Annotated in this window: 53 protein-coding genes (2 of these 53 cut by a window edge); 31 read left to right on the top strand and 22 right to left on the bottom strand. The window is 72.7% G+C overall.

From position 1 onward, the window contains the following. From ACFYZY_RS01160 to ACFYZY_RS01150, 3 genes are all read right to left on the bottom strand, one after another. Nucleotides 1-985, bottom strand: partial view of a flavin-containing monooxygenase gene (locus ACFYZY_RS01160; RefSeq protein WP_388688313.1) — the 5' portion only. The gene continues 191 nt to the left of window position 1, outside the view; the window shows 985 of its 1,176 coding nt (coding positions 1-985); the start codon lies at nt 983-985; its stop codon lies beyond the left edge, outside the window. A 94-nt stretch (nt 986-1,079) separates the two neighbouring features. Then, nucleotides 1,080-3,116: a protein kinase gene (locus ACFYZY_RS01155; RefSeq protein ID WP_388688311.1), complete on the bottom strand. Its 2,037-nt coding sequence runs from the start codon at nt 3,114-3,116 to the stop codon at nt 1,080-1,082. A 140-nt stretch (nt 3,117-3,256) separates the two neighbouring features. Further along, nucleotides 3,257-3,814 carry a TetR/AcrR family transcriptional regulator gene (locus ACFYZY_RS01150; protein WP_388688308.1) on the bottom strand — a complete coding sequence of 186 codons (558 nt, stop codon included), beginning with the start codon at nt 3,812-3,814 and terminating at the stop codon, nt 3,257-3,259. Nucleotides 3,815-3,878: 64 nt separating this feature from the next. On the opposite strand from ACFYZY_RS01150, the gene ACFYZY_RS01145 reads away from it, so the two are divergent. Next, on the top strand, nt 3,879-4,253 hold the full coding sequence (locus ACFYZY_RS01145) for a hypothetical protein (RefSeq protein ID WP_388688305.1): 375 nt from the start codon (nt 3,879-3,881) through the stop codon (nt 4,251-4,253). A gap of 41 nt (nt 4,254-4,294) precedes the next feature. Here the strand turns inward: ACFYZY_RS01145 and ACFYZY_RS01140 are convergent, their stop codons facing one another. From ACFYZY_RS01140 to ACFYZY_RS01130, 3 genes are read right to left on the bottom strand one after another with little or no spacing between them, the layout of a single operon-like run. Continuing rightward, the gene (locus ACFYZY_RS01140) at nt 4,295-4,921 is read right to left on the bottom strand and encodes an HAD family hydrolase (RefSeq protein WP_388688303.1); all 627 of its coding nucleotides are present in this window, start codon (nt 4,919-4,921) and stop codon (nt 4,295-4,297) included. After that, nucleotides 4,918-5,163 (bottom strand): DUF397 domain-containing protein, encoded by a 246-nt coding sequence (locus ACFYZY_RS01135; RefSeq protein ID WP_388688301.1) that lies wholly within the window; start codon nt 5,161-5,163, stop codon nt 4,918-4,920. The genes ACFYZY_RS01140 and ACFYZY_RS01135 overlap by 4 nt, the downstream gene beginning before the upstream one ends. Continuing rightward, nucleotides 5,160-6,023 (bottom strand): helix-turn-helix domain-containing protein, encoded by an 864-nt coding sequence (locus ACFYZY_RS01130; RefSeq protein WP_388688299.1) that lies wholly within the window; start codon nt 6,021-6,023, stop codon nt 5,160-5,162. Before ACFYZY_RS01130 ends, ACFYZY_RS01135 begins: the two co-directional genes overlap by 4 nt. Nucleotides 6,024-6,114: 91 nt before the next feature. Here ACFYZY_RS01130 and ACFYZY_RS01125 point away from each other — a divergent pair, with 91 nt between their 5' ends. Continuing rightward, the gene (locus tag ACFYZY_RS01125; RefSeq protein ID WP_388688297.1) at nt 6,115-6,525 is read left to right on the top strand and encodes an ATP-binding protein; all 411 of its coding nucleotides are present in this window, start codon (nt 6,115-6,117) and stop codon (nt 6,523-6,525) included. Here the strand turns inward: ACFYZY_RS01125 and ACFYZY_RS01120 are convergent, their stop codons facing one another. From ACFYZY_RS01120 to ACFYZY_RS01105, 4 genes are all read right to left on the bottom strand, one after another. Further along, the gene (locus tag ACFYZY_RS01120; RefSeq protein ID WP_388688295.1) at nt 6,526-8,748 is read right to left on the bottom strand and encodes an FG-GAP-like repeat-containing protein; all 2,223 of its coding nucleotides are present in this window, start codon (nt 8,746-8,748) and stop codon (nt 6,526-6,528) included. Between the two features lie 89 nt (nt 8,749-8,837). Further along, a complete protein-coding gene (locus ACFYZY_RS01115; RefSeq protein ID WP_388688292.1) occupies nt 8,838-11,105 on the bottom strand; it encodes a VCBS repeat-containing protein in 2,268 nt (755 codons plus the stop codon). A gap of 106 nt (nt 11,106-11,211) precedes the next feature. Beyond that, a complete protein-coding gene (locus tag ACFYZY_RS01110) occupies nt 11,212-11,727 on the bottom strand; it encodes a DUF664 domain-containing protein (protein WP_388688290.1) in 516 nt (171 codons plus the stop codon). Between the two features lie 40 nt (nt 11,728-11,767). Beyond that, nucleotides 11,768-12,166 (bottom strand): DUF1992 domain-containing protein, encoded by a 399-nt coding sequence (locus ACFYZY_RS01105; RefSeq protein ID WP_388688287.1) that lies wholly within the window; start codon nt 12,164-12,166, stop codon nt 11,768-11,770. 136 nt (nt 12,167-12,302) lie between these two features. Here ACFYZY_RS01105 and ACFYZY_RS01100 point away from each other — a divergent pair, with 136 nt between their 5' ends. After that, complete coding sequence (locus ACFYZY_RS01100) at nt 12,303-13,136, top strand: M23 family metallopeptidase (RefSeq protein WP_388688284.1); 834 nt, start codon at nt 12,303-12,305, stop codon at nt 13,134-13,136. Nucleotides 13,137-13,259: 123 nt separating this feature from the next. Here the strand turns inward: ACFYZY_RS01100 and ACFYZY_RS01095 are convergent, their stop codons facing one another. Further along, nucleotides 13,260-13,463, bottom strand: coding sequence for a cold-shock protein (locus ACFYZY_RS01095; protein WP_388688281.1), 204 nt, complete (start codon nt 13,461-13,463; stop codon nt 13,260-13,262). 260 nt (nt 13,464-13,723) lie between these two features. On the opposite strand from ACFYZY_RS01095, the gene ACFYZY_RS01090 reads away from it, so the two are divergent. Continuing rightward, the gene (locus tag ACFYZY_RS01090; RefSeq protein WP_388688279.1) at nt 13,724-14,605 is read left to right on the top strand and encodes a menaquinone biosynthetic enzyme MqnA/MqnD family protein; all 882 of its coding nucleotides are present in this window, start codon (nt 13,724-13,726) and stop codon (nt 14,603-14,605) included. Here the strand turns inward: ACFYZY_RS01090 and ACFYZY_RS01085 are convergent. Then, nucleotides 14,562-15,638: an alpha/beta hydrolase gene (locus tag ACFYZY_RS01085; RefSeq protein ID WP_388688276.1), complete on the bottom strand. Its 1,077-nt coding sequence runs from the start codon at nt 15,636-15,638 to the stop codon at nt 14,562-14,564. The genes ACFYZY_RS01090 and ACFYZY_RS01085 overlap by 44 nt on opposite strands. A gap of 295 nt (nt 15,639-15,933) precedes the next feature. Here ACFYZY_RS01085 and mqnC point away from each other — a divergent pair, with 295 nt between their 5' ends. The 5 genes from mqnC to ACFYZY_RS01060 all read left to right on the top strand — a co-directional run bounded on the left by mqnC (nt 15,934) and on the right by ACFYZY_RS01060 (nt 21,590). Beyond that, nucleotides 15,934-17,133 carry a cyclic dehypoxanthinyl futalosine synthase gene (gene mqnC, locus ACFYZY_RS01080; protein ID WP_388688274.1) on the top strand — a complete coding sequence of 400 codons (1,200 nt, stop codon included), beginning with the start codon at nt 15,934-15,936 and terminating at the stop codon, nt 17,131-17,133. Nucleotides 17,134-17,138: 5 nt separating this feature from the next. Beyond that, a complete protein-coding gene (locus ACFYZY_RS01075; protein ID WP_388688272.1) occupies nt 17,139-17,738 on the top strand; it encodes a hypothetical protein in 600 nt (199 codons plus the stop codon). 130 nt (nt 17,739-17,868) lie between these two features. Beyond that, nucleotides 17,869-18,561: a demethylmenaquinone methyltransferase gene (locus ACFYZY_RS01070; protein WP_388688270.1), complete on the top strand. Its 693-nt coding sequence runs from the start codon at nt 17,869-17,871 to the stop codon at nt 18,559-18,561. 166 nt (nt 18,562-18,727) lie between these two features. Next, nucleotides 18,728-20,014 (top strand): geranylgeranyl reductase family protein, encoded by a 1,287-nt coding sequence (locus ACFYZY_RS01065; RefSeq protein ID WP_388688267.1) that lies wholly within the window; start codon nt 18,728-18,730, stop codon nt 20,012-20,014. A gap of 226 nt (nt 20,015-20,240) precedes the next feature. Next, the gene (locus ACFYZY_RS01060) at nt 20,241-21,590 is read left to right on the top strand and encodes a benzoate/H(+) symporter BenE family transporter (RefSeq protein WP_388688265.1); all 1,350 of its coding nucleotides are present in this window, start codon (nt 20,241-20,243) and stop codon (nt 21,588-21,590) included. Here ACFYZY_RS01060 and ACFYZY_RS01055 read toward each other — a convergent pair. Further along, complete coding sequence (locus ACFYZY_RS01055) at nt 21,485-22,393, bottom strand: C40 family peptidase (protein WP_388688262.1); 909 nt, start codon at nt 22,391-22,393, stop codon at nt 21,485-21,487. The two genes, ACFYZY_RS01060 and ACFYZY_RS01055, sit on opposite strands and share 106 nt — an antisense overlap. A 660-nt stretch (nt 22,394-23,053) precedes the next feature. Here ACFYZY_RS01055 and ACFYZY_RS01050 point away from each other — a divergent pair. From ACFYZY_RS01050 to ACFYZY_RS00975, 16 genes are all read left to right on the top strand, one after another. Further along, nucleotides 23,054-23,413, top strand: coding sequence for an NADH-quinone oxidoreductase subunit A (locus ACFYZY_RS01050; RefSeq protein ID WP_019888619.1), 360 nt, complete (start codon nt 23,054-23,056; stop codon nt 23,411-23,413). A 17-nt stretch (nt 23,414-23,430) separates the two neighbouring features. After that, nucleotides 23,431-23,985, top strand: coding sequence for a NuoB/complex I 20 kDa subunit family protein (locus ACFYZY_RS01045; protein WP_388688260.1), 555 nt, complete (start codon nt 23,431-23,433; stop codon nt 23,983-23,985). Nucleotides 23,986-24,073: 88 nt separating this feature from the next. Beyond that, nucleotides 24,074-24,805: an NADH-quinone oxidoreductase subunit C gene (locus tag ACFYZY_RS01040; RefSeq protein ID WP_388688257.1), complete on the top strand. Its 732-nt coding sequence runs from the start codon at nt 24,074-24,076 to the stop codon at nt 24,803-24,805. After that, complete coding sequence (locus ACFYZY_RS01035) at nt 24,802-26,124, top strand: NADH-quinone oxidoreductase subunit D (protein WP_388688255.1); 1,323 nt, start codon at nt 24,802-24,804, stop codon at nt 26,122-26,124. The genes ACFYZY_RS01040 and ACFYZY_RS01035 overlap by 4 nt, the downstream gene beginning before the upstream one ends. Next, on the top strand, nt 26,121-26,897 hold the full coding sequence (gene nuoE / locus ACFYZY_RS01030) for an NADH-quinone oxidoreductase subunit NuoE (protein ID WP_388688253.1): 777 nt from the start codon (nt 26,121-26,123) through the stop codon (nt 26,895-26,897). Before ACFYZY_RS01035 ends, nuoE begins: the two co-directional genes overlap by 4 nt. Next, complete coding sequence (gene nuoF / locus ACFYZY_RS01025; RefSeq protein WP_388688251.1) at nt 26,897-28,246, top strand: NADH-quinone oxidoreductase subunit NuoF; 1,350 nt, start codon at nt 26,897-26,899, stop codon at nt 28,244-28,246. The genes nuoE and nuoF overlap by 1 nt, the downstream gene beginning before the upstream one ends. Then, the gene (locus ACFYZY_RS01020) at nt 28,243-30,741 is read left to right on the top strand and encodes an NADH-quinone oxidoreductase subunit G (RefSeq protein ID WP_388688249.1); all 2,499 of its coding nucleotides are present in this window, start codon (nt 28,243-28,245) and stop codon (nt 30,739-30,741) included. Before nuoF ends, ACFYZY_RS01020 begins: the two co-directional genes overlap by 4 nt. Continuing rightward, a complete protein-coding gene (nuoH, locus tag ACFYZY_RS01015) occupies nt 30,738-32,099 on the top strand; it encodes an NADH-quinone oxidoreductase subunit NuoH (protein WP_388688246.1) in 1,362 nt (453 codons plus the stop codon). Before ACFYZY_RS01020 ends, nuoH begins: the two co-directional genes overlap by 4 nt. Continuing rightward, entirely contained in the window at nt 32,092-32,670 is a 579-nt protein-coding gene (nuoI, locus tag ACFYZY_RS01010; RefSeq protein ID WP_388688244.1) for an NADH-quinone oxidoreductase subunit NuoI, read from the top strand. Before nuoH ends, nuoI begins: the two co-directional genes overlap by 8 nt. Next, entirely contained in the window at nt 32,667-33,494 is an 828-nt protein-coding gene (locus tag ACFYZY_RS01005) for an NADH-quinone oxidoreductase subunit J (RefSeq protein ID WP_388688242.1), read from the top strand. The genes nuoI and ACFYZY_RS01005 overlap by 4 nt, the downstream gene beginning before the upstream one ends. Next, the gene (gene nuoK, locus ACFYZY_RS01000) at nt 33,491-33,790 is read left to right on the top strand and encodes an NADH-quinone oxidoreductase subunit NuoK (protein ID WP_017239464.1); all 300 of its coding nucleotides are present in this window, start codon (nt 33,491-33,493) and stop codon (nt 33,788-33,790) included. Before ACFYZY_RS01005 ends, nuoK begins: the two co-directional genes overlap by 4 nt. A 10-nt stretch (nt 33,791-33,800) precedes the next feature. Continuing rightward, nucleotides 33,801-35,738 carry an NADH-quinone oxidoreductase subunit L gene (nuoL, locus tag ACFYZY_RS00995; protein WP_388688239.1) on the top strand — a complete coding sequence of 646 codons (1,938 nt, stop codon included), beginning with the start codon at nt 33,801-33,803 and terminating at the stop codon, nt 35,736-35,738. 5 nt (nt 35,739-35,743) lie between these two features. Further along, nucleotides 35,744-37,315: an NADH-quinone oxidoreductase subunit M gene (locus ACFYZY_RS00990; protein ID WP_388688238.1), complete on the top strand. Its 1,572-nt coding sequence runs from the start codon at nt 35,744-35,746 to the stop codon at nt 37,313-37,315. Further along, nucleotides 37,312-38,973 carry an NADH-quinone oxidoreductase subunit NuoN gene (nuoN, locus tag ACFYZY_RS00985; protein WP_388688235.1) on the top strand — a complete coding sequence of 554 codons (1,662 nt, stop codon included), beginning with the start codon at nt 37,312-37,314 and terminating at the stop codon, nt 38,971-38,973. Before ACFYZY_RS00990 ends, nuoN begins: the two co-directional genes overlap by 4 nt. 133 nt (nt 38,974-39,106) lie before the next feature. Then, nucleotides 39,107-40,024, top strand: a complete 918-nt coding sequence (locus ACFYZY_RS00980) for an AraC family transcriptional regulator (RefSeq protein WP_388688233.1) — start codon at nt 39,107-39,109, stop codon at nt 40,022-40,024. Nucleotides 40,025-40,065: 41 nt separating this feature from the next. Then, on the top strand, nt 40,066-40,902 hold the full coding sequence (locus ACFYZY_RS00975; RefSeq protein ID WP_388688230.1) for a carbohydrate-binding protein: 837 nt from the start codon (nt 40,066-40,068) through the stop codon (nt 40,900-40,902). A gap of 3 nt (nt 40,903-40,905) precedes the next feature. Here ACFYZY_RS00975 and fahA read toward each other — a convergent pair whose 3' ends face one another. Beyond that, on the bottom strand, nt 40,906-42,138 hold the full coding sequence (gene fahA, locus ACFYZY_RS00970; RefSeq protein ID WP_388688228.1) for a fumarylacetoacetase: 1,233 nt from the start codon (nt 42,136-42,138) through the stop codon (nt 40,906-40,908). A 390-nt stretch (nt 42,139-42,528) separates the two neighbouring features. Here fahA and ACFYZY_RS00965 point away from each other — a divergent pair, with 390 nt between their 5' ends. Next, a complete protein-coding gene (locus ACFYZY_RS00965) occupies nt 42,529-43,539 on the top strand; it encodes a polyprenyl synthetase family protein (RefSeq protein WP_388688225.1) in 1,011 nt (336 codons plus the stop codon). A gap of 450 nt (nt 43,540-43,989) precedes the next feature. Beyond that, on the top strand, nt 43,990-45,216 hold the full coding sequence (locus ACFYZY_RS00960) for an outer membrane lipoprotein carrier protein LolA (protein ID WP_388688223.1): 1,227 nt from the start codon (nt 43,990-43,992) through the stop codon (nt 45,214-45,216). A gap of 79 nt (nt 45,217-45,295) precedes the next feature. Here ACFYZY_RS00960 and ACFYZY_RS00955 read toward each other — a convergent pair whose 3' ends face one another. The 3 genes from ACFYZY_RS00955 to ACFYZY_RS00945 form a co-directional block, all read right to left on the bottom strand. Next, entirely contained in the window at nt 45,296-46,615 is a 1,320-nt protein-coding gene (locus ACFYZY_RS00955; protein ID WP_388688219.1) for a M28 family peptidase, read from the bottom strand. Nucleotides 46,616-46,950: 335 nt separating this feature from the next. After that, the gene (locus tag ACFYZY_RS00950; RefSeq protein WP_388688216.1) at nt 46,951-48,462 is read right to left on the bottom strand and encodes a UbiD family decarboxylase; all 1,512 of its coding nucleotides are present in this window, start codon (nt 48,460-48,462) and stop codon (nt 46,951-46,953) included. Further along, complete coding sequence (locus ACFYZY_RS00945) at nt 48,459-49,073, bottom strand: UbiX family flavin prenyltransferase (RefSeq protein WP_388688214.1); 615 nt, start codon at nt 49,071-49,073, stop codon at nt 48,459-48,461. Before ACFYZY_RS00945 ends, ACFYZY_RS00950 begins: the two co-directional genes overlap by 4 nt. A gap of 101 nt (nt 49,074-49,174) precedes the next feature. On the opposite strand from ACFYZY_RS00945, the gene ACFYZY_RS00940 reads away from it, so the two are divergent. Then, a complete protein-coding gene (locus tag ACFYZY_RS00940) occupies nt 49,175-49,630 on the top strand; it encodes a MarR family winged helix-turn-helix transcriptional regulator (protein ID WP_388688211.1) in 456 nt (151 codons plus the stop codon). Nucleotides 49,631-49,736: 106 nt separating this feature from the next. Then, on the top strand, nt 49,737-50,234 hold the full coding sequence (locus tag ACFYZY_RS00935) for a DUF1203 domain-containing protein (RefSeq protein ID WP_388688209.1): 498 nt from the start codon (nt 49,737-49,739) through the stop codon (nt 50,232-50,234). Nucleotides 50,235-50,306: 72 nt separating this feature from the next. On the opposite strand, the gene ACFYZY_RS00930 is transcribed toward ACFYZY_RS00935, so the two are convergent. The 3 genes from ACFYZY_RS00930 to ACFYZY_RS00920 form a co-directional block, all read right to left on the bottom strand. Then, a complete protein-coding gene (locus tag ACFYZY_RS00930; protein WP_388688207.1) occupies nt 50,307-50,516 on the bottom strand; it encodes a DUF397 domain-containing protein in 210 nt (69 codons plus the stop codon). Then, complete coding sequence (locus ACFYZY_RS00925; RefSeq protein ID WP_388688204.1) at nt 50,513-51,352, bottom strand: Scr1 family TA system antitoxin-like transcriptional regulator; 840 nt, start codon at nt 51,350-51,352, stop codon at nt 50,513-50,515. The genes ACFYZY_RS00930 and ACFYZY_RS00925 overlap by 4 nt, the downstream gene beginning before the upstream one ends. Nucleotides 51,353-51,523: 171 nt before the next feature. Continuing rightward, nucleotides 51,524-52,432, bottom strand: coding sequence for a LysR family transcriptional regulator (locus tag ACFYZY_RS00920; protein WP_388688201.1), 909 nt, complete (start codon nt 52,430-52,432; stop codon nt 51,524-51,526). A 225-nt stretch (nt 52,433-52,657) separates the two neighbouring features. Between ACFYZY_RS00920 and ACFYZY_RS00915 the strand changes: the two genes are divergently transcribed. After that, complete coding sequence (locus ACFYZY_RS00915) at nt 52,658-53,548, top strand: 3-hydroxyacyl-CoA dehydrogenase NAD-binding domain-containing protein (RefSeq protein ID WP_388688198.1); 891 nt, start codon at nt 52,658-52,660, stop codon at nt 53,546-53,548. Between the two features lie 218 nt (nt 53,549-53,766). Further along, nucleotides 53,767-54,705 (top strand): hypothetical protein, encoded by a 939-nt coding sequence (locus ACFYZY_RS00910; protein ID WP_388688195.1) that lies wholly within the window; start codon nt 53,767-53,769, stop codon nt 54,703-54,705. Nucleotides 54,706-55,121: 416 nt separating this feature from the next. On the opposite strand, the gene ACFYZY_RS00905 is transcribed toward ACFYZY_RS00910, so the two are convergent. Both ACFYZY_RS00905 and ACFYZY_RS00900 read right to left on the bottom strand, forming a co-directional pair. Next, the gene (locus ACFYZY_RS00905; RefSeq protein ID WP_388688193.1) at nt 55,122-55,853 is read right to left on the bottom strand and encodes a hypothetical protein; all 732 of its coding nucleotides are present in this window, start codon (nt 55,851-55,853) and stop codon (nt 55,122-55,124) included. Nucleotides 55,854-55,962: 109 nt separating this feature from the next. Further along, nucleotides 55,963-56,579 carry the 3' portion of a helix-turn-helix transcriptional regulator gene (locus tag ACFYZY_RS00900; protein ID WP_388688191.1) on the bottom strand. Its footprint extends 373 nt past the window's final position, so the window shows 617 of its 990 coding nt (coding positions 374-990); its start codon lies off the right edge, out of view — the gene reads right to left on this strand; the stop codon is at nt 55,963-55,965.

Here is a 56,579-nt window from a genome sequence, read left to right as displayed (position 1 = left end):
CGACGAGCGGTTCCAGGGCGCGGCGGTAGCCGGTCGCCGCGATCACCGCGTCCGGGGTGATCCGGGTGCCGTCCGCGAGGAGGACGTCGTCGCCCGCGAAGCCCTCGACGGCCGCGACGATCTCGACCTTCCCGGCCCGCACGGCGTCGACCAGGCCCACGTCCTGCACCGGTATCGCCCCCTGCCGCTGGCGGGTGGCGAGACCGCTGTCCGGCCGGGGCAGCCCGTACGCCGTGAGGTCGGGCGCGGCGGCGCGGGCCATCAGCGCCCCCAACCGGTCCACCACGGCCACCGGCAGCCGCCGCACCAGGATGCCGGTGCGCTGGGCGGGCCAGCCGAGCGTCGTGCGGCGCACGATGTGCGGGACCGTCCGCACCGCGAGCCGCACCCGCGCCGCGCCGCCCCCGGCGAGGTCGGCGGCGATCTCGGCGCCGGTGTTCCCGGCGCCCACGACCAGGACGTCCTTCCCCTCGTACGGCCCCGGGTTCCGGTACGCGCGCGCGTGGCCCAGCTCGCCCCCGTACGTCTCGCGTCCGGGCCACTCCGGGAGGTACGGGGTGTGGTTGTACCCGGTGGCCACCACGACCGCGCTCCCGGTGAGCCGGCGCCCGCCGGTCGCGTGCAGGACCCAGTCCCCGCCGGACCGCTCGACGCCGAAGACCTCGACGCCCGTCACGACCTCCAGCTCGTGCTTCTCGGCGTACGCCTCCAGGTAGCGGACGACGTCGGCGCGGGCGACCCAGCGGCCGAACGAGCGGGGCACCTTCAGGCCCGGGAGCCCGGAGAGCCGCCGGGTGGTGTGCAGGCGCAGCCGGTCGTAGTGGGTGCGCCAGGAGGCGCCGACGGCGTCGGACTTCTCCAGGACGACGGCCCGCACGCCCCGTCCGCGCAGGGCGGCGGCGACCGCGAGGCCGCCGGGCCCGCCGCCGACGACGTACACCGGAGGGGCGGGCGGGACGGGGGGTTCGTGCGGGGTGGTGACCATGTACGCCGAGCGTAATGACGTGTACACGCGATGGGTCTCGGCCGGGAGGGGGTTCGGTTGCGAATCGGTCACGCGCCCGCCCCCTCCCGGGGGTTCAGAGCGCCCCGATGTTGCGCCACACCTGGTTGGCCTGGGCCCCGCCGCAGGTGTAGGTCATGGCCATCGACCCGGCCGTCAGGCACTTCCCGTCGCTCGTGTTCCGGAAGCTCCGGCCGGAGGACGACGACGAGAAGACCTTCCAGGACTGGAGGGAGGAACCGTTGCACGCGGCGGTGGTGAGGCTGGTGTTGCCCGCGGGCTGGAGGCAGCGACCGGTGTACTTGTTGACCAGCCGGAACGTGTCGCTCGACAGGGGCGAGTACGTCCAGGCGTAGTGGTACTTGTAGGTGCCGTTGCCGGCGGAGCCGCATTCGGCGGACGTGACGAGGTTGCCGAAGCCCGGGTTGTACTCCGCCAGGCAGTTGCCGCTCGTCCCGTTCTCCAGGGAGTACGTCCCCGAGGGCGCCGAACCGCCGCCGCCGGTCGCCGGGGGCGGCGCGGGCTTCTGGGTCGTCGGCTGCGGGGCGGGGCGGGTCGTCGTCCCGCCGCCGGAGGGCACGGTCGCGTTCGAGCCCCCGCCGCCTCCGCCTCCCGCGCCGGAACCGGAGCCGGACCCGGAGCCCGATCCGCCGGGCAGGGAGCCGGTGCCGGTGTCGGTGCCGCCGCCTCCCCCCGCGCCTCCGCCGCCCCCGCCCCCGGCGGGCGGGGGTACGGGCGGGAGCGGGGCGCCGGGGGAGGCGCCCGGCGGAGCCGAGGACGCTCCCGCGGACGGCGGCTGCGAGGCCGGGGGCGTCCCCGTGGAGGGCGTGACCGTCCCCGGCGAGGCCGTCCCGGGCACGGCGGCCGGCTGCGAGGCGACGACGGACGGGGACGCGGAGGTCCCCGGGGCCGCGCCGAGCCGGCCGATCTCGTACGGGCCGAGGGCCACGGTCAGGGTGGTGCCGGTCGCCACGACGACGGGCACGGCGAACATGGCGATCCGGTTGCGCCGCTTCCGCCGCTCACCGGGCACGGTCCCGGTGGCGCCCGCCGCGCCGGGAGAGAGGGTCACGGGCGCGTGCGGGCCCTGCGGGGTGAGCGAGGCCGTCGGCACGTCGGGGACGCCCGTGACGGCCGGATCGGTCCGCTCCAGCTCCGCGAGCTGTTCGGCCGTGGGCGCCCCGGAGGCGAACTCCGCGCGCTCGCCGATGCGTTCGGTGACGGTGGCGGGCCACGTGGCCCCCTCCGCCCCCTTCGCGGCGAGACCGGCCAGCTCCTCGGCGGTCGGCCGGTCCGCCGGGTTCTTCGCGAGACACTTCCGTACGAGCTCCGCGAGCGCGGGGTCGTCCTGCGCGAGGCGCCCGACGTCGGGTTCGGAGTGCACGACCCGGTACAGCAGGCCGGGACCGGAGCCGTCACCGAACGGCGGCCGGCCGTTCGCCGCGTACAGCAGGAGGCTGCCGAGCCCGAACACGTCCGCCGCCCCCGTCAGCTCCCGGTCCGCGACGGCCTGCTCGGGGGCCATGTAGGCGGGCGTGCCGATGACCATGCCGGTCCTGGTCAGCCGGCTCTGGTCGGCGGCGCGGGCCACGCCGAAGTCGATGAGGGACAGGCCGTCCCCGGTCAGCATCACGTTGGACGGCTTGAGGTCCCGGTGCACCATGTCGGCGCCGTGCACCACCCGCAGCCCGGCCGCCGCGTCCCGCAGGAGCCGCCACAGGGTCGCGCCGGTCAGCGGGCCGCCGTTGAGCCGGATCGCCTCGTTGAGGGTGATCCCCGGGATGAACTCGGTGGCGAACCACGGCGGCTTCGACGTGCGGTCGCTCGCCAGGAGCTTGGTGTTGGCCCCGGCGGGCAGCCGGGCCAGGTTGTCCAGCTCGTGCCCGAAGTGGCTCAGGAAGTCCGCGTCCTCCGCGAGGATCGGCAGCACCCGCTTCACGGCGGCGAACTTCCCCGGCACGGCGCCGAGGTAGACCCGCCCCATGCCGCCGGACCCGAGCACCCCGAGCAGCCGGAACGCGCCGATCCGTCGCGGGTCCTCCGGCTCCAGCGGCGTCGCCCCGCTGCCGCTCAGACCGTCCGGACTGGAATTGTTGTTCGACTCCCCCTGCATGGGCGTCAGCCTAACCGAGCGGTCGGCCACCAGGGGGTCGCCAACCGCGTTTCACTGCAACGCAGTTGAAGGAACGATGAAAGAACGATGAAGTCCCTGGTGGGGGCCGACGGGGCGGGATCCGGCCCACCGGACGGGCCCTAACCGGACCGGACCGGAAGCCCGCGCAACAAGGTTTTGAGGAACACCTCGAACGGCGGCTCTCCGGGCGCGTTCCCGGCCGCGCCCAGCCACCGCACCACCCCGAATCCGAACACCTGCCAGCTCAGCTCGGCGTCCCCCTCCTCCGCACCGGCCGCCCGGAACGCCGCGACGACCCGCTCCCGCAGTCGCGCGAACGACTCCGGGTGGTGACGGTGGGGGCGGGCGACGTGAGCGGCGTACCCGGGCACGGCCAGGAACTCGTCCCGCATCGCACGCGCGAGCCGCGCGAGCCACTCCCGCCAGTCGCCGGCCCCCGGCTCGTCCCCGGGCAGCAACCGCTCGACCATGACCTCGCTGACCAGGTCCAGCACGCCGTCCCGGTCGGGCACCCACCGGTACAGCGACGAGTGCGACACCCCGAGGCGGGACGCCAGCTCCCGCATGGTGAGCGTTTCCACGTCCCCGCGCAGCGCGGCCTCGACGATCAGCTCGCGACTGAGACGCGCAGGCCGTCCGGGCCGGTTTCCGGTCGTGTTCCTCGGCTTCGTGGTCATCGTGGCAAGGCTATGCCGGTCTTATTAGTGACCAGTGGTCTCCAATGTCTCTACACTCGCGCCCATGGACACACGAGAGACGCGCGGAACCGGGGTTCACGAGATCGACGCGACCGGTCTGCCCACGCCCGAAGCCCAGGAGCTGATCCTGCGCGAACTGCGCGCCCTCACCGAACGGGCCGCCCCCTTCGCCGCCGTCCTCCTGATGCCCGCGCCGGAAGGACGCCCCGCCGGCGGCCCCGCCACCGACCGCATCCGCGCCCTCAGGGAACTCCGCCCCGGCCTGACGGCCCACTGCCGGGGCCTCGCCTTCGTGGCACCGGCCGGCATTCCGGAGGAACGGGCCAGGGCCGTCCACAGCGGCGAAGGACTCTGGGGCTGTCCGACAACGGCCACCCAGGACGCGGAGGCGGCGCGCGCCTGGGCACGGAGCCGTTGACCCGGGCCCCGGGGCCTCCGGGCGCGTGAATCGCGGCCGGGTCAGGCGCCCAGTGCCGCCACGACGTGCGGGGCCGCCTCCGCCAGGGTCGGGAAGTGGCGGTGGGCGTCCGGGTGCGGCGCCGGGACGTTGACCGTCCAGACCGTCATCCCCGCGTCGAGCCCCGCCCGTACGCCCGAGGGCGCGTCCTCGATCACCAGGCAGTCCGCCGGGTCCGCGCCCAGCTTCGCGGCGGCGGTGAGGTACGGGACGGGCGACGGCTTCCCCTCCGCCACCGAGGCCGCGTCCACGATCAGTCCGGGCAGCGGGAGCCCGGTCCGCCCGAACCGCCCCCGCACCCGGTGCTCGTAGTTCGACGTCACCAGGGCCCACCGGTCCGCCGGGAGCGCGGTCAGCAGCCCGGCGGCCCCGTCGAAGGCCGTGTACGTCCCCGTCCGCACGTCCTCGTCCTCCAGGGCGTGCAGGAGCGCGAGGCACGCGGCCGGGTCCTCGGCCGGTACGACCGCCGCGAACGTCTCCACGGGGCGCGTGCGCAGCGCCACGGCGTACACCGCGTCCCCGTCGAGCCCGTACCGCGCGGCCCACGCGTGCCAGACGCGGCGCTGGTTGGCGACGGCGTCCATGAGGGTGCCGTCGACGTCGAAGAGGACGAACTTCTTCCTGGTCACACGGTGGAGGCCACGTCCACGAACGTCGCCCAGGCGGCGGGGGCCACGGCGAGCTGGGGCCCGTGGGGGACCTTGGAGTCACGGACGTGGACGGTGGTGGGGTGGGCGGCGACCTCGACACACTCGCCGCCTTCGCCGCTGCTGTAGCTGGACTTGCGCCAGTTGTAGGCGACCTCGATGCAGTTCCCGCCCTCGCCGGTGCTGTAGCTGCTCTTGAACCAGACCAGATGTGCGGTGCTCATAGCTCTCCCAGCAATTTTTCAGTGAACTCCAGGGACTCCCGGGGGGTGAGCGCCTGTGCGCGCATAATCCCATACCGTTCGGTGTACATCCGGACCTCTTCGGGGTCGGTGATGAGGCGGGCCCGCTGGTAGTTCTCGACGTACGCCACCTCCCGCCGCCCCTTCAGCGTCAGCAGGGTGAATTCACCATCCAGAGCGGGGTGTTCTTCGCGTTCGGTCGGCATGACCTGGAGGTGTACGTTCCGGAGCTTGGCAACCTCGATGAGGCGCTTGAGTTGTTCACGGAAGGCGTTTCGACCCCCCAAGGGGCGGCGTAGCACCTCTTCCTCGATGACGAAGCTCATCGTCGGAGCGGGCTGCTTCTCGAAGATGACCTGACGGGCGAGCCGGTCGGTCAGTAGCTTCTCGATGGTCGCCTCGTCGTAGAGCGGGCGGCGGTGCCGGAAGACGGCGTCTGCGTATCCGGGCACCTGGAGGATGCCCGGCACGACCTGAGGTGCGTAGTAGTGCAGCGTCACCGCTTCGGCTTCCGACCTGGCATAGCTGCGGAACCAATCCGGGTGCCGCACCCTGACCCTTGCCAGGGCTTCCCGCACGTCGTCCGCCGCCGCCTTGAGGACCCCGCCCGCCTTCACCACCGGGTCCACCCGTACCAGGAAGTCCGGCTGCGGAGTCCGTACGCCCCGCTCGACCGACGAGACCAGGTCCTCGCTGCAGTGCACGAGCTCCGCCAGCTCCGCCTGGCTCAGGCCCGCGTTGCGCCGCAGCACCTTCAGAATTTTCCCCAGCGCCCGGAAGAGGTGCGCCGTACCGTCCACTTCGGAGGGCCGTTCCGGCCTCTCCTCCTCGTTCCCCGACATCCGTACCGCCTTCTTGGCGTGCCCGTACCGTTACTCAGCGTCGTCGCGTCGCTGCTGGTCAGCGTAGGGCCGGGAGGCCACGCTCGGGGGCATGAAGTCAGAAACCACCACCCCGACCGGTGAGTTCGTCCTCCGTCTGTCGGCCACGCGCCGGGGCGCGCGCCTGGCGCGTCTGCTGGGGGTGAACCAGCTCCACGACTGGGGCGTGACCGGCTCAGGGGCCGAGGCCGCCGAGCTGGTCCTCGCCGAACTCGCGAGCAACGCCGTCCGCCACGGCCGGGTGGCGGGACGGGACTTCGAGGTGCGGATGGAGCGGGGCGACGACCACGTGCGGATCGAACTGTCCGACGCGCGCGGCGAGCGGCGGCCGTCACCGTCCGCGACGCCCGGCGAGGGCGGCTACGGACTGCTGCTCGTCGCCGCCCTCGCGAGCACATGGGGCGTGAAGGACCGGGAGGTCGGCAAGACGGTCTGGGCGACCGTCCCGCTGGCGCCCCGCTGATCAGAAGAGGGTCACGTCGCCCGTACCGAGCTCCTCCGGGTTGTAGACCTCCTGCCGGGAGCCGAAGGGCCGCCGGTAGTCGCCCGTCCCGAGGTAGAAGGACAGGGTCTCGTAGGTGCCGCCCATGACGCCCTGCGTCACCAGGTCGGGACGGCCGTCCCGGTTGACGTCGCCGACGCCGACGATGTCGCTGTACCGGTTCCAGCCGGTGCCGACCCGGATGCGGGGCGCGTAGGTGCCGTCGCCCTTGCCGAGGTACAGCCAGAGGACGCCGTCCCTGTCGCGGGCGACGAGGTCGCCGGCGGCGGCCCCGGCGATGTTGCCGGTGGCGGTGATCCGGTCGTAGATCCCCCAGCCGACGCCGATCCCCTGCCGGGCCCCGAAGGGCGCGGACGCGTTCCCCGTGCCCTTGTAGAGGTACAGGTCGCCCGCCTTGTCGGTGGCGACGAGGTCGGCGCGGCCGTCCCCGGTGAGGTCGCTGCCGCCGGCGAGCCGGTTGTAGGTCTGCCAGCCGCCGCCGATCCTCGTGCGCGGCGCGAACCCCTTGCCGGTGCCCTGGTGGAGCCAGAGCACGCCGGCCCTGTCGCGGCCGAGGACGTCGGCGTGGACGGGACCGCCGACGTTCCCGGGGACCGTGACCAGGTCGTACTGGTTCCATCCCGTGCCGTGGTCGGTCCGCTCCCGCTGCGAGGGCCTGCCCCAGTGGCCCGTCTCGTACAGGGTCTGGCGGGCGTCGTAACCGATCAGACGGCCCGTGCTGTCGCGGACGAGCAGGTCCGGGGCGCCGCTGTCGGAGAAGTCGTGCGGGGCGGGCGCGGAGACGGCTCGGAACGTGCCGGTCCTCACCAGCGCCGGGCCGATGCCGTCGGTGGGGCGCACCGTCATCTGCCACGTGTAGTCGCCGTTGTGGGCGGAGGTGCGGTTGTCGAACATGCCGGTCCACGTCCTCCCGACGGCGGACGGGAGCCCCAGGTACTCGGGTTCGGTGTTCCAGCTCTTCCCGGACGCGACGTGGGTCACCCGGAACCGGACCTCCGCGTTGCCCCGGTTGGTGACCCACCGCCATGTGGCGTCGTTCCTGCCGATGTCGACGACGCCGGGGACGGCGCGGGTCTCCACCCCGATCGCGGTGGGGTTCCCGTCGGACGCCACGAAGGTGGCGACCGGGGTGCCGTCCGGGCCCGGGGCGATCCGGTAGAGGCCCTCGCCCCGCTCGGCCGTGCCGCCCTGCGCCAGTACCCGGTCCGCGCCTTCGACGCGGAAGCGCCGCATGTTGTCCAGGAGCCGGACGGTCTTCCCGGTGCTCAGCGAGCGGGCCGTCAGGCCGTGGAGCGGATTGGCGTCGAACTGCTCGCCCGGGGCGACCCCGTACAGCACCCAGTCGCCCAGCGGCGCGAGCTGGACGGCTCCGGTGCCCAGGGCGACGCGCTCGGGCTCGGCCGCGGTGTCGCCGCGCCGGACCGCCGCCAGGGTCACCCGGCCGTCGCCGGACCGCTCGGTCCAGACCGCGTGCGTGGCGGACGCGGCGGTGCCGCCCGTGGTGTCGCCCCCGGTCGCGCGGTCCTCGACGACCGCGGCGGAGGCGACGTCCACGAGGGCGAGGCGCTGTCCGGGCGTGCCCGCGACCGCGTACGTGAGGATCAGGGTGCCGGGCGAGGAGGGGCCGAACCAGGAGACCCGGGCGTTCTCCGGCAGGCCGGTGACCCGCCGGTCCCCGGCCGTGCCGCCGGACGTGGCGGCGAGGTGGACCTCGGTGCCGCCGGCGGGGGTGGGCCTGCTCAGGACGAGGGTGGAACCGGTCAGCCGGTGGAGGACGGCGTCCGGGCCGAGAGCGGTGGTGTCGACCACCACGGGCGCGGCGCCCGTGGCCGGGTCGTGCAGGGTGTGGACGCCTCCCGCCGACGTCACGACGAGGTCCGTCCCGTCGCCGCCCAGGTACGTGCCCGGGGGCAGCGCGGTGGTCGTGCCGTCCGCGTACCGGGTCCAGGAGTACGTGCTCCCCGAAGCGGTGGACAGCTTGGCCAGGAAGCCCTGCGGTCCGCTGCCGACGAGCACCGTGCCGGACGGTATCCGGGCGACGTCGGTCCGCTCTTCCGGGGTGGTGGCGGCCGCTCCGGTACCGGCCGCCGGGACCGCCGCGGCCGGAGCCGCGAGGCCGGTGACGGCGGCGACGGCGACGACGGCCGCCGCGAGCCGGCGGTGGTGCGTACGTACTCGGGACAAGGTGCTGGTCCTCCCCTGGAGCTGCGGGCACGGTGCGACACGCCGTGCCCGCAGGACTCGCGGGAGGACCGGATGGTTGTACGGCCGTCTCAGAAGACCCGGTCGACCGGGCCCGCGCCGGAGAGCGGGTCCGTGGCCACGCCCGCCCCGAAGGGGACCGTCGCGCTTCCGGTGCCCGCGTAGAAGCGGGAGCCGGAGGGACCGTGGACGTAGAGGTCCGTCCGGCCGTCGCGGTCGGCGTCGCCGATGCCGACGAGGTCGGTGAAGGACCCCCAGCCGCCGCCGACCCTGACGCGGGGCGCGTAGGTGCCGTCGCCCCTGCCGAGGTAGAGCCAGAGGACGCCGGCGCCGTCGCGGGCGAGGAAGTCCCCGGCGGCGCCGCCGGCGAGGTTCCCGACGGCGGTGAGGTCGTTGTAGATCCCCCAGCCCGTGCCGATCCGGACGCGGCCCGCGAAGGGGGCGGCCGCGCTGCCGGTGCCCTTGTAGAACCAGAGCCCGCCGGCCGTGTCGGAGGCGAGGAGGTCCGAGCGGCCGTCGCCGTCGAGGTCGGAGCCGCCGGTGATCCGGGCGTACGTGTTCCAGCCGCCGCCGACCTTGACGCGGGCGGCGAACTTCCCGTACCCGTCGCCCTGGTAGAGCCACAGGGTGCCCGAGGTGTCGCGGGCCACGAGGTCGGGGGCCCTGCCGCCGGCCACGTCGCCCACGGCCTCCAGCCGGTCGTAGATCTGCCAGCCGACGCCGACCGCGTGCCGCCCGGACGAGACGAAGCCCGTCCCCTCCGCGCGGAGGTCGTCCCGCCACACCCTGCCCGCGGTGTCCCGGCTGATGAGGTCCGGGACGGTGTTGGACGTGTGGTCGTGCAGGCCGGTCCTGCGGACGACCTCGAAGGCGCCGGTCTCTCTGAGCGCCGGGCCGATGCCGTTGGCCGGGAAGGCGTTCAGCTCCCACGTGTACGGGCCGGCCGGAACGGGGTCACCGGGGTACATGCCCCCGGGGGGTTCGGTGTTGCCGTCCCAGGCGAGGGTGAGCCTGCCGTCGACCGGTGCGTTCTTCCACCTGCTGAACGGGAACGCGGTCGTCGTGCCCGTCACCCCGTGGCGGAGCGTCACGTGCCCCGAGAAGTCGTTGCCGGACAGGGTCCAGCTCAGCTTCGCCGGACCGGTGGGGGCGTCGATGTCGACGACGGCCGGGACCTCCGCCTTGAGGAGGGTGAGCGCGGTGGGCTCCCCGGTGCTCGCGACGAGCGTGACGGCCGGCCGTCCGGTGACCGGGTCCGGCGCGATCCGGTAGACGCCCTCGCCCCGCTCGACCGTACCGCCCCGGACGAGCAGGGTGCCGTCGGGCGCGGGGACCACGGAGGTGGCGTGGTCGAGCAGCTTGACCGTGCTGTGCGGCGCGCGGGTGTCGACGGCGGCCAGCGGGTCGTACGGGGAGGGGTAGGCGGTGCCGCGGCCGATGGGGAACCCGTACGTCACCCAGGAGCCGACGATCCCGACGTGCAGGGAGACGAAGGGCCTGCTCGGGTCGGTGAGATCGGCTATCGGGGTGGACGTCCCGGCGGCCCCGTCGCCGCGCGGGCCGAAGCGGAGCAGGGCGCCGGTGCCGTCGGGCTTGCCCTCGGCCCAGGCGAACGAGGTGGCGTCGGCGGCGACGTCGAAGGTGAAGGAGTTCAGCCGGCGCTGCTCGACCACCCGGGCGGTGGGAACGTCCACGACGGCCCCGAAGGAGGCGGTGGAGCCGTTCTCCGCGACGTGGTACCGGACGAGGGCGGTCGTGGACGAGAGCGGTTCGGCCTCCCGGACGACGGCCTCGGCGGGAAGGCCCGTCACCGCACGGCCGGGACCCTCGCCGGTGCCCTCGTCCCGGAGCCGGAGCTCGCCCTTCCGGGCGGTGGTCTCGTACGAGGAGAAGAGCAGCGTCCGGTCGACGACGGCCCGCAGGCGCAGCCCGGTGTCGGGCTCCGTGACCACGGTGGCGGGGCGGCCCGGCGCCGCCATGTCCCGGAGCACGTAGGCGCCGCGCGCCGGGCCCGGGGTGACGACCGTGTCGGAGTACCCCCCGTAGTACAGGGCCTGCTTGTCGAGGTCCGTGGTGGTGCCGTCGAGGGTGCTCGTCCAGCGGTGGACGGGCGAGCCGCCCCCGGACGTGGTCAGGAAACCGGAGGGACCGGCTCCGAGGATCATGTGCGCGGGGGGCAGGGAGATCACCCCGGCCGGTGCGGCCGGGGTCGTCTCCCCGGCCGGTGCGGGGGCCGGGGCGGCCGTCGCGGGGGCGACGGTCAGGGCCGTACCGGCGGTGACGGCCAGGACGGCGGAGACGGCGACGGCGAGACGGCGGACGGAGAGGCGGTGCGGCACAGCGGATTCCCCCGGGGAAGGGCCGGACGTGGCGGCTGCCACGCCCGGTTGGACGCGCGAGCGGCACCGATGGTTGTAGGGGCACGGGAGGAAGGGGGCCCGTGCGTCAGCGGGCCGCCGCCCGCTCCACCACGCCCCGCACGTACGCCGCCTGCCCCGCGTGCTGGAGGCCGTCCGCGATCACCGAGACCAGCCGGACGCCGAGGGTGACCGGCGGGTCCCAGGCCGTGTCCACCACCCGGTCCAGGTCCGCGTCCCCCACCGTGCCGACCAGCCCGGCGGTCCGGTCGCGCACGGCGTCGTGGTAGCCGAGCAGCAGCTCCGCCGGGGCACGGACCCGCCCCACCTGGGCGCTCGTCTGGCCGTACCCGGTCTCCCCGTCGGGGAACGGAAGGCCGAAGCGGTCCGCCCAGCCGCCGGCGGTCCACACCTGCTCCGTACCGAAGGCGTCCGCGAGGTGGTCGTCCTGGACGCGGGTGAGGTGCCAGACGAGCCAGGCGATCGAATTGGCGTCCGGATCGATCCGGACGGCCAGCCGGTCCTCCGGGAGGCCGTCCACGGCCCCGTGGACGGCCTCGCTCACCCGGCCGAACGCGTCGGCCAGCAGATCGGCGGTGTTCATGGGTCTCCTTCCGGTGCCGCTTCCGCGACGGGGTCGGTGATCAGGAACGCCCCTCCCGCCAGCGTTCCACCTCCGCCTCCACGTCGAACGGCCTGAGGTGTAGCGGGGGGCCGGCCGGCGGGCGGAGCAGGGCCTCGGCGATCTTCGTGTTGATCTCGCCGAGGAGACGGCGGACCTGGCTCTCCGAGACGGCGGCGGCCACCGCCGCCTCCGCGTCCTCGGCCTCCTTGCGCAGGGCGAGGGAGGGCGGCAGCACGGACGCGCCCTCGCGGTGCATCTTGCCCTTGATCCACCACAGCTCGTCGTACGGGGCCGAGTCGTCCGGAAGGGGCTTCCCGAAGCCGGGCAGGCTCCGGAACTCACCCCGTTCCGCGGCCTCGCGGATCTGCTTGTCCACGAACGACTCGAAGCTCACTCCGGGCGGCTTGCGTTCGGTCATGTGTCCAGACTACGTATCCGGCCCGTCCGGGGTGTGGCCGTCGCGGTCTACTGCGCGGCGCGGTCTTCCGGCACCCTGGGGTCCGCCCGACGCGCGCCACCCCCCGCCCTCGTCACCGCCTCGTACCGGAGGACGCATGCGTGCACGGATCACCCCCCTCGGCACCCTCCTCGCGCTCGTCGCGGGCCTGCTCACCGCGCTCGTGACCACGACCCCCGCCCAGGCCGCGCCGCTCTTCAAGGCGCCCTTCCCCTGCGGCCAGAAATGGACCTACAGCCACCACTCGGCCGAGGTCCGCCAGGCGCTCGACTTCGTCCGTTCGGACGGCGGCGCCACCGCCGGGGCCCCGGTCCTCGCCTCGGCGTCCGGCACGGCCTACCGCTACGCGCAGCCGTCCGGCGCCGGGAACTACATCGTGATCGACCACGGCGGCGGCTGGAAGACGTACTACTTCCACCTCAACGCCTACTCGGTCGCCCACGGCGCCGCCGTCTCCCAGGGCCAGCAGATCGGCACCACCGGCTCCACCGGCAACAGCTCCGGCGCCCACATCCACTACGAGCAGCTCTACAACGGCGTCGGCCAGAACATCGTGATCAACGGCGTCTCCCTCGCGCCCTACCCCGGCTCCTACGGCTCCAAGCACCTGACCAGCGACAACGGCTGCTCGGGCGGGAGCGGGAAGTACTGGGTCGACACCTTCGCCCAGGCCACCGGCTACGCCCAGGCCAACACGAACGACGCCCAGGGCGTGCTGAACGCCGGCACGAACTACGTCTACTGCAAGGTCTGGGGCCAGGAGATCCGCGACGCCTCCGGCAACTACAACCACTGGTGGCTGCGGACCGACCTCGACACCGTGTACGCCGGGAAGAACGGCCGGGGCGCGTACGTCTCCGCGTACTACCTGTCCCGCTGGGGCAACGACGAGGCCCGCGACAACAACGGAACCGTCATCCCCACCTGCTGACCGCCCTGCCCGGGGGCCGGCCGGCGGCCCCCGGAAAGGGCAGGAGCCCCGCTCGTGCCGCGAGGCACGGAGCGGGGCTCCTTGGGTACTGCTCTAGTCGTTGGTGATCGACCACCCGGGCACTTAGGCCGGGGTGACGTTCTCCGCCTGCGGGCCCTTCGGGCCCTGCGTGACGTCGAAGGTCACGGTCTGGTTCTCCTCGAGCGAACGGAAGCCGTTCGCGTTGATCGCGGAGTAGTGAACGAAGACATCCGGGCCGCCGCCGTCCTGGGCGATGAAGCCGAAGCCCTTTTCAGCGTTGAACCACTTGACGGTTCCGGTAGCCATAAGCCCTCCTTGGGCCAAAGGGTTGCCCTGCTCCAGAACCTGCAAAGAAGTCTGAAAACTACAAAAGCCTGCGGGTCACATGCTCCGCAGGCTCTGTACTGCAAGGGAAACCAAACTGCAACTTGCGACGAGCCTAGCACGCGGACCACACGAGAGGGTAGAGGTGAAGATCACTTCACCCACGTGTTTGAACCCCCTCCGGCCGCTCACGCGCGTGCCCCGGCGGCGCCCGCCGCGCGGTGCGGGTCTAGCCTCGCGATGTGGACAAAACAACCGGAGACCACCAGCGCAGCAGGCCCCGCGTGGGGCACATCCAGTTCCTGAACTGCCTCCCCCTCTACTGGGGCCTGGCCAGGACGGGGACGCTTTTGGACCTGGAGCTCACCAAGGACACCCCCGAGAAGCTCAGCGAACAGCTCGTCCGGGGCGATCTCGACATCGGCCCCATCACCCTCGTCGAGTACCTCCGCAACGCGGACGGCCTGGTCGCCCTCCCGGACATCGCCGTCGGCTGCGACGGCCCGGTCATGTCCTGCGTGATCGTGTCGCAGCGGCCCCTCGAACAGCTCGGCGGAGCGCGCGTGGCCCTCGGCTCCACCTCCCGCACCTCCGTGCGCCTCGCCCAGCTCCTCCTCGCGGAGCGGTACGGGGTGGAGCCCGACTACTACACCTGCCCGCCGGACCTCGGCCTGATGATGCGGGAGGCCGAGGCCGCCGTCCTCATCGGCGACGCGGCCCTGCGGGCCTCGCTGCACGACGCGCCCCGGCTCGGCCTCCAGGTCCACGACCTGGGCCTCCTGTGGAAGGAGTGGACGGGTCTCCCGTTCGTCTTCGCCGTATGGGCGGCGCGCAAGGACTACCTGGCGCGCGAACCGGAGACCGTCCACGAGGTCCACCAGGCGTTCCTGGCCTCGCGCGACCTCTCCCTCGAAGAGGTCACCAAGGTCGCCGAGCAGGCGGCCCGCTGGGAGGACTTCGACGCGGCGCTCCTGGAGAAGTACTTCCGCACCCTCGACTTCCGCTTCGGCCCCGACCAGCTCGCGGGCGTCCGCGAGTTCGCCCGCCGGACCGGCCCCACGACCGGCTTCCCGGCGGACGTCACCGTCGAACTGCTGCCGCCCGCCGCACGCCCGGCTCCCTGACCGGGTCGGCCACGGGCCCCTGGAGCCGCCGGCTGACCCACTCCAGGGTCCCGGCGCCCAGGCCCGCCAGGTAGCTCCGGGCGTTGTGCCCGCCGCCCGGGATGACCTGGAGGCGGCTCTTCACCGGCCCCCCGGTGTGCGCCCGGACGAACCGGCGCACCGACGGGCCGATCCCGGACTCCCGCGAACCGAGCTGGAACGCCAGGTACACGTCGTTCCCCGGCGTGTCCGGACGGCGCACCAGGGCCGCGGCGAGCCGCCCGGGGTCGTTCGCCCGCCGCTCGGCCTCGTGCCCCCGCCACAGCGGCGAGTCCGGTACGACGTCGGGCCCGGAGGCGATGGCGGCCTTGAACCGGTCCGGGTGCTGGAGGACGGACTTCAGCCCGACGAAGCCCCCGGACGAGGACCCCATGAACGCCCAGCCGTCCCGCGAGGCGAACGTCCGGAAGTTCGCGCGGACGAAATCCGGTATGTCCTCGGCGATCCAGGTGCCCATCCTCGGGCGGCCCGGAATGTCGCTGCCGTCGTAGTAGTGGCGGGCGTCCGGGTTGAGGACGGGCATCGCCACGATGAACGGCAGGCTCTTCCCCTCGCGGGACCACCGGGAGATGGCCGAATGGAGTCCGATGGCCGGGGAGCGCCAGTAGTTCACCGGATATCCGTGCCCGCCCGGCAGGGCCACGAGGACCGGGAAGCCGCTGTGGGCGTACCTCGGTTCGAAGTACTGCGGCGGTGCCCACACCCACACCTTGCCCGTGAACCCCGACTTCCGGCCGATGAGCGTGGTGACGCCGATCCTGGTCCCGTCGTCCACCGTCCCCGCGACCGCGAACAGCGCCCTCGGCCCGGTCGGATAGACCGTCACGGGCCGTCCGGGCACCCTCGCGGCGGTCGCCGGGCCGGACGCGGGCCCGCCGAAGAAGAGGGGCGCCTCCCCGTCGGTCTCGCGGCCGCCGGCGAGGGCGAGCACCACGGCGAGCAGGGGGACGAGCACGGCGGCGACGGGGCGGGACCTCCGGGGCGGACGTGTCACGGCGCGACTCCGGTTCCTTCGGGACGGCGGGGGAGACGGGGAGGCGGGGGCGGTGCGGAGGACGGGAACGGTGAGGGCGATAGGGACGGTAGGTGCAGGAAGGCCCCGACGGGGGCGAATCGGCCCGTTCCGAGCCGAAAGAGGAGGTCGTGTCCGGCGCGACCACCCGTCCGCCGCACCGCGGCCCGTCCGCCGTACGGGCGCCGGTACCTCCCCGCCCCACCCTGCGGAAGCCGCCGGAACCCCTGGCGTACGCTGGTTCGGTCCGTCAAATCCTCCGAAAGGGACGCGTCCGGTGACCGAGAAGGCCGAACTCCAGTCCGTTCTCGACCGCGCAGCCGAAGGCGGCCGGATCACCCCCGAGGAGGCGCTCGACCTCTACCGCTCGGCGCCCCTGCACGCCCTCGGCGCCGCCGCCGACGCCGTGCGCCGCCGCCGGTACGCGGGGACCGAGCACATCGCGACGTACATCATCGAGCGGAACATCAACTACACGAACGTCTGCGTGACGGCGTGCCGGTTCTGCGCCTTCTACGCCGCGCCGAAGGACACGAAGAAGGGCTGGACCCGGGACCTCGACGACATCCTGCGCCGCTGCGCGGAGACCGTGGAGCTGGGCGGCACCCAGATCATGTTCCAGGGCGGCCACCACCCGGACTACGGCGTCGAGTACTACGAGGAGCACTTCGCCGCCATCAAGGCCGCGTTCCCGCAGCTCGTCATCCACTCCCTCGGCGCCTCCGAGATCGAGCACATGGCCCGGATCTCCGGCGTCCCCGTGGAGGAGGCGATCAGCCGCATCCACGCCGCCGGCCTCGACTCCTTCGCCGGCGCCGGCGCCGAACTGCTGCCCGAGCGCCCCCGCAAGGCCATCGCCCCGCTCAAGGAGTCCGGCGAGCGCTGGCTGGAGATCATGGAGATCGCCCACGGCCTCGGCGTGGAGTCCACCTCCACCATGCTCATGGGCACCGGCGAGACCAACGCCGAGCGGATCGAGCACCTGCGGATGATCCGCGACACGCAGGACCGGACGGGCGGCTTCCGGGCCTTCATCCCGTACACGTACCAGCCCGAGAACAACCACCTCAAGGGCCGTACGCAGGCCACGCTCTTCGAGTACCTGCGGATGATCGCGATCGCCCGGATCTTCCTCGACAACGTCGCCCACATCCAGGGCTCCTGGCTGACCACCGGCAAGGAGGTCGGCCAGCTCTCCCTGCACTACGGCGCCGACGACCTCGGCTCGATCATGCTGGAGGAGAACGTCGTCTCCTCCGCCGGGGCGAAGCACCGTTCCAACCGCCTGGAGATCATCGACCTGATCCGCAAGGCGGGCCGCGTCCCGGCGCAGCGCTCCACCACGTACGAGCACCTCGTCGTCCACGACGACCCGGCGAACGACCCGGTCGACGAGCGCGTCGCCTCCCACATCTCGTCCGTCGCGATCGAGGGCGGCACGGCCCACCCGGAGCTGAAGCTCCTCGACGCCCGCTGACGCGCGTGCGGACGATCCACGTCGCCGAGGCGTCGCCCGAGACCGCCGTGCTGGTCGACGGCGGTCTGATCGCCGCCGTCGGCCCGTACGAGGACCTGGTCGCCGTACGCCCCGACGCACGGGTGCGGGAGTGGCCCGGCATCCTCACCCCCGGGCTCCTCAACCCGTTCGCGCCCGAACTCCTGGAGGGCATGTACCACCCGGACCCCCGGGAGGCCGAGGGGTTCGGCACCGAACCGATCCCGGGGGAGCGGGCGCGGCGGATCTTCCGGGCCGACCCCTCCCGGCGCGGTGCCTCCGCCCGCCGGGGCGTGCAGCGGCTCCTCGCCCACGGGACGGTCGCCGTCGCGGGCGAACTGCGGAGCCGGGCCGCCGCGGACGCCGTGCGCCGGGCCGGTCTCGCCGTCGGCCGCCGCCCGGAGCGGCTTCCCGGCCCCCCGTCCTTCTCCCCGCAGCCGCTGGTGCTCCTGCCCGCCCCGGTGCCGGGCGGTCCCGCCCGCTTCGCCGTCTTCGACGTCCCCGACCGGGCGGCCCTGGTCCGCCTCGGCGCCTCGACCTGCGTCGCCACCGTCCTCGGCGGCCGCCTGGTCCACCGGTCCCGCTGAACGCGCCCCGGCGGACCGTCCGGGCGCGTCCCGCCGGGCGGTCCCGAGCGTGCCCTGCCGGTCGGGGCGGGAGGCGCCCTGAGACAATGGGGCCGCCCGCCCGTCTCCGATTCTGCGAGGCCGAACACCCGTGACCCGCGCCACCCTGGACAAGCAGCCGCACGAAGTCGCCACCATGTTCGACGGCGTGGCGGCCAACTACGACCTCACCAACGACGTGCTCTCCCTCGGCCAGGACCGGCGCTGGCGCAAGGAGGTCGCCAAGGCGGTCGACGCCCGCCCGGCGCAGAAGGTCCTCGACCTCGCCGCGGGCACGGCCACCTCCTCGCAGCCCTTCGCCCGCGCGGGGGCGTACGTCGTGCCCTGCGACTTCTCGCTCGGGATGCTGCGGGTCGGCAAGCAGCGCCACCCGTGGATGCCGTTCACGGCGGGCGACGGCACGCGACTGCCCTTCCGCGACGACGTGTTCGACGCCGTCACCATCTCCTTCGGGCTGCGCAACATCCAGGACACCGAGCAGGCGCTCCGCGAGCTGTACCGGGTGACGAAGCCGGGCGGCCGGGTCGTCATCTGCGAGTTCTCGCACCCCACCTGGGCGCCGTTCCGCACGGTGTACGAGGAGTACCTGATGCGCGCGCTGCCGCCGGTGGCCCGCGCCGTCTCCTCCAACCCCGACGCGTACGTGTACCTCGCCGAGTCCATCCAGTCCTGGCCGGACCAGCCCACCCTGGCGGGCCTGCTCCGGAAGGCCGGCTGGTCGAGGACGGCCTGGCGGAACCTGTCGGGCGGCATCGTCGCCCTGCACCGGGGCTTCAAGGAGTAACAACCTCCGCCGGGGCTCCGAGGCGTCACACCCCCGCCGGGGCTCCGAGGCACGACCCCGGCACCGGTGCGCCCCCCCGCACCGCGGCTCCAAGGCGCGGCCCTCCCCGTGGCCCCCGCCCCTAGACTTCCCCCATCCTTCCCTCGACCCCTTAGGGAGACCCGCCGTGACCGAGCAGCCCCTCTCCGAGCACAGCGCGGACGTGATCGTCGTCGGGGCGGGCCCGGCCGGCTCGACCACCGCCTACTACCTGGCGAAGGCGGGCCTGGACGTCCTCCTCCTGGAGAAGACCGCCTTCCCGCGCGAGAAGGTCTGCGGCGACGGCCTCACCCCCCGCGCCACCAAGCAGCTCGTCGCCATGGGCATCGACATCTCCGAAGAGGCCGGCTGGCTGCGGAACCGGGGCCTGCGGATCATCGGCGGCGGCGTCCGCCTGGAGCTGGACTGGCCGGACCTCGCCTCGTACCCGGACTACGGACTGGTCCGCAAGCGCGACGACTTCGACGAGCAGCTCGCCCGCCAGGCGCAGAAGGCCGGCGCCCGGCTGTACGAGCGCTGCAACGTCGGCGCCCCGATCCTCGACGACCGCACGGGCCGGATCACCGGCGTCCACGCCAAGCTGGGCGAGGAGAAGCGCGAGGTCACCTTCCACGCCCCGCTGGTCGTCGCCGCCGACGGCAACTCGACCCGGATCTCCCTCGGCATGGGCCTGCACCGGCGCGAGGACCGGCCGATGGGCGTCGCCGTCCGCACGTACTTCACGTCCCCCCGGCACGACGACGACTACCTGGAGTCCTGGCTGGAGCTGTGGGACCGGCGCGGCCCGCAGGACCGCCTCCTGCCCGGCTACGGCTGGATCTTCCCCATGGGCGACGGCACGTCCAACGTGGGCCTCGGCATCCTCAACTCCTCGAAGGCGTTCCGCGAGCTGGACTGGCGCGAGGTCCTCAAGGCGTGGTGCGCCTCCATGCCGGAGGACTGGGGCTACACCCCCGAGAACATGACGCAGCCGATCCGGGGCGCCGCCCTGCCGATGGCCTTCAACCGGCAGCCCCACTACACCAAGGGGCTGCTGCTCGTCGGTGACGCGGGCGGCCTGGTCAACCCGTTCAACGGCGAGGGCATCGCGTACGCCATGGAGTCGGGCCGGATCGCGGCGGACGTCATCGTCCAGGCCCACGCCCGCGCGACCCCGGCCCAGCGCGAACTGGCCCTGCGGAACTACCCGCAGGTCCTCAAGGACACCTACGGCGGCTACTACACGCTGGGCCGCGCCTTCGTGAAGCTCATCGGCAACCCGAAGGTCATGAAGATCGCGACCCAGCGCGGCCTCACCCACCCGCTCCTGATGAAGTTCACCCTGAAGATGCTGGCCAACCTCACCGACCCGACGGGCGGCGACGCGATGGACCGCATCATCAACGGACTGTCGAAGGTGGCGCCCCGGGCCTGACCTGGCCCCGGGCCCGATCCGGCCCCGCGCCCGATCCGGCCCCGCGCCCGACCCGGCCCCGCGCCCGACCCGGTCCGGAGCCCCGGTCCCGGGCCCGGGAGCCCGGTCCGGAGCCCCGGTCCCGCCCGCCCGCCGGGGATGCGGCAGCATGGGCGCGCGGCCGGCCCCCCCGGGGGCCGGTGTCGCGACGTCTCCGTTCTCCTCCACCTGGGGCTGGCGCATCACCATGACCACGAAGACTTCGGGCGGCGGGCGGCTGCCGTGGACGGCGGTCACCGCCGGGATCGTGGCCATGACGGTCTCGTACGCGGGACCGCTCGCGCTCATCCTGGCCGCCGCCGGCGCCGCCGGGCTGAGCGCCGAGCAGAGCGCGTCGTGGGTCTGGGCGGTGTCCGTCGGGGCCGGTCTGACCTGTGTCGGGCTGAGCTGGTGGAGCCGGACCCCGGTCGTCACGGCGTTCTCGACGCCGGGCGCGGCCATCCTGGTCACGGCGCTGCCGCAGCACGGGTACGCGGAGGCGGTCGGCGCCTTCCTCGCGGCGGGCGTGGCGGCCACCGCCCTGACGGCGACCGGGGTGTTCGCCCGGCTGCTGGCCCGCGTCCCGGAGGGCGTCGTCTCGGCGATGCTCGCCGGGATCCTCTTCTCGTTCGGGACCGGGATCTTCACCTCGGTCCGCTCCGCGCCGCTGCTCGCGGGCGGGATGCTGCTCGGCTACCTGCTGGCGCGGCGCTTCCTCCCGGCGTACGCGGTGGTGTGCGCGCTCGCCACCGGCCTCGTCCTCGCCGGCGCGACCGGCGGGCTCGACCTCGCCGTGCCGGGCTCCGGGCTCGCCCTGCCGCACCTGACCGTGCCGGAGTTCTCGCCCGGAGCGCTCGTCGGCATCGGCGTGCCGCTGCTCGTGGCGACCCTCGCCGGACAGTACGCGCCGGGCATGGCGGTGCTGCGGGCGGACGGCTACGCGCCCGACGAGCGGGTGGTGTGCGGGACGACGGGCGCGGTGTCGGTGCTGCTCGCGCCGTTCGGCTCGCACGCGATCAACCCGGCGGCGATCACGGCCGCCATCTGCACGGGCCCGGACGCGCACCCGGACCCGGCCCGGCGCTGGGTCGCCGGGGTGAGCTGCGGGATCGGCTACCTGGCGGTCGGCTGTTTCGGCTCGACCCTGGTGGCGCTCTTCACCGGCCTGCCCGACGCGCTCGTCGCGACGCTGGCGGGGGTGGCGCTGCTGGGCGCCCTGTCGGGGAGCCTGGTGCGGACGGTCGCGGACGAACGGGGCCGCGAGGCCGCCGTGGTGACCTTCCTGGCGACCGCGTCCGGAGTGACGATCGGCGGGGTCGGCTCACCCTTCTGGGGACTGCTCGCCGGCCTCCTCGCGTACGTCCTGACCGAGGCCCGGCGGGGCGGCCCCGGCACGCCGGAGGGCCGCCGCTCCCCCGAGGAGCGGCGGCCCTTCGACGCGGACGGGAACGCTCAGAGGATGCGCACGGCGCCCGACGGCGGGTCCCAGTCGAGCGAGCGCTCGACCACGCCGGTGGACGAGTTCTGCGCGCCGACGTACTTGCCGCCGCCCACGTAGATGGCGACGTGGTACGAGCCGCTGCGGCTGCCCCAGTACAGGATGTCGCCCGGCTGGAGGTTGCCCAGGGAGACGGAGGTGCCCATGCTCGACTGCTCGTACGAGATGCGCGGCAGGTCGATGCCCGCCTGGCGGTAGGCGGCCTGGACGAGACCGGAGCAGTCCCACGAGTTGGGGCCCGTGCCGCCGGTGACGTAGGAGTCGCCGACCTGCGCACGGGCGAAGGCCACGATCGCGGCGGCGGAGCCGCTGGGGGCCTGGGAGCGCTCCTCGCCGGTGGAGGCGCCGGAGCCGCCGTCGGAGGACGAGCCGCCGGAGGACGACGAGCCGCCGTCGTCGGACGCGGTCGTGGCGACGGTGGCGAGCTGGGTGCGCGCACGGCTGCGGGAGGCGCGCTCGGCGGCCTCCTCGGCGGCCCTGCGCTCCTGCTCGGCCTTGAGGCGGGCCTTCTCGGCGCGCTCGGCCGCGGCCTTGCGGTCCGCCTCGGCCTTGGCCTTCGTGGCCTCCTTGGAGGCGTTCAGGACGGCCGCGTTCTCCAGGCTCCGGAGGTTCTGGTCGAGCGCTTCCTGCTGGGATGCCTCGGCGGAGGCGGCGACCGCGCTCGCGAGGCCGGTGCCGGTGCCGAGCGAGCCCAGGGTGGGCATCTCGATGGTCTCGGTCACCGGATCGGCACTCGCCGGCCCGGCGGCACCGGCCACCGCGATGGTGCCGAGGACGCCACCGGCGACTCCGGCCCGGAGCGCGAGCTTCGAAGCGCTGCGGCGGGGCTTCCGGTGGCTGGGTATGTGAGCGGAGTGGGACATGGGAACAACCGCTATCAGGGCATCAGGGTTCCCTTCAAGAAACGTGGATTGCGCCACAGTTACGTTCGGAACCTGTGAATCCGCTTCCTGGGGAGCCTTATTGACGCCGTAACGGGCAAATCGGGCGTCGGTCATCCGGGGCTTGATCAAGGGTTTTCAATGAAAAGCCCGAATTGCCCGACGCTTACCACCTCTTGACGCCGTTGGCCAAGCCCTCTTCTTTCGGGGCGTCAGGCTCGTGACGCACGTCACATCGGGGTTCGTGAAAACGCGCACGCGTCCACCTCCGTCCGCGCGACCCCCCGACCGGGCGACGGGCGCCCCCTTTATCACCCCCGGACGATCTCTCGCCAATTTGCCTGTACGTGCCATCGCTTGATAGTGCGAGACCCCCTCCGATCAGCGATTTCCGGTGCGGTTGTCACATCTGGTGATCGCCTGGGCGCTTCGCGCGACAAGATCACCCCTCATCCGGCTTCATGATCGTTCGTCAGGTGGTGGAGATCACAAACTCACTGTCGTACCCCGTGTCGCAGATCACAGAGGGGCAGGCATAAGATGCGGGGCAGCCGGGCTTGTGAACTGCCTCACATGGGGGTGATCTTTCACGGTCCGGTGGTGCGGTCCAACGGTCAAGGACGACTGGAAGGAGCGAGGAGCGTGAATGCGTACGCGCCCGTCCTCGTGCTCGGCGCCCTGGGTGCGGGGTTTGCGATCTTCTCCGTGGTCATGGCCACGCTTATCGGCCCAAAGCGGTACAACAGGGCGAAACTTGAGGCGTACGAGTGCGGCATCGAGCCGACACCCACGCCCGCCGGGGGCGGCCGCTTCCCGATCAAGTACTACCTGACGGCGATGCTCTTCATCGTCTTCGACATCGAGATCGTCTTCCTCTACCCCTGGGCCGTCACCTTCGACGCCCTGGGGCTTTTCGGGCTCGTGGAGATGCTGCTCTTCGTGCTCACCGTCTTCGTCGCCTACGCCTACGTGTGGCGGCGCGGCGGCCTGGAATGGGACTGAGGGGCTGAGGGGCACCTATGGGACTCGAAGAGAAACTCCCGAGCGGCTTTCTGCTGACGACGGTCGAACAGGCCGCGGGCTGGGTGCGCAAGGCGTCCGTCTTCCCCGCGACCTTCGGCCTCGCCTGCTGCGCCATCGAGATGATGACCACCGGAGCCGGCCGGTACGACCTGGCCCGCTTCGGCATGGAGGTCTTCCGCGGTTCGCCGCGCCAGGCCGACCTGATGATCGTGGCCGGCCGGGTCAGCCAGAAGATGGCCCCCGTCCTGCGGCAGGTCTACGACCAGATGCCCAACCCCAAGTGGGTCATCTCCATGGGCGTCTGCGCCTCCTCGGGCGGCATGTTCAACAACTACGCGATCGTGCAGGGCGTCGACCACATCGTCCCCGTCGACATCTACCTGCCCGGCTGTCCGCCGCGCCCGGAGATGCTGCTCGACGCGATCCTCAAGCTCCACCAGAAGATCCAGGGCTCCAAGCTCGGCGTGAACGCCGAGGAGGCGGCGCGCGAGGCGGAGGAGGCGGCGCTCAGGGCGCGGCCGACCATCGAACTGAAGGGCCTGCTGAGGTGACCGGCGCACGCGCGGCCGCCGGGCCGCAGACCGCGAAGAATCCCGCGTCCGCGCGCCGCGCGGGCGGAGAAGGGAACGGGGCAGCACAGTGAGCGACGAGACACCCAACCCCGACAAGGAGCTGAGCGCGCAGAACCTGCCGGGCCAGCGCGGGGACCACGGCGAGGAGGTCCGCGTCCAGCGCGGCATGTTCGGCGCGCAGAGCGGCGCCGACACCTCCGGCTACGGCGGCCTCGTCCGCTCCGTACGGCTCCCCGGCCCGGCCGCCCGCCCCTACGGCGGCTGGTTCGACGAGGTCGCCGACGAGCTGGAGGGCGCCCTGGAGGAGCAGGGGCTCCTCCCGGAGAACGCCATCGGGAAGACGGTCGTCGACCGCGGCGAACTCACCTTCCACATCGAGCGCGAGCACCTCGTCCGCGTGGCCCGCACCCTGCGCGACGACCCGGCGCTCCGCTTCGAGCTCTGCACCGGCGTCTCCGGCGTCCACTACCCGCACGACAAGGGCCGCGAGCTGCACGCCGTCTACCACCTGCGCTCCCTGACCCACGGCCGGCTGATCCGGCTGGAGGTCACGGCCCCGGACGCCGACCCGCACGTCCCGTCCCTCGTCGCCGTCTACCCGACGAACGACTGGCACGAGCGCGAGGCGTACGACTTCTTCGGCATCGTCTTCGACGGCCACCCCGCCCTCACCCGGATCATGATGCCGGACGACTGGCAGGGCCACCCGCAGCGCAAGGACTACCCCCTCGGCGGCATCCCCGTCGAGTACAAGGGCGCCCAGATCCCGGCTCCGGACCAGCGGAGGTCGTACTCGTGAACACCCCCAACGCCTCCGCGCGGGAGACGACGGAAGGCACCGTCTACACGGTGACCGGCGGCGACTGGGACGAGGTCGCCCGCTCCGCCGCCCGGGCCGACGACGAGCGGATCGTCGTCAACATGGGACCCCAGCACCCGTCCACCCACGGCGTGCTCCGCCTCATCCTGGAGATCGACGGCGAGACCGTCACCGAGGCCCGCTGCGGCATCGGCTACCTCCACACCGGCATCGAGAAGAACCTCGAATACCGGACCTGGACGCAGGGCACCACCTTCGTCACGCGCATGGACTACCTGACCTCGTTCTTCAACGAGACCGCGTACTGCCTCGGCGTGGAGAAGCTGCTCGGCGTCACCGACCAGATCCCGGACCGCGCGAGCGTCGTCCGCGTCCTGCTGATGGAGCTGAACCGGCTCTCCTCGCACCTGGTCTGCATCGCCACCGGCGGCATGGAGCTCGGCGCCACCACGATCATGATCTACGGCTTCCGGGACCGCGAGATGATCCTGGACCTGTACGAGCTGATCACCGGCCTGCGCATGAACCACGCCTTCATCCGCCCCGGCGGCCTCGCCCAGGACCTCCCGCCCGGCGCCGTCGACGCCGTGCGCGAGTTCGTGAAGACCATGAAGAAGAACCTGCCGGAGTACGACAAGCTCGCCACCGGCAACCCCATCTTCAAGGCCCGCATGCAGGACGTCGGCCACCTCGACCTCACCGGCTGCATGGCCCTCGGCGCCACCGGACCGATCCTGCGCTCCGCGGGCCTCCCGCACGACCTGCGCAGGACCGACCCGTACTGCGGCTACGAGAACTACGACTTCGAGGTCCCGACCGCCGAGAGCTGCGACTCCTACGGACGCTTCCTGGTCCGCCTGGAGGAGATGCGGCAGTCCCTGCGGATCGTCGAGCAGTGCCTCGACCGCCTGGAGCCGGGCCCGGTCATGGTCGCCGACAAGAAGATCGCCTGGCCCGCGCAGCTCGCGCTCGGCGCCGACGGCCTCGGCAACTCCCTCGACCACATCAAGAAGATCATGGGCACCTCCATGGAGGCCCTGATCCACCACTTCAAGCTGGTCACCGAGGGCTTCCGGGTCCCGCCCGGCCAGGCGTACGCGGCCGTCGAGTCCCCCAAGGGCGAACTCGGCGCGCACGTCGTCTCCGACGGCGGCACCCGCCCCTACCGGGTCCACTTCCGCGACCCGTCCTTCACCAACCTCCAGGCCATGGCCGCGATGTGCGAGGGCGGCCAGGTCGCCGACGTCATCGTGGCCGTCGCCTCCATCGACCCCGTGATGGGAGGCGTCGACCGATGACCGAGCAGATCAGCCTGGGCATGCCCCAGCTCCCCGCCCCCGGCTACCCGGCGGACGTCCGCGCCCGCCTGGAGGAGGACGCGCGGGCGATCGTCGCCCGCTACCCGGACTCCCGCTCCGCGCTCCTGCCGATGCTGCACCTCGTGCAGGCGGAGGAGGGCCACGTCACCCGCACCGGCACGGCCTTCTGCGCCGACGTCCTCGGCCTCACCACCGCCGAGGTCACCGCCGTCGCCACCTTCTACACCATGTACCGCCGCAAGCCCTCCGGCGACTACCAGGTCGGCGTCTGCACCAACACGCTCTGCGCGGTCATGGGCGGCGACGCGATCTTCGAGGAGCTGCAGGAGCACCTCGGCGTCGGCAACGGCGGGACCACCGAGGACGGCAAGGTCACCCTCGAACACATCGAGTGCAACGCGGCCTGCGACTTCGCGCCCGTCGTGATGGTCAACTGGGAGTTCTTCGACAACCAGACCCCCGAGTCCGCCAAGAAGATGGTGGACGACCTGCGGGCCGGGCGGACCGTCGAACCCACCCGCGGCGCCCCGCTCTGCACCTTCAGGGAGACCGCCCGCATCCTCGCCGGCTTCCCCGACGAGCGCCCCGGCGCCGTCGAGGCCACCGGCGGCGCGGGCCCCGCCTCCCTCGTCGGCCTGCGGCTCGCCAAGGGCGAGCAGCCGCACCACCGCGTCGTCCACCCGCGCGGCGAGACCACCGGACCGGGCGAGGACCCCGGACGCGGCGACACCTCCGGACAGGAGGGGAAGTGATGACCTTGGCAACCGAGATCAACAACAGCAGCCCCGAGAAGCTCCTCGCCCCCGTCCTCTCGGCCTTCTGGGACGAACCCCGCTCCTGGACCCTGGAGACCTACGAACGCCACGAGGGCTACCAGGGACTCCGGCGGGCCCTCGCGATGAGCCCCGACGACCTCATCGCGTACGTCAAGGACTCCGGTCTCCGCGGCCGCGGCGGCGCCGGCTTCCCCACCGGCATGAAGTGGCAGTTCATCCCGCAGGGCGACGGCAAGCCGCACTACCTCGTCGTCAACGCCGACGAGTCCGAGCCCGGCACCTGCAAGGACATCCCGCTCCTCTTCGCCAACCCGCACTCCCTCATCGAGGGCATCGTGATCGCCTGCTACGCGATCCGCTCGAACCACGCCTTCATCTACCTGCGCGGCGAGGTCGTCCCCGTCCTGCGCCGCCTCCACGAGGCCGTCCGCGAGGCGTACGCCGCCGGCTACCTCGGCACCAACGTCCTCGGCAGCGGGCTCGACCTCGAACTCACCGTGCACGCCGGCGCCGGCGCGTACATCTGCGGCGAGGAGACCGCCCTGCTCGACTCGCTCGAAGGACGGCGCGGCCAGCCCCGGCTGCGGCCCCCCTTCCCCGCGGTCGCCGGTCTGTACGCCTGCCCCACCGTGGTGAACAACGTCGAGTCCATCGCGTCCGTTCCCGCGATCCTCCACCGGGGCAAGGAGTGGTTCACCTCCCTGGGCAGCGAGAAGTCCCCGGGCTTCACGCTGTACTCGCTCTCCGGGCACGTCGCCTCGCCCGGCCAGTACGAGGCCCCCCTCGGCGTCACCCTGCGCCAGCTCCTCGACATGGGCGGCGGGATGCGCCCCGGCCACCGCCTCAAGTTCTGGACCCCCGGCGGCTCCTCCACCCCCATGTTCACCGACGAGCACCTCGACGTGCCCCTCGACTACGAGGGCGTCGGCGCCGCCGGTTCCATGCTCGGCACCAAGGCGCTCCAGTGCTTCGACGAGACCACCTGCGTCGTCCGCGCCGTCACCCGCTGGACCGAGTTCTACGCCCACGAGTCCTGCGGCAAGTGCACCCCCTGCCGCGAGGGCACGTACTGGCTCGTCCAGCTGCTCCGCGACATCGAGGCCGGCAAGGGCGAGATGTCCGACCTCGACAAGCTCAACGACATCGCCGACAACATCAACGGCAAGTCGTTCTGCGCCCTCGGCGACGGCGCCGCCTCACCGATCTTCTCCTCCCTGAAGTACTTCCGCGAGGAGTACGAGCAGCACATCACGGGCCGGGGCTGCCCCTTCGACCCCGCCAGGTCGACCGCCTGGGCGGACAACCACAAGGAGGTGACCGCATGACCGTCATCGCGTCCACCCCCAGTGGCGGCGGCAGCGCGCCGGTACCGCCCGAGGACCTCGTGACGCTGACCATCGACGGCGCCGAGATCTCCGTCCCGAAGGGGACGCTGGTCATCCGCGCCGCCGAACAGCTCGGCATCGAGATCCCGCGCTTCTGCGACCACCCGCTCCTCGACCCCGCCGGTGCCTGCCGCCAGTGCATCGTCGAGGTCGAGGGCCAGCGCAAGCCCATGGCCTCCTGCACCATCACCTGCACCGACGGCATGGTGGTGAGGTCCCAGCTCACCTCGCCCGTCGCCGAGAAGGCCCAGCACGGCGTGATGGAGCTGCTGCTCATCAACCACCCGCTGGACTGCCCGGTCTGCGACAAGGGCGGCGAGTGCCCCCTGCAGAACCAGGCCATGTCCCACGGACAGGCCGAGTCCCGCTTCGAGGGCGTCAAGCGGACCTACGAGAAGCCGGTCGCGATCTCCACCCAGGTGCTGCTCGACCGCGAGCGGTGCGTGCTGTGCGCCCGCTGCACCCGCTTCTCCAACCAGGTCGCGGGCGACCCGATGATCGAGCTGATCGAGCGCGGCGCGCTCCAGCAGGTCGGCACCGGCGAGGGCGACCCCTTCGCGTCGTACTTCTCCGGCAACACCATCCAGATCTGCCCGGTCGGCGCCCTCACCTCGGCCGCCTACCGCTTCCGCTCCCGCCCCTTCGACCTCGTCTCCACCCCCTCCGTGTGCGAGCACTGCGCGGGCGGCTGCGCCACCCGCACCGACCACCGGCGCGGCAAGGTCATGCGGCGGCTCGCCGCCGAGGACCCGGAGGTCAACGAGGAGTGGATCTGCGACAAGGGCCGCTTCGGCTTCCGGTACGCCCAGCAGCGCGACCGGCTGACCACGCCGCTCGTCCGGAACCCCGAGTCCGGTGAGCTGGAGGCCGCCTCCTGGCCCGAGGCCCTGGAAGCCGCCGCCCGCGGGCTCGTCCGCGGCCGGACCGGCGTCCTGACCGGCGGCCGGCTGACCGTCGAGGACTCCTACGCGTACGCCAAGTTCGCCCGGGTCGCCCTGGGCACCAACGACGTCGACTTCCGGGCCCGGGTCCACTCCGGCGAGGAGGCCGACTTCCTGGCCTCCGCCGTCGCCGGACGCGGACGCGACCTGGACGGGACGGGCGTCACGTACACCTCGCTCGAAGCCGCCCCGGCCGTCCTCCTCGTCGGCCTGGAGGCCGAGGAGGAGGCCCCCGGCGTCTTCCTGCGGCTCCGCAAGGCGTGGCGCAAGCGCGGCCAGAGGACCTATGCCGTCGCCGCCTTCGCCACCCGGGGCCTGGAGAAGGCGGGCGGCACCCTGCTGCCCGCCGCCCCCGGCACCGAGACCGAGTGGCTCGACGCGCTCAGCTCCCGGGTCGGCCTGGAGGGCGACGGACTCGCCGCCGCCGAGGCCCTGCGCGAGGAGGGCGCCGTGATCGCCGTCGGCGAGCGTCTGGCGGGCGTACCCGGCGCGCTCACCGCCGCCCTGCGCGCCGCGGCCGCCACCGGCGCCCGGCTCGTGTGGATCCCGCGCCGCGCCGGCGAGCGCGGGGCCGTCGAGGCGGGCGCGCTCCCGGGGCTCCTCCCCGGCGGCCGGCCCGCGACCCACCCCCGCGCGCGCGAGGAGGTCGCCGCCGTCTGGGGCGTCCGCGAACTCCCCGTCCGCCCCGGCCGCGACACCGGCCGGATCCTGGAGGCCGCCGCCACCGGCGAACTCGCCGCCCTGCTCGTCGCGGGCGTCGAGGTCGCCGACCTGCCGGACCCGGCCCGCGCCCGCGAGGCCCTGGACGCGGCCTTCGTGGTCTCCCTGGAGCTGCGGCCCGGCGAGGTCACCGACCGCGCCGACGTCGTCCTGCCGGTCGCCGCCGTCGCCGAGAAGACCGGCACCTTCCTCAACTGGGAGGGCAGGGCCCGGATGTTCGAGTCCGCGCTCAAGCCGGATCAGATGACCCGGCAGCCCGCCCCGGCCGACACCCGCGTCCTGCACATGCTGGCCGACGCCCTCGACGCGCATCTGGGCCTGCCCGACGTCCAGGCCGTACGGCGGGAGCTGGACCGGCTCGGCGGCCGGTTCGACGAACGGACCACCGGGCCCGCCGAGCCCGGCCGGCCCGCCGCCCGGCCCGGCGACGGCGAGGCCGTCCTCGCCGGACACCGGCTCCTCCTCGACCTCGGACGGCTCCAGGAGGGCGACACCGCCCTGGCCGGCACCCGCCACGCGGCGGTCGCCCGGCTCTCCGCCGCCACCGCCGCCGACACCGGCGTCAAGGACGGCGACCTCCTGGAGGTCAGGGGCCCCGCCGGCTCCGTCGCCCTCCCGCTCCGGGTCACCGAGATGCCCGACCGCGTGGTCTGGCTCCCGCTGAACTCGACCGGGCACGGCGTCCTCTCCGACACCGGCGCCCGTCCGGGCGACCCGGTCCGCATCGGTCCGGCGGCCCCCCGCCCCGCCGGCGTCACGGAGGTGCAGGCATGAGCGTGCCGCTCGCCGCTGAAGACCTGTCCATGTTCGGCACGGACCCCTGGTGGCTCGTCGCGGTCAAGGCCGTCTTCTGCTTCGCCTTCCTGATGGTGACCGTGCTCTTCTCCATCGTGTGGGAGCGCAAGGTCGTCGCCTGGATGCAGCTGCGCGTCGGACCCAACCGGCACGGCCCCTGGGGCCTCCTCCAGTCCCTCGCGGACGGCATCAAGCTGATGCTGAAGGAGGACGTGATCGTCCGCCGCGCCGACAAGGTCGTCTACGTCCTGGCCCCGGTCGTCGCCGCGATCCCCGCCTTCATGGCCATCGCCGTGATCCCCTTCGGCCCGGCGGGCAACGAGGTCTCGATCTTCGGCCACCGCACGGCGATGCAGCTCACCGACCTGCCGATCGCGATGCTGTACGTCCTCGCGGTCGCCTCGATCGGCATCTACGGCATCGTCCTCGCCGGCTGGTCCTCCGGCTCCACGTACCCGCTCCTGGGCGGCCTGCGCTCCTGCGCGCAGATGATCTCGTACGAGATCGCCATGGGCGCGGCCTTCGCCTCCGTCTTCCTCTACTCCGGGTCGATGTCGACCTCGGCGATCGTCGAGGCGCAGGCGGACCGCTGGTTCGTGATCCTGCTGCCGGTCTCGTTCATCATCTACGTCGTCACGATGGTCGGCGAGACCAACCGCGCGCCCTTCGACATGCCGGAGTCCGAGGGCGACCTCGTCGGCGGCTTCAACACCGAGTACTCGTCCATCAAGTTCGCGATGTTCATGCTCGCCGAGTACGTGAACATGGTGACGGTCTCGGCCGTGACGGCCACCCTCTTCCTGGGCGGCTGGCGGGCCCCGTACCCCCTCTCCGCCTTCTGGGAGGGCGCGAACCACGGCTGGTGGCCGATGCTCTGGTTCGTGATCAAGGTGCAGCTGCTGCTGTTCTTCTTCATCTGGCTGCGCGGCACCCTGCCCCGCGTCCGCTACGACCAGCTCATGAAGCTCGGCTGGAAGGTCCTGATCCCGGTCTCCGTGGTCTGGCTGATGCTGGTCGCCACCGTCCGGGCGCTACGCAACGAGAACATCGCGTTCACCCACATCGTCCTGTACGTGGCCGGGGCCGTGCTCGCCCTGCTCCTCCTCTCCCTCGTGGTGGACCTCTTCCGCGACCGGAAGGCGGGGACGGCGGCGCCCGCGCCCGAGGACACGCCCCCCTTCGACCCGATGGCCGGAGGCTTCCCCGTGCCGCCCAAGCCCGGACAGTCCCTGCCGCCCGCGCCCCGGCGCCGGTCGCGGCACCAGCGGGACCTCGTCGCCAGCGGCGCCCCCGACACCGCTACTGCGAACGACGGAAAGGAGACGGACGGTGTCTGACTTCCAGAATCCGGTGGCCGGTTTCGGCGTGACCTTCAAGGCCATGTTCAAGAAGCGGCTGACCGAGCAGTACCCGGAGCAGCAGAAGACGACCGCGCCCCGCTTCCACGGCCGGCACCAGCTCAACCGTCACCCCGACGGCCTGGAGAAGTGCGTCGGCTGCGAACTGTGCGCCTGGGCCTGTCCCGCCGACGCCATCTACGTGGAGGGCGCGGACAACACGGACGAGGAGCGCTACTCGCCCGGCGAGCGCTACGGCCGCGTCTACCAGATCAACTACGCCCGCTGCATCCTGTGCGGCCTGTGCATCGAGGCGTGCCCCACCCGCGCGCTGACGATGACCAACGAGTTCGAACTCGCCGACTCCTCCCGCGCGAACCTGATCTACACCAAGGAACAGCTCCTCGCGGGCCTGGAGGAGACCATGGTCGACACCCCGCACGCGATCTTCCCCGGCATGACCGAACAGGACTACTACCGGGGCCTCGTCACCGAGGCGGCGCCCGGGACCGTCCGCCAGGCCGCCGTGTCCCAGGGGGAGAAGGACGACCACGAGGAGGTGGACGCGTGAGCACCACCCTCGCGGCGTACGCGACCTCCACGGGCGAGGCCGTGCAGTTCTGGGTCCTCGGCACCGTCGCCGTCGCCGGCGCCCTCTGCACGATCCTCATGCGCAGGGCCGTCCACTCCGCCCTCTGCCTCGCCGGCACGATGATCGTCCTCGCGGTCTTCTACCTGGCCAACGGCGCGTACTTCCTCGGCATCGTCCAGATCGTCGTCTACACCGGCGCGATCATGATGCTCTTCCTCTTCGTCGTCATGCTCGTCGGCGTCACGGCCGCGGACTCGCTGAAGGAGACCCTGAAGGGGCAGCGCTGGTGGGCCGCCGCCTGCGGCCTCGGCTTCGGCATCCTGCTCGCCGCCGGCATCGGCAACGCCTCGCTCACCGAGTTCACCGGACTCGGCGCCGCCAACGGCGCGCGCGGCGGGAACGTCGAGGGCCTCGCCGCCCTGATCTTCACCCGGTACGTCTTCGCCTTCGAGATCACCGGCGCGCTCCTCATCACCGCCGCCGTCGGCGCGATGGTGCTCACCCACCGGGAGCGCACCGAGCGCGCCCGCACCCAGCGCGAGCTGGCCGAGCAGCGCGTACGCGAGGGCACGCACGTGCCGCCGCTGCCCGCGCCCGGCGTCTACGCCCGGCACAACGCCGTGGACATCGCCGGCCTGCTGCCCGACGGCAGCCCGGCGGAGCTGACCGTCATGGGGACCCTGCGCAAGCGGGGCCAGATCCGGGACGTTTCCGCCGAGGCCATGGCCGACCTCAAGGCCCTGGAACAGCGCTCCGAGGAGCGGCTCGGCCGGAACCGGGACGAAGAGGAGGCCACCCGGTGAACCCCGTCAACTACCTGTACCTCGCCGCCCTGCTGTTCACCATCGGCGCCGCGGGGGTCCTGATCCGGCGCAACGCGATCGTCGTCTTCATGTGCGTCGAGCTCATGCTCAACGCCTGCAACCTCGCGTTCGTCACCTTCTCCCGCATGCACGGCAACCTGGACGGCCAGATCATCGCCTTCTTCACGATGGTCGTCGCCGCCGCGGAGGTCGTCGTCGGGCTCGCGATCATCGTGTCCGTCTTCCGTGCCCGCCACTCGGCCTCGGTCGACGACGCAAGCCTGATGAAGCTGTGAGGGGCTGACCGTGGAAAATCTCATCGCTCTGCTCGTCGGGGCACCCCTGCTCGGCGCGGCCGTCCTGCTCTGCGGCGGCCGGCGCCTCGACAGGTCCGGCCACTGGATCGGCACGCTCCTCGCGGCCGTCTCCTTCGCGACCGGCCTGGCGCTCTTCGCCGACATGCTCGGCAAGGGCGCCGAGGACCGGGCCCTGCACCAGCGGCTCTTCACCTGGATCCCCGTCGAGGGCTTCCAGGCGGACATGGCCTTCCAGCTCGACCAGCTCTCCATGACGTTCGTCCTGCTGATCAGCGGGGTCGGCACGCTCATCCACGTGTACTCCATCGGGTACATGGAGCACGACGAGCGCCGCCGCCGCTTCTTCGGCTACCTGAACCTGTTCGTCGCGGCGATGCTCCTGCTCGTCCTCGCCGACAACTACCTGCTCCTGTACTTCGGTTGGGAGGGCGTCGGCCTCGCCTCGTACCTCCTGATCGGGTTCTGGCAGCACAAGCCCAGCGCGGCCACCGCCGCCAAGAAGGCGTTCCTGGTCAACCGGGTCGGCGACATCGGCCTCTCGGTCGCCATCATGCTCATGTTCACCACCTTCGGGACCTTCGCCTTCGGGCCGGTCCTGGAGGCGACCGGGCAGGCGTCGCAGGGCACGCTGACCGCGATCGGCCTGATGCTGCTCCTCGCGGCCTGCGGCAAGTCGGCCCAGGTGCCGCTGCAGTCCTGGCTCGGGGACGCGATGGAGGGCCCGACCCCGGTCTCCGCCCTCATCCACGCGGCCACGATGGTGACCGCCGGCGTCTACCTGATCGTCCGCTCCGCCGACATCTTCAACGCGGCGCCGGACGCGCAGCTCGTCGTCACGATCGTCGGCGCCGTCACGCTCCTCTTCGGTGCGATCGTCGGTTGCGCCAAGGACGACATCAAGAAGGCCCTCGCCGGGTCCACGATGTCGCAGATCGGCTACATGATCCTGGCGGCCGGCCTCGGCCCGATCGGCTACGTCTTCGCGATCATGCACCTGGTGACGCACGGCTTCTTCAAGGCCGGGCTCTTCCTCGGCGCCGGTTCGGTCATGCACGGCATGAACGACGAGGTCGACATGCGGAAGTACGGCGGCCTGCGGAAGTACATGCCGGTCACCTTCGTCACCTTCGGCCTCGGCTACCTCGCGATCATCGGCTTCCCCGGCCTGTCCGGCTTCTTCTCCAAGGACAAGATCATCGAGGCGGCCTTCGCGAAGGGCGGCACCGAGGGCTGGATCCTCGGCGCGGTCACCCTGCTCGGCGCGGCCATCACCGCGTATTACATGACCCGCGTGATGCTGATGACCTTCTTCGGCGAGAAGCGCTGGCAGCCCGCGTTTGATCCGGACCGGACGCCCGACGCCGAACCGGCCGCCGGGCACGCCGCGGGCCGCATGCCGCACCCGCACGAGTCGCCGAAGTCCATGCTGATCCCGATGGTGCTGCTCGCCGTCGGATCGGTCGCCGGCGGCGCGGTCTTCGAGTTCGCCGGGTTCGTCGAGTGGCTGGAGCCGGTCACCGGCTACGCCCACGGCCACCCGCCGATCAGCGCCGGGGCCGTCACCGCCGCCACCGTCGCCGTCATGGTGATCGGCGTCGGGCTCGCCTACCTCCAGTACGGGCGCCGGCCGGTCCCGGTGGTCGCCCCGCGCGGCTCGCTCCTCACCCGGGCCGCCCGCCGCGACCTGCTCCAGGACGACTTCAACCACGCCGTGTTCGTCACGGGCGGCACCCACCTCACCCGCTCGCTCGTCTACCTCGACCACTCCCTGGTGGACGGCGCGGTCAACGGCACCGCGGCGGCCTTCGGCGGCCTCTCCGGCCGGCTGCGCAAGCTCCAGAACGGCTACGCCCGCTCGTACGCGGTCTCCATGTTCGGAGGTACGGCGGTGCTGATCGCCGCGACCCTGCTGATGAGGGCGGTGTAATCACCATGTCCTTCCCGCTCCTTACGGCGACGGCAGCGGTGCCGGCGGTCGGTGCGATCCTGACCGCCGCCGTGCCCGCCGCCCGCCGCACCGCCGCCAAGTGGCTGGCGCTGCTCGTCTCGCTCGCCACGCTCGTCCTCGCCGGGATCGTCTTCGCCCGCTTCGAGCCCGGCGGCGAGCGGTACCAGCTCACCGAGTCGTACGCCTGGATCAAGGACTTCGGCGTCCGCTACGAGCTGGGCGTGGACGGCATCGGGGTGGCGCTGATCGCGCTCACCGCCCTGCTGATCCCGTTCGTGATCCTGGCGGGCTGGCACGACGCCGACCCCCTGGAGACGTCCTCGAAGCGCTGGCGCCCCACCCAGGGCTTCTTCGCCCTGATCCTCATGGTCGAGGCGATGGTGATCCTCTCCTTCGAGGCCACCGACGTCTTCCTCTTCTACATCCTGTTCGAAGCCATGCTCATCCCGATGTACTTCCTCATCGGCGGCTTCGGCGACCGGGCCCACGCGGGCTCCGACGAGAACGCGGCGGCCCAGCGCTCCTACGCGGCCGTCAAGTTCCTCCTCTACAACCTGGCCGGCGGCCTGGTCATGCTGGCCGCCGTCATCGGCCTGTACGTGGTCGCGGGGAACTTCTCGCTCACCGAGATCGCCGGGGCGCGGGCCAACGGCTCCCTGGAGATGGCGACCAGCACCGAACGGTGGCTGTTCCTCGGCTTCTTCCTCGCCTTCGCGGTGAAGGCGCCGCTGTGGCCGCTGCACACCTGGCTGCCGAACGCGATGGGCGAGGCGACCGCCCCGGTCGCCGTCCTCATCACCGCCGTGGTCGACAAGGTCGGCACCTTCGCGATGCTCCGCTTCTGCCTCGGGCTCTTCCCCGAGGCGTCGAAGTGGGCCACGCCCGTGATCGTCGTCCTCGCCCTGATCAGCATCGTCTACGGGGCGCTGGTCGCCGTCGGCCAGCGGGACATCAAGCGCCTGATCGCCTACGCGTCGATCTCGCACTTCGGCTTCATCGTCCTGGGCATCTTCGCGATGACCAGCCAGGGCCAGTCCGGCGCCACGCTCTACATGGTCAACCACGGCCTCTCGACCGCCGCCCTGCTGCTCGTCGCCGGCTTCCTGATCTCCCGGCGCGGCTCGCGGCTCGTCGCGGACTACGGCGGAGTGCAGAAGGTCGCCCCCGTGCTCGCCGGCACCTTCCTGATCGGCGGGCTCGCGACCCTCTCCCTGCCCGGACTCGCGCCGTTCGTCAGCGAGTTCCTGGTCCTGGTCGGCACCTTCGCCCGCTACCCGGTGGCCGGCGTCGTCGCCACCACCGGCATCGTCCTGGCCGCGCTCTACACCCTCGTCCTGTACCAGCGGACGATGACCGGGCCGGTGAAGGAGGAGGTGCGGAGGATGCCGGACCTGCGGCCGCGCGAGCTGGCCGTCGCCGTCCCGCTGATCGCCGCCCTGATCTTCCTCGGGGTCTTCCCGAAGCCGCTGACGGACGTCGTCAACCCGGCGGTCCGGCACACCATGTCCGACGTCCAGCAGAAGGACCCCGCACCCGAAGTGGAGGCGGCCAAGTGAGCACTTCCGCCGTCGCAACCCCCGTCCCCACCCTGTGGGCGACCGCCGCCGGACCGCTGGAGAAGATCCCGGCGCCCCACATCGAGTACGCCCAGCTCGCGCCCGTGCTCATCGTGATCGGCGCCGCGCTCCTCGGCGTCCTCGTCGAGGCGTTCGTCCCCCGCAGGGGCCGCTATCCGGTCCAGGTCCTCCTGACCGTCCTCGCGCTCGCCGCCTCCTTCGCCGCCGTCGTCGGCCTGGCGGCCGGCGGGTACGGCACCACCAAGGCCCGCATCGCGGCCATGGGCGCCGTCGCGGTCGACGGACCGGCCCTCTTCCTCCAGGGGACCATCCTCCTCGCCTCGGTCGTGGCGGTCTTCACCTTCGCCGAGCGCAGGCTCGACCCGGCCGACCACGGCCACCGGGTGGACTCCTTCGCCGCCGAGGCCGCCGCCGTCCCCGGCAGCGACCACGAGAAGGCGGCCGTCAGGGCCGGCTTCACCACCACCGAGGTCTTCCCGCTGGCGCTCTTCGCCGTCGCCGGCATGCTGGTCTTCCCGGCCGCCAACGACCTCCTGACGCTCTTCGTCGCCCTGGAGGTCTTCTCCCTCCCGCTCTACCTGCTCTGCGCCGTCGCCCGCCGCAAGCGGCTGATGTCGCAGGAGGCCGCCCTCAAGTACTTCCTGCTCGGCGCCTTCTCCTCGGCCTTCCTGCTCTTCGGGATCGCCCTGCTCTACGGCTACGCGGGCACCGTCTCGTACGCCGGCATCGCGAACGTCGTCGACGGCACGGTCGCCTCGGTGAACCCGGCGCTCGCCGGCACCATGGGGAACGACGCGCTGCTCCTCATCGGCTTCGCCATGGTCCTGACGGGGCTGCTCTTCAAGGTCGGCGCCGTGCCGTTCCACATGTGGACCCCGGACGTCTACCAGGGCGCCCCGACCCCGGTCACCGGCTTCATGGCCGCCGCGACCAAGGTCGCCGCCTTCGGCGCGCTGCTCCGCCTGCTGTACGTGGTGCTGCCCGGCCTCACCTGGGACTGGCGGCCGGTCATGTGGGGCGTCGCGATCGTCACCATGCTGGGCGGCGCGATCATCGCCATCACCCAGACCGACATCAAGCGGCTCCTGGCGTACTCCTCCGTCGCGCACGCCGGGTTCCTGCTCGCCGGCGTCATCGCCGCCACCCCGAGCGGCATCTCGTCCGTCCTCTTCTACCTGGCGGCGTACTCCTTCGTGACGATCGGCGCCTTCGCCGTCGTCACCCTGGTCCGGGACGCGGGCGGCGAGGCCACCCACCTCTCCAAGTGGGCCGGTCTGGGCCGCCGTTCGCCGCTGGTCGCGGCGGTCTTCGCGGTCTTCCTGCTCGCCTTCGCCGGCATCCCGCTGACCTCCGGCTTCTCCGGCAAGTTCGCGGTCTTCAAGGCGGCGGCGGACGGCGGCGCGGGCGCCCTCGTGGTGGTCGGCGTGATCTCCTCGGCGATCGCGGCCTTCTTCTACATCCGGGTCATCGTGCTGATGTTCTTCAGCGAGCCGAAGGCGGACGGCCCCACGGTCGCCGTGCCCTCGGCCCTGACGTCGCTCGCCATCACGGCGGGCGTGGCCGTCACCCTGGTGCTCGGCCTCGCGCCGCAGTACTTCCTGGACCTGGCGAACCGGGCGAGCGTGTTCGTCCGGTAGGCGCCCGCGCGCGCACGAGGGGCCCGGCTCGCACGAGGAGCCGGGCCCCTCGGCGCACTTCACCCCCGCCGGGCGCCGTGACATCGTGGACCTCGCACCGAATGGTCTGTACCAGTCGTGGAGGGATGGTTCCATGCGCGGCACCACGGTCTTACCCGGAGCGCCCTGCGCCGCCCCGAGGGACGGCGACCCGCCCGTGCACCGGCTCGAACTGCGGCTCCCCGACCGGGTGCCCTTCGCCGCCGGGGGGTTCGACGCGATGGGGCCGATGTCGCGGGCCGCGTACCCGCACCGGCACACCTTCTACGAGATCGTCCACGTCGTCGAGGGGTCCGGGGTCCACGTGCTCGACCTGGAGCGGTACGAGGTGCGGCCGCCCCAGCTCGGGGTGATCCTGCCCGGACAGGTGCACCACTGGGAGGGCGTGCGCGGGCTCGAAGGGTCGCTCGTGCTCTTCACGCCCGAGTTCCTGGTCGGCGGGCCCGGCGGCGAGGAGCTGCTGCGGCGGCTGGGGGAGCGGCCCTGGGCGGACCTCGACGCCGCCACGCACGAGCGCACGGGCCGGCTGATGGCGGAGCTGGCCGAGGAGTACCGGCACGGGGCCGACGGATTCGCCGGGGTGCTGCGGTCCCTGCTCCACGTCCTCCTGGTGCGGGCCGCCCGGCTGCCCGGCGGCGGGGACCCGCCACCGCCGCCGGGCCCGGCCGGGGAGTTCCTGCGGCTGGCCCGTACCGCCGGGGCCGCCGGGCTCTCCGTACGGGAGTGCGCCGACCGGATCGGGGTGACGCCCGGACACCTCACCGAGGTGGTGCGGGCGGCCACCGGCCGCACCCCCGCCGCGCTCCTTCGCCAGGAGCGGGCGCGGGAGGCGCAGCGGCTGCTCGTGGCCACCGGGCTCTCCGTGCGGCAGGTGGCCGCGCGCGTCGGGTTCGACGACGCCGCCTACTTCTGCCGGTTCTTCCGGAGGGAGGTCGGGTGCAGCCCCGGGCGCTTCCGAAAAGACCACGACCGCCGTGTTCCGTCCATCGAACCCGGTGCCGCGGGCCCCTAGGTTCGTTGCCGATCCCAGCCCCCACCCGAGGAGCCAGGCACATGGACCACGAGAACAGCACCGGGCACGTCAGCCGCAAGACCGTCCTGCGCGCCGCGCTCGCGGCCGGCATGGCGGCCCCCGCCGTGCTCATGGGCGTCCCCGCGCTCGCCCGCACCCTGACGGACGACGGGGAGGCGCCCGCGCTCACCCCCACGTGCGACGACGGCGACGACCCCACGCCGGCGCAGATGGAGGGCCCGTACTTCAAGCCCAACTCCCCGCTGCGGACCAGCCTCCTGGAGTCCAACACCCCCGGCGTCCGGCTCACCGTCAGCGGGTACGTCTTCGGGCTCGCCTGCCGGCCGATATCCGGCGTCCTGCTCGACTTCTGGCAGGCCGACACCAACGGCGCCTACGACAACACCGGGTTCCGCTTCCGCGGCCACCAGTTCACCGGCGCCGACGGCTCCTTCAAGCTCACCACGATCGTGCCCGGCCTCTACCCGGGCCGCACCCGCCACATCCACGTCAAGGCGCAGGCCCCCGGCCGCCCGGTGCTCACCACGCAGCTGTACTTCCCGAACGAGCCCCGCAACAACACCGACGGCCTCTTCGACCCCCGGCTGCTCATGACCGTGCGGGACGCGGGCGGGGCGCGCGAGGCCGCCTTCGACTTCGTCCTGAACGTGGCGCAGGACCCGGGCCCCACGCCGACGCCCACCCCGACGTCCACCGCGACCACCCAGCCGCCGGGGGGCAGCTGGGCGGTCGGCACCGCCTACAGGGCCGGGGACGCCGTCACCTACGCCGGGTCGGGCTACGTGTGCCTCCAGGCCCACACGGCCCAGCCCGGCTGGCAGCCGCCCAACGTCCCCGCCCTCTGGCGGGCCGCCTGACGGTCAGGCGGTGACGGCGGGGGCGATCCGGCCCCGGACCTCGCCCAGGGCGACCCGGGCGCCGTCCGGGCCGGGCGCCCACGCCGTGAGGACGACCTCGTCGCCGTCCTCCAGGAAGGTCCGCTTCCCGCCGGGCAGGTCGAGCGCGTCCCGCCCGTTCCAGGTCAGCTCCAGGAGCGAACCGCGCTGGTTCACCTCCGGCCCGGAGACCGTCCCGGAGCCGTACAGGTCGCCCGTGCGCAGGGAGGCGCCGTTCACCGTCATGTGGGCGAGCTGCTGGGCCGCCGTCCAGTACATCGTCGAGAACGGCGGCTCGGCCACCACCTCGCCGTTGATCTCGACGGAGATCCGCAGGTCGAAGCCGCCCGGCTCCTCCTCGTCCGCGTCGTCCAGGTACGGCAGGAGGGGGAGGTCCCGCGCGGGCGGGGCGGTCCGGGCCGCGTCCAGGGCCTCCAGGGGCGTCACCCACGCCGAGACCGAGGTCTGGAACGACTTGCCGAGGAACGGGCCCAGCGGCACGTACTCCCACGCCTGCACGTCCCGCGCCGACCAGTCGTTGAGCAGCGTCACGCCGAAGACGTGCTCCCGGAAGCCGCTCAGCGGCACCGGCCGGCCGAGCTCCGACGGCGTGCCGACCAGGAAGCCGACCTCCGCCTCGATGTCCAGCTTCACCGAGGGCCCGAAGACCGGGGCCGGGTCGGTGGGCGCCTTGCGCTGCCCGCAGGGGCGCACGACGTCGGTGCCGGAGACCACGACCGTGCCCGCGCGCCCGTGGTAACCGATCGGCAGGTGCTTCCAGTTGGGGGTGAGCGCGTCGCCGTCCGGGCGGAAGATCCGGCCCACGTTCGTCGCGTGGTGCTCGCTCGCGTAGAAGTCGACGTAGTCCGCGACCTCGTACGGCAGGTGCAGCGTCACCGCGTCCAGCGGGTGCAGCAGCGGCTCGACGGCCGCCCGGTGCGCGGGCTCCGTCACCCAGGCCGTGAGCGCCCGGCGGACCTCGCTCCAGACGCTCCGCCCGGCGGCGAGCAGCGGGTTGAGGCCCGGCTGCGCGAGCAGCGGCGCGTGCGGGGAGCCGAGCGCGTGCGCCGCGGCCCCCGCGTCCAGCACGTACCCGCCGATCCGGACACCGAGCCGGCGCCGGCCGGGCTCCTCGGCGGTGGAGAAGACGCCGTACGGGAGGTTGTGCGGACCGAAGGGATCGCCCTCGGCCAGGTCGAGCGGGCTGTGCTCGGACATCGGTGCTTGCCTCGCTTTCCACGGGTGTGGAGGACACGTTACGGGGCGGGCCGCCGGGCGCGGATGACATGGATCACAGGGCGGGACGGCCTCCGGGGAGGGGGCGTCCGCGCCCGTGCGGGGCGTTCTCCGGAGCCCCCGCCCCTCCTCGCGCACCGCCTCGTCCGGGTGATGCCGATATCCGCACGGGACGAAAAACTCACCGATGGACGTATGCGTCGGTACCGAACATACCGGGGTGACGGGAAGGCGCCCACGGTGATCGAAAGGTGACCGGATACGCTGGCTTGAGCGAATCCGGCGACACATCGACAATCCGTGTGATCGTTCCGGGCGCTCGTCACCCACCGTGTGAGCGCCGGCAGGCGTCAGCAGACAGGAGACTCCCTCGTGACCGTCGTCGGGCCGTTCGGTCTTAGCGTGCGGGACCAGGCTCTTGAAGCCGATGTCCAGACCGGTCTGGCGGCCGTGGAGGCGGGCCTCCTGGACGCCACCAAGAGCGATGTCCCCTTCATCACGGAGGCCGCGCAGCACCTCGTCCTGGCCGGGGGGAAGCGTTTCCGCCCGCTCCTCGTGATGCTCGCCGCCCAGTTCGGCGACCCGTACGCGCCGGGCGTCGTGCCCTCCGCCGTGGTCGTGGAGCTGACCCACCTCGCCACGCTCTACCACGACGACGTGATGGACGAGGCCGACGTCCGGCGCGGCGTCCCCAGCGCCAACAGCCGCTGGGACAACTCGATCGCCGTCCTCACCGGGGACTTCCTCTTCGCCCGCGCCTCCCACACGCTCGCGGACCTCGGCCCGGAGGCGGTGCGCATCCAGTCCCAGGCGTTCGAGCGCCTGGTGACCGGCCAGATCCTGGAGACCGCAGGACCGGCCGACGGCCGCGACCCCGTCGACCACTACCTCGACGTCCTCGGCGGCAAGACCGGCTCCCTCGTCGCCGTCGCCTGCCGCTTCGGCGCGATGATGGCCGGCGCCGACGAGAGCGTGGTCGAGACCCTCACCCAGTACGGGGAGCGGCTGGGCGTCGCCTTCCAGCTCGCCGACGACGTGCTCGACATCGCCTCCGACTCCCACGAGTCCGGCAAGACCCCCGGCACCGACCTCCGCGAGGGCATCCCCACCCTGCCCGTCCTGCGCCTGCGCGCGGCCGCCGCCGCCCACGGGCGCCCCGAGGACGTCGAGCTGGTCGCGCTCGTGGACGGCGACCTCACCGACGACGCCCGGCACGCCGAGGCCCTGCGCCGCCTGCGCGCCCACCCGGCCCTGGAGCAGGCCCGCCGGGACACCGTGCGGTACGCGGAGGAGGCGCGCGCGATGCTGGCGCCGCTGCCGGACGGGTACGCGAAGTCGGCGCTCGCGGAGCTGTGCGACGCGGTGGTGCACCGGGCGGGCTAGGACGTGTTTCGAAAGTCCCGTCTGCCCGGCGGCGCCCGGCACGCACTCCCCCGTAGCCCTTCGGGCACGGGGGTGCCCCCAGCGGCGTTGTCGGGGTCGCCCCGATACATCCAGTATCGGGGCGACCCTCCGCCTTGCGATCGCACGCACCGGACACCGCCGGGCCCGCCCTCCGGGCGGACGACGCCACTTTCGAAACACGCCCTAGCCCTGCCTGTTCTTCGGGCGGGCGTCGCCGGCCTCCGCCCCCGCGCGCGCCCCGGGACCCGCCCTCCTTCGCGGAAGCGGGCGTTCCGCCCGGGGCGGTCTCAGGGGCGGGTCATCCCGAAGGGGTACGCGAGGTTGATCCCGGGGGCTGACGCCTCCGGGGCCCCCGTTCTGGTCAGATGATGACATCGGCCGATCGGGCCGTTCGAGACCACCTCAGGGCTCACGGAGGTAGCGGAAACCATGGCAGCGAACGAAGTCCGTAGCGAGACCCGCGGCGGGATCCGGCGCCGGGCGGGCCGGTACGCCGTCCCGGTCGCGGTGGCCGGTGTGGCGGCGGCGACCATCGGTCTGGTCCCGGCCCTCGCGGCGTCCGGCGACCCGGACCTGCCGGAGATCACGGCCCGGCAGCTCATCGAGAAGATCGCCGCCTCGGACACCCGGGCCCTGTCCGGCACCTTCAGGGTCTCCACCGACCTGGGCCTGCCGGCCCTCGGCGGCCTGGTGCCCGGCCTCGCGGGTCCGGGCGGCGGCGGGGACTCCACGGCCGACCCCTCGGCGAAGCTCACCGAGCTGGCGACGGGCACCCACACGCTGCGCGTGGCGGCGGACGGCCCCGAGCGCCAGCGCCTCACCCTGCTCGACGGCTCCGACGAGTACAGCCTGATCCACAACGGCGACGACGTCTGGGCCCACGACGGCAAGTCGAACGAGGTCTTCCACGAGAAGGGCGCGGCCGGCGGTCCGGAGAGGCACGAGGAGCCGCCCGTGACGCCCAAGGAGCTGGCGGACCGGATCCTGGAGGCGGCGGACGGCACCACGTCGGTCACGGTCGACGGCACGGCCAGGGTCGCGGGCCGGGACGCGTACCAGCTGGTGATCCGGCCCGAGCAGCGCGGTTCGACCGTCGGGTCGGTGCGGATCGCGGTGGACGCGGCGAACGGCACCCCGCTGAAGTTCACCCTCGTGTCGGCCGAGGGCGGGAAGCCGGTCGTGGACGCGGGCTTCACCAAGGTCGACTTCTCCCGGCCCGCGGCCTCGGTCTTCGCCTTCGAGGCGCCGAAGGGCGCGAAGGTGACGGAGGGCGCGGCGGGCAGGGCGGACGGGCACCCCGGGCTCCCCGGGAAGAACGCGCCCGAGGACTTCGGGAAGGGCTTCGCCGAGGGCTTCGGCAAGGGTCTTCCCGGACTGGGCGCGGGCGCGGCCGGGAAGGGCCCGGAGGTCATCGGCGAGGGCTGGACGACCATCCTGAAGCTCGACACCGGGGCCCCGGCGCCGAAGGCCGGCGAGGCGCCGAAGGAGCTCCAGGGACTCCTGGACTCCTTCGGCGACAAGGTCACCGGGAAGTTCGGCTCGGGCACCCTCTTCAGGACGAAGCTGGTGAACGCGCTCCTCACCGACGACGGCAGGGTCTACGCCGGCGCGGTGACGAAGGACGCGCTGGTGGACGCGGCGAACGCCGGCAGGTGACGGGCGGTTGGGACCCCGGGCGGGCCGGGGGCGATGGTCACCGGCCCGCCCGGGCGTTTTTCCGCCTTCCCGGAGGCGGTTACGGGAAGGTCAGCTTGAAGCCGTTGACGTAGCCGGTGTCGGCGGCGGCCTTGTCCTGGACGCGGAGCTTCCAGACGCCGTTGGCGACCTCGGTGGAGGCGTCGACGGTGTAGGTCTGGACGATGTTGTCCGCGCTGCCGCCGGAGCGGTTGCTCAGGCTGTAGACCGAGCCGTCGGGGGCGATGAGGTCCACGATCAGGTCGCCCCGGTAGGTGTGGACGATGTCCACGCCGACGGCGAGGTTGGCCGGGGCGTTGCCGGTGACGCCGGTGACGGTCACCGAGGAGGTCACCGCGGCGCCGTTGTCCGGGACGGCGACGTCGGCGGTGTTCTCGAAGACCTTGCCGGTGGGCGGCGTGGTGCTGCCGGCGGACAGCGTCCACACCGCGTGCGCGACGGCGTCGCTGTTGCGGTCGAGGGCGGTGTCGTTGATGTTCGCGGTGGTGTCGCAGGAGGAGTGGTAGCAGCGGTCGAACGCCTGCCCGGAGGTGCCGCCCCACTTCTGGGCCTGGGCCGCCGTCTTGACGTAGTCGGCGCCGCTGAAGAGGCCGCCGACCGGAACGCCGACGTTCTTGAACGGGGCGTGGTCGGAGCGGCCGTCGCCCTCGGTCTCGATCTCGGTCGGGACGCCGAGGCCCGCGAAGTAGCTCTTGAAGGTCTGCTCGATCGTCGGGTCGTCGTCGTAGACGAAGTACCCCGGGTTGGGCGAGCCGATCATGTCGAAGTTGAGGTAGCCCTTGAGCTTCGCGCGCTCGGTCGTCGGCAGGTTGTTGACGTAGTACTTCGACCCGACGAGGCCCAGCTCCTCGGCGCCCCACCAGGCGAACCGCAGGTGCTTGGAGGGCTGGTAGCCGGTGCGGGAAACGGTGAGCGCCGTCTCCAGGACGGCGGCGGAACCGGAGCCGTTGTCGTTGATGCCGGCGCCGGCGGCGACCGAGTCGAGGTGCGAGCCGGCCATGAGGACCTGGTTCGGGTCGCCGCCCGGCCAGTCGGCGATCAGGTTGTAGCCGGTGGCGCCGCTGGAGGTGAAGGTCTGGAGGGTGGTGGTGTAGCCGGCGGCGTCCAGCTTCGCCTTCACGAAGTCGATGGACGCCTTGTAACCGGCCCGCCCGTGGGCGCGGTTGCCGCCGTTGGAGGTGGCTATCGACTGGAGGCTCGTCAAGTGCTGCTTGACGTTGGCGAGCGATATGTCGGGCGCGGCGGTGGCGCCCGCGCCTCCGGCCGGGGCGGCGGAGGCGCTGGTCCCGGCGAGGCCGCCGAGGGCGAGCGCCGCGAGGGCGGCGGCCGCGGTGACGCGTCTGGGCACGGAGAGGTTCATGTGGGGGCTCCGGATTCCGAACGGGGATGGGACGGAACGTGCGAGACGCCTCGGGCTGGGAGCCACGAGGCGTTGGAGCTGTGCGCGTGCAGGAGCTGTGTTCAGTTGTTCGGTAGTTCTTCTGTGCGTGCTGAATGTTCAGTGACGCGTTGACTTCGCGTCAAGAGCGGAAACCGGTCAGGGGCGTTCGCTCAGCGGACGGCCCTGACCGGGACGCGGCCGGCGGGGGTCGGCGGGAAGGGCCGGGGGAGGCCCCGGGACACCGGATCACGGGGGAGGAGCGGGGTGGGGACGCCCCCGGCGGGGGGCGGGGACGCCCCCGCCCCCCGTCCGGTTCAGCGCGTCGGCGCGCCGGTCTCCGGGAAGCCGTAGCCGGTCCAGTTCTCGACGACCCGACGGCGCACGTCCTCGGGGTAGGAGTTCCGGAACGACGCGGTGACGCCCCGCGTCACGCCCTCGAACTGCTCGGGCAGCAGGCAGCTGACGACGGACTTCCCGCCCCGGCCGGCCCGCACCTCGTCCTCGGTGAGGTACGGGACCATGGGGATGCCCGGCGCCTCCGGGTAGACGTGGTGACCGGTGACGGGGTGGTGGCGGGTGGCCATCGCCCACACCACCTGGTCGATGTCGGTGACGTCGATGTCGTCGGCCACCAGGATCACCTTGGGGACCAGCCATCCGGTGTGGGAGCCGAAGAGCACCTCCGCCACGGTGTCGGCCAGCTCCTTCTCGGTCGTGCGGAGCCCGGCGAGCCGCCGGATGTCGAAGGACACGACGATCCAGCAGGTGGCGGCCTCGTAGGAGCACCAGGCCATCGAGACGGGCAGGCCGCTGGAGCGCAGCAGGTCGAGGCTGACGGCCGAGATCATGGTCCCCCAGATGGTGTGGTTCTCCTCCGGGGGGACGCCCGCCACGCAGATGGGCAGGACGGGCCGGTCGCGGTGGGTCACGGCCTCGACGTGGAAGACGGGCTGCCGCTTGCTCTCGGCGAAGGCGTACCCGTGGTACTCGCCCATCGGGCCCTCCGGCGCCGTCTCGTCGGGGCTGATGTAGCCCTCCAGGACGATCTCGGAGGTGGCCGGCACGTACAGGCCGTTGGTCTCGGTACGGACCACGTCGACCGGGCTGCCGGTCAGGGCGCCGACGTAACCGTCCTCGTCCACCCCGGCGGGCAGTGGCATGCCCGCCGCCGCCAGGGCCGCCGGCGGGGCGCCGAGCACCATGGCCCAGGGGGTGCGCTCGCCGCGCTCGCTCCACATCCGGTGGATCATGCCGAGGTGCTGCTGCGGCATGGCCGGGCCGACCAGGGTGGTGCGCCCGTGCAGCATCGTGCGGCTGACCGACCAGCTCGTCCAGCTCCCGTCCGGGGTGCGCACCACGTGGAAGCCGTAGGTCCCGAAGTACCGGCCGCCGTCCTGCTCGTGCAGGAGGGGCACCGGGAAGCGTTCCAGATCGACGTCGTCGCCGGTCAGGACGTTCTCCTTGCAGGGCCCGGTCGCCACGACGCGGGGCGGCACGGGCGCGCCGTTCATGGCGGAGATGAGCTTTTCCAGGAGGTCGCGCGCGGTGGTGCCGCGCGGCAGGCCGAAGTGGGCGGCGAGCCGTCCGTAGGTCTCGCCGGGCCGGGCGCTCAGGCCGGCGGGGGCGCCGAGGATGCGGAACCCGGGCTCGCCCTCGGTCAGGTTGCCGAACAGCGGGGCGGGGCTCCCGGTGTCGTAGACGCGCCGGGTGACGGCGCCGGCCTCCAGGGTGGGGCTGACCGGCACGCCGATGTCGACCGCGTCGCCGGTGGCGAGCAGTTCCTCCACGAAGTCCCGGAAGTTGAGCGCGCTGCCGCGTTGTGTCATGAGGGGTCCTTTCCAGCGGGCGAGGAGGAGGCTGTGGCCCGGCGCGGGTTCGCCGTCATGCCCTGCCAGCGCCGGGCGGCGGGCATGTCCAGACCGAACTGGTCGAGGACGCGCGCGACGACGTGGTCGACGACGTCGGCGATGGTCGAGGGCCGGTGGTAGAACGCGGGCACGGGCGGCATCACGACGGCGCCCATCCGCGTCAGTTCGAGCATGTTCTCCAGGTGCACGGCCGACAGCGGGGCCTCCCGGGCCACCAGCACGAGGCGGCGGCGCTCCTTGAGCGTCACGTCGGCGGCGCGGCCGATCAGGCCCTCGCCGTACCCGGTGCGGACGGAGGCCAGCGTCTTCATGCTGCACGGCACGATCGCCATGCCGTCGACCCGGAACGACCCGCTGGCGATCGACGCCCCCTGGTCGTCCGGGCCGTGCCACACCGAGGCCAGCTCCCGCACGTCGCGCAGCGAGTACGGGGTCTCCTGGGCCAGGGTCGCCCGCGCCCAGCGGCTGACCACGAGGTGCGTCTCGACGTCCAGGTCCCTCAGCGCTTCGAGCAGGCGCACGCCGATGGGCGCTCCGGTCGCTCCGGTCATCGCGACGACGAGTCTCATCGGTCGCCCCTCTCGTCACCCATAGTTAGTACGTACACGTCCTACTTCTCGGACGGTATAGTACGTACACGTCCTTATCAACTCCGGCGGAGGCGGGAACGATGACGCGAGACGACGCGGGACCCGTCGCGCCGATCGACGCGCTGGGCGGACTCGGACCGCTGGCACGCCGGTTGAACCAGCTGCACACCCGCCTCTGGTACGAGCGGGTCCACCAGGACCTCACGGGGCCCCAGTTCACCGTGCTGAGCCTGCTGGACGCCCACGGCTCCCTGGACCAGGGCACGCTCGGCACCCTGGCCCACCTCGACAAGTCGACCGCCGCGCCCCTGCTCGAACGGCTGCGCGGGCGCGGCCTGGTGGAGATCACCCGCGACGAGGGCGACCGCAGGCGCAAGCTGGTGCGCCTCACCCGGGAGGGCCGGGACCTGGCGGCCCGCCTCGCCCCCGCCGTCGTCGCGGTCAACGACCGGATGCTCGAACCGTTCTCACCGGAGGAGCGGGAACAGCTCCTCGGCCTGTTGCGCAGAGTGGTCGACGGCACGCCGGACCGGTGACCGGGCGGGCCGGGCGCACCGGGCGGACCAGGTGCGCCGGGCGCGTACGGACCGCTCCGTCCGAATTCCGCCGGTGGTACGGTCCGCCCCGCGCGAACCTGGCCGCATGAACACGTACACCGCGCGCGCCGTCCCGCCCGCCGTCCTCGCCCGGCTGCGGTCGGTCGACGACGCCGGGCGCCCCTGCGTCCCCCGCACGGCGGACGAGGGCGGCGACCCCCTCCGCTGCTGTCTGCGCCTCTCCGTCCCCGGCGAACGGATCGCCCTCGTCTCGTACGCGCCACTGCGCCGCTGGGCGGCGGAGACGGGGGCCGCGCCCGGCGCGTACGACGAGCAGGGCCCGGTCTTCGTGCACGCGGAGGAGTGCGGCGGCCCGGCGCCCTCGGAGGGGTACCCCTTCGCGCGCCCCGGCGCCCTCCGGGTCCTCCGCCGGTACGACGCGGAGGGCCGGATCGCCGGAGGCCGCCTCCTGGAACTCCCGGACGACCCGGCGGAGGGCTTCGACCGGGCCCTCACGGAGGCGTTCGCGGACCCGGCCGTGGCCCTGGTCCACGTCCGGGCGGTCGAGTACGGCTGCTTCCACTTCGAGGTCCGCCGCCCCTGACGGGGGCGCGGAAGAGCCCCGCCGCGCTCCCGTGACCGGGGGCGCGGCGGGGCTCCCGCACCCGGCTCGGCGTCAGTTGCCGCCGAGCCGACCGCTCTTGACGCCGTTCACGAAGGCGGTGAAGGCGGTGACGGGGAGGCTCAGGGTCGGGCCGGCGGGGTTCTTGGAGTCGCGGACGGGGACGGTGCCCTGCGCGGGGACGAGATTGACGGCGACCTCGACGCAGTTGCCGCCGTTGGAGCTGTAGGAGGAGGTGAACCAGCGGGGGGACTCGGTCGTCACGGGGTGCCCTTTCGTACCTCATCGATCATGGCCACGGAATACGCCTGCGACAGCGATTCGGCCTGCAGTTGATGGTAGGCGGTGAGCAGGGGCAGGACGGCGGTGCTCTCGCGCTCCACGTGCCCCTGGGCGTGCGACTCGGCGTACGCCACCATGGACCGGTCCGCCAGGGTGAGCAGGTTGACCGGGAGGTTGAACGGCCGCCGCTCCCCCATGTTGAAGGGGGCCACCTGGAGCACGCCGTTCGGCTGCTCGGCGAACTCGGTCAGCCGCCTCAACTGGGCCTCCATCACGGCGCGTCCGCCGACCGGACGGCGGACGCAGCTCTCGTCCAGGACCACGAGCATCATGGGCGGACGCTCGCGCGCCAGCGCGGCCTGCCGCCCCGCCAGGAACGCGACGCGCTCGGCCGCCTGGTCGGCCGTGATGGAGCCCCGCCGCACGTCGCCGTCGGCCAGGGCCTGCGCGTACTCCGGGGTCTGCAGCAGGCCGGGGATGATCCCGATTTCGAACAGCCGGATCTCCACCGCCCGGCTCTCGTACCCGACGTACTCCGGGAAGCCCTCCAGGAGCACGCCGTGCCGCATCTCGCGCCACTCGCGCTCGAACGACTGGCTGGTCCCGGCGAGGCCGAAGAGCTTGTCGGCCCTCCGGGAGAACGGCAGGGTCGCCGGCTTGCGGCCCGTCTCCACGGCCGAGATGTGCTGGCTGGAGCATTCCATCGGACCGGCCAGGTCCTCCTGGATCCAGCCGCGCTCCTCCCGGAGCTTGCGCAGGCGCGCTCCGTAGGCTGCCTGCGGGCTGGACTCCGGCCGTAGTTCCTTACGGTTGACCACGAATCGTCCTTCGGGTGCGGCAAGTTGAAGGAGGGCCACTCTAGGGCACTCCGCGCACCCTCGGTAGCGGTTCCGCTACATACGGGAGTCCTCGCGCGCGGGGGAGCGCGCCCGGGCGGCGCCGTCCGGCGGGGGGTTCCGCCGGGCGTCCTCCGGGGCGCGGGTCCGCGCTCACGGGCCCGTGAGCAGTTCCAGCAGGCGCGTCACCGCCGCGTCGGCGTCGGGGCGGTGGACGGCGTGGACGGCGGTGTCGAGGTAGCCGGCGTTCCCCCGGAGCGGAACGAACCGTACGCCGGTGACGGCGAGGTGCCGCAGCCCCTCGGGCAGGAGGCTCACGCACAGCCCCGCCGCGACGTAGCTGAACAGGCCGCTGAGGTCGTCGGCGGTCGCCGTGCCCCTGGGGGTGAACCCCTCCTGGTGGCAGGCGAACCGGACCTGCTCGGCGAGGACGGGCAGCGCGGCCGGGTCGGGCAGGACGAAGTCCTCGTCCCGCAGTTCCGCGAGGCCGATCTCCTCCGCCTCGGCGGCCCGGTGGCCGCACGGGACCGCCGCGCCGATCCGCTCGGTGGCGACGACCCTGTCGACCAGGTCGCCGGAGAGCCGCGCCGGGTCGCGCAGGAAGCCGAGGTCGAGCGCCCCGCTGCGCACCCGGTCGGCGACCTCGGCCGAGGAACCGTGCCGGAGCTGCACCCGGAGGCCGGGCAGCCCCTCCGCCACCCGGCGCAGCATCGTGGGCAGGTAGAGGTGGCTGAGGAGGCTGGCGTAGCCGACCCGGACCTCCCCCTCCAGGCCGCCGGCGACCCGCCGGGCCCGCGCGACCGCGGCGGACTGCAGGTCGAGCAGCCGCCGCACGTCGGCCGCGAACGCCTTGCCGGCCGCGGTCGGCCGCACCCCGCCCGGCCCCTGGTCCAGCAGGCGCGCGCCCACCGCGCGCTCCAGCCGCTGGATCGACTGGCTGAGCGGGGGCTGGCTCATGCCGAGCCGTTCGGCGGCCCGGCCGAAGTGGCCCTCCTGGACCACGACCGGGAACTGTTCCAGCGGGCGGCGGGACAGGTTGATATCACTGGGGATATGGGGCACTACACCACCATATATTGGACAGACCTGCGTGCCGGGGTGTCGACTGGAACCCGACGCGCGGACCGGCCGGTCCCGACGCGGCACCCGTCCGGCCCCGTTCGGTCCGGCCGGGTTGTCTCCTTCCGGGAGGCCGCTTCCCATGGGAAGAGGAGCGGGCCCGGACCGCCTCCGGCCGGCCGCTCCCCGTCCGTTCCCTCTTCTCCGTCTCTCTGTGGGGTGATCTCCGTGGCGGTCGTGACGATCGTCGGTGCCGGCGTCATCGGCGTCTCCTGGGCCCGTCTGTTCGGTGCGGCCGGCTGGGAGGTGCGCGTCAGCGACCCCCGGCCCGACCTGCGCGAACTGGTGGACCGCGAACTGGCGGGCGTGCCGGTCGCGGCGACCGGCGACCTGGCCGAGGCGGTCGCCGGAACGGACTTCGTACAGGAGGCCGGGCCGGAGCGCGTCGAGGTCAAGGAGCGGATGTTCGCCGCGCTGGCGGCGCACACGGGCGAGGACGTGGTGCTGGCCTCGTCCTCCTCGTCCCTGCTGCCCTCGGTGATCGCCCGGGGCAACCCGGCGGCGGACCGGATCGTGATCGGCCATCCCTTCAACCCGCCGGAGCTGATGCCGCTGGTGGAGGTGGTGCCGGGACCGGAGACCTCCGACCGCGCGGTGGACCGGGCGATCGAGGTCTACCGGGAGCTGGGGAAGCTGCCGGTCCGGCTGAAGAAGGAGATCCCGGGCTTCGTCGGCAACCGGCTCCAGAAGGTCTTCAACGACCAGTGCGCCTACCTGGTGCAGCAGGGCGTGATCGACGTGAAGGACCTCGACGACCTGGTCCGGGCGTCGCTCGGCCTGCGCTACGCCACGATCGGCCCGTTCGAGAGCGGTGTGCTCGGCGGGGGACCGGGGGGCATGCGGCACCTGGTCTCCCACGTCGGCGCGCAGATGACCTTCGAGCCCGGCGAGGCGGACCCGGCCCGGATGGGCGAGGTCCTCGACGCGGTCGAGGAGGCGTACGGCACCGGCGAGGAGGCGTACGAGCGCCTCGCCCGGCTGCGCGACGGACGGACCCGCGCCGTCCTCGAACCGCTGGGCTGGCCGGAACCCGCCTCCGCGGACGGCGACCGGCGGTGACCACGGGCCGGTCCGGCCGGTCCGGCCGGTCCGAAGCCCCGACGGCCCGACCGGCCACGACTCCGCAGGCCGACAGCCCGACGACCTGACAGCCCGACGACCTGACAGCCCGACGACCTGACAGCCCGACAGCCCGACCAACCCGACCGGCCCGGAACGCGGGACCGGCGGGCCGAGAAGAAGACTCCGCGAAGAAGACTCCGAGAAGAGAAACCGCCATGCCGAAGCCGACAGAACTGCTCGCGCTCCAGATCATCCCCGGGAAGGTGCTGCGGGTGAGCCTTCCGGACGGCCGGGTGCGCACCCTGACCGACCACGCGGGCGACGCCCCGGACGGGATCGTCGTGGAGTCCGGCGCCGTCTACTGGACCACCATGGGCGTCCCGACGAGCGACCCCGACACACCGGGCGAGGCCGGGCACGACTTCTCCCGCCCCAACGGCGGCCTCCACGCCCTGGACCTGGACGGCGGCTCTCCGCGCGAGGTGCTCCCGCAGGGGGCGCTGACCACCGGCAAGCAGCTGACCGGCGACGGTGCCGGGACGCTGTACTGGGGCGACCGGGAGGGCCACCGGGTCAGCCGGGTCCGTACGGACGGCAGCGGTCTGACCGACCTCGTGGTGAACCCCGCCGGGGACGGCATCATGGCCGAGTGCGTCGGCGTGGCGGTCGATCCCGCCCGAGGGCACCTGTACTGGACGCAGAAGGGACCGGCCAAGGGCGGCCGGGGCCGCATCCTCCGCGCCGGCCTGGAGATCCCCGCGGGCGAGACCGCCGCGAACCGCTCCGACGTCGAGGTGCTCTGGAGCGACCTGCCCGAACCGATCGACCTGCACCTCGACGGCGGCTGGCTGTACTGGACCGACCGGGGCGCGCCGCCCGCCGGCAACACGCTCAACCGCGCGCGCGTCCCGGAGGCGGGCGCGGCGGGGCAGGCGCCCGAGATCCTCGCCGACGGGTTCGCGGAGGCGATCGGCCTCGCCGTCGACGGCGAGGAGGGCATCGCCTACGTGTCCGACCTGGGCGGCCACATCCGCGCCGTCCCCCTGCCGGGCGGTCCCGCCGACGGACAGGAGCCCCGCGAGGTCGCGGCCCTGGGAGTCCCGCTGACCGGACTGTGCCTGGTGCCCCGGGACCCGTCCGGGCGCCCCGAGTAGACCCTTCATCCGCGCGCCGGAACGTGACGGAGCCCGGGAGCATGTCCAGCTCCCGGGCTCCAGCTTGCCACCCATTTGCGCACACCGGCGGCGTTTAAGAACCGTGGGTCATGTTGAGATCGACGTGTTCTGCCTTTGAACTACAGCGCCACGGGAGAGGCGCCGGGGGGACTTGAACCCCCATCCGTGGATGTTCGCCCACGCTCGGTCGATCCGGTGTTCGGCGGCGAATACTGAGACTGGAGCGAGAATCTGAGTTTCACGGGGCCGCCTCTGCCAGGCTTGGGCCACCCCCGCACGTGGTGCGGGGAGAGGGATTCGAACCCCCAACCGACACCCCTTCATCAGCTTCAACATCAGTTTCAGCTTGCGCTCATCGCGCACCCTCCGCTCGCGACGGAGGGCGTATGTGGGGGCTACCGGAAGAGGTAGCCGAATACCGCGTCGCCGACCCGCTGGTCGGTGACGTCGGTGTTGTTCGCCTCCTCGCGGGCGAACTTGACGGCCTGCTGGAGCTTCTCGACGCGATCGAGGAGCTCGTTGACCCGCCGGGCGGGCAGCGCGCCGGAGAACTTCACCGTGGTCCAGTAACCGACCGGGACGTCCTCGTAGTACACCTCGACCTGCGCCGGGTGCTTCTCCGTGGCCTCGGCCTTCACGTGGTTGCGCGGGACCTTCTTCGTGCGGATGGTCCGCACCGGGTCCGTCTTCCACGAGTCCGTCGAGGGGTCCAGGTTCCACGACTCGGAGGCGTCGAGCACCGGCAGCTTGCGCACGAAGGCGTGCAGGTCGGTGAGTTGCTTCTCCAGGAACAGCAGGTACGTGACGGGCACCTGGGGCAGCAGCACCGTACCGTCGACCACCACGTCCGCGACCGCGGACCGGTTCGCCCAGTCCTTCGTCGCGGTCACGTCGAAGAGCCGCGTCAGCGTCCCGGCGGTGGCCCGCAGAGCGTCCTCGGCCTTGACCTGCACCCGCGTGGACTCGGGCGGCAACTGCTCGCCCTCCTCGTCCTTGGGCTGGTAGGTCCGGGAGATGCCGGCCAGCAGGGCGGGCTTCTGCACGTCCTGGTGGGCCTGGGCGAGCTCCTGGAGGGCCTTGGACTTGACGCCCTTTTCGACGGCGATGATCTGATTCAGCTTGGGCACACGGCGAACCTAACAACCCCGCGCCGTACGCACATCCGATTAAACGAACGTCCCTTTCCTTCCGGTCGCCCGACTGGCTGTGCCCTCTCATGACCTTGGTTCCTCGCGGTCAGGCCCGGCGGGCGCAGGACGCGAGGCGATCGGCGAGCGCGGTGACGAGGTCGCGCAGTTCGTCGGGGCGCTCGATGACGAACGGCCGGTCGAGCGAGGCGAGTACCGGGGGCAACCAGTCGAGCCGCTCCGCCCGCAGCTCGACGCGCAGCCAGCGCTCGGTCGCCCGGTCCTGGCCCGCCGCCGGCTCGTGCTCCTCCAGGCTCGCGACGCCGGCGGGAAGGCGGGCGCGGATCTGCTCGACCGTCCCGTGGATCCGCAAGGTCACCTCATGCCGGTACCCGGCCGTGGCGAAGCCCGACAACACGCGCTGTGCCGGACCGGGACCCGCCGGTGCTTCGAATGAGCCGGGCAGGGTCCGCGCGTCTTCGATGCGATCGAGCCGGAAGGTTCGGTCCTCGCCGATCCGGGCGTCCTCGCCCGTGACGTACCACCGGCCCGCATGGGCGACGATCCCGTACGCGTGCAGGGTGCGCTCGCTGCGCCCTCCGTCGCGGTCGGTGTAGCGGATCGAGACCGGTCGGCGGTGGCGCACCGCATCGGCGATGGTGAGCAGGACCCCGGCGTCCGGGGTGTCGAACTCTCCGGGCTGTTCGGTGAAGGCGAGGGATTCCA

This window comes from Streptomyces sp. NPDC001744, from assembly GCF_042892575.1.
GTDB lineage: Bacteria > Actinomycetota > Actinomycetes > Streptomycetales > Streptomycetaceae > Streptomyces.
This window is presented reverse-complemented; position numbering and strand designations above follow the sequence as displayed.

Bases quoted from the DNA above. Each gene is read 5' to 3' on its own strand.
- ACFYZY_RS01155 (WP_388688311.1), bottom strand. From the start codon at position 3,116: ATGCAGGGGGAGTCGAACAACAATTCCAGTCCGGACGGTCTGAGCGGC.
- ACFYZY_RS01150 (WP_388688308.1), bottom strand. From the start codon at position 3,814: ATGACCACGAAGCCGAGGAACACGACCGGAAACCGGCCCGGACGGCCT.
- ACFYZY_RS01145 (WP_388688305.1), top strand. From the start codon at position 3,879: ATGGACACACGAGAGACGCGCGGAACCGGGGTTCACGAGATCGACGCG.
- ACFYZY_RS01135 (WP_388688301.1), bottom strand. From the start codon at position 5,163: ATGAGCACCGCACATCTGGTCTGGTTCAAGAGCAGCTACAGCACCGGC.
- ACFYZY_RS01130 (WP_388688299.1), bottom strand. From the start codon at position 6,023: ATGTCGGGGAACGAGGAGGAGAGGCCGGAACGGCCCTCCGAAGTGGAC.
- ACFYZY_RS01125 (WP_388688297.1), top strand. From the start codon at position 6,115: ATGAAGTCAGAAACCACCACCCCGACCGGTGAGTTCGTCCTCCGTCTG.
- ACFYZY_RS01110 (WP_388688290.1), bottom strand. From the start codon at position 11,727: ATGAACACCGCCGATCTGCTGGCCGACGCGTTCGGCCGGGTGAGCGAG.
- ACFYZY_RS01105 (WP_388688287.1), bottom strand. From the start codon at position 12,166: ATGACCGAACGCAAGCCGCCCGGAGTGAGCTTCGAGTCGTTCGTGGAC.
- ACFYZY_RS01100 (WP_388688284.1), top strand. From the start codon at position 12,303: ATGCGTGCACGGATCACCCCCCTCGGCACCCTCCTCGCGCTCGTCGCG.
- ACFYZY_RS01095 (WP_388688281.1), bottom strand. From the start codon at position 13,463: ATGGCTACCGGAACCGTCAAGTGGTTCAACGCTGAAAAGGGCTTCGGC.
- ACFYZY_RS01060 (WP_388688265.1), top strand. From the start codon at position 20,241: ATGACCACGAAGACTTCGGGCGGCGGGCGGCTGCCGTGGACGGCGGTC.
- ACFYZY_RS01055 (WP_388688262.1), bottom strand. From the start codon at position 22,393: ATGTCCCACTCCGCTCACATACCCAGCCACCGGAAGCCCCGCCGCAGC.
- ACFYZY_RS01045 (WP_388688260.1), top strand. From the start codon at position 23,431: ATGGGACTCGAAGAGAAACTCCCGAGCGGCTTTCTGCTGACGACGGTC.
- nuoE (WP_388688253.1), top strand. From the start codon at position 26,121: ATGACCGAGCAGATCAGCCTGGGCATGCCCCAGCTCCCCGCCCCCGGC.
- nuoF (WP_388688251.1), top strand. From the start codon at position 26,897: ATGACCTTGGCAACCGAGATCAACAACAGCAGCCCCGAGAAGCTCCTC.
- ACFYZY_RS01020 (WP_388688249.1), top strand. From the start codon at position 28,243: ATGACCGTCATCGCGTCCACCCCCAGTGGCGGCGGCAGCGCGCCGGTA.
- nuoH (WP_388688246.1), top strand. From the start codon at position 30,738: ATGAGCGTGCCGCTCGCCGCTGAAGACCTGTCCATGTTCGGCACGGAC.
- ACFYZY_RS00990 (WP_388688238.1), top strand. From the start codon at position 35,744: ATGTCCTTCCCGCTCCTTACGGCGACGGCAGCGGTGCCGGCGGTCGGT.
- ACFYZY_RS00980 (WP_388688233.1), top strand. From the start codon at position 39,107: ATGCGCGGCACCACGGTCTTACCCGGAGCGCCCTGCGCCGCCCCGAGG.
- ACFYZY_RS00975 (WP_388688230.1), top strand. From the start codon at position 40,066: ATGGACCACGAGAACAGCACCGGGCACGTCAGCCGCAAGACCGTCCTG.
- fahA (WP_388688228.1), bottom strand. From the start codon at position 42,138: ATGTCCGAGCACAGCCCGCTCGACCTGGCCGAGGGCGATCCCTTCGGT.
- ACFYZY_RS00960 (WP_388688223.1), top strand. From the start codon at position 43,990: ATGGCAGCGAACGAAGTCCGTAGCGAGACCCGCGGCGGGATCCGGCGC.
- ACFYZY_RS00955 (WP_388688219.1), bottom strand. From the start codon at position 46,615: ATGAACCTCTCCGTGCCCAGACGCGTCACCGCGGCCGCCGCCCTCGCG.
- ACFYZY_RS00950 (WP_388688216.1), bottom strand. From the start codon at position 48,462: ATGACACAACGCGGCAGCGCGCTCAACTTCCGGGACTTCGTGGAGGAA.
- ACFYZY_RS00945 (WP_388688214.1), bottom strand. From the start codon at position 49,073: ATGAGACTCGTCGTCGCGATGACCGGAGCGACCGGAGCGCCCATCGGC.
- ACFYZY_RS00940 (WP_388688211.1), top strand. From the start codon at position 49,175: ATGACGCGAGACGACGCGGGACCCGTCGCGCCGATCGACGCGCTGGGC.
- ACFYZY_RS00935 (WP_388688209.1), top strand. From the start codon at position 49,737: ATGAACACGTACACCGCGCGCGCCGTCCCGCCCGCCGTCCTCGCCCGG.
- ACFYZY_RS00910 (WP_388688195.1), top strand. From the start codon at position 53,767: ATGCCGAAGCCGACAGAACTGCTCGCGCTCCAGATCATCCCCGGGAAG.